General features: G+C 67.8%; 59 protein-coding genes and 1 pseudogene (2 of these 60 only partly in view). 36 read left to right on the top strand and 24 right to left on the bottom strand.

Going from position 1 to position 54,955, the window contains the following annotated elements; translation table 11 throughout:
* The 3 genes from yidC to ttcA all read right to left on the bottom strand — a co-directional run.
* Positions 1–1,095 carry the 5' portion of a membrane protein insertase YidC gene (gene yidC, locus BMX96_RS06665; RefSeq protein WP_091844788.1) on the bottom strand. 729 nt of this gene lie to the left of the window's left edge, so only the first 1,095 of its 1,824 coding nucleotides appear in the window; it begins with the start codon at positions 1,093–1,095; its stop codon lies off the left edge, out of view.
* Positions 1,096–1,182: 87 nt separating this feature from the next.
* Entirely contained in the window at positions 1,183–2,709 is a 1,527-nt protein-coding gene (locus BMX96_RS06660) for an EAL domain-containing protein (RefSeq protein WP_091844787.1), read from the bottom strand.
* Between the two features lie 85 nt (positions 2,710–2,794).
* Complete coding sequence (ttcA, locus tag BMX96_RS06655; RefSeq protein ID WP_091844786.1) at positions 2,795–3,628, bottom strand: tRNA 2-thiocytidine(32) synthetase TtcA; 834 nt, start codon at positions 3,626–3,628, stop codon at positions 2,795–2,797.
* A 47-nt stretch (positions 3,629–3,675) separates the two neighbouring features.
* On the opposite strand from ttcA, the pseudogene BMX96_RS20175 reads away from it, so the two are divergent.
* Positions 3,676–4,110: pseudogene (locus tag BMX96_RS20175) on the top strand (DUF1353 domain-containing protein); the annotation flags it as partial.
* A 124-nt stretch (positions 4,111–4,234) separates the two neighbouring features.
* Here BMX96_RS20175 and yidD read toward each other — a convergent pair.
* Genes yidD through rpmH form a run of 3 tightly spaced genes read right to left on the bottom strand, consistent with a single transcriptional unit; the run spans position 4,235 to position 4,991 of the window.
* Positions 4,235–4,453, bottom strand: coding sequence for a membrane protein insertion efficiency factor YidD (gene yidD, locus BMX96_RS06645; RefSeq protein WP_073128460.1), 219 nt, complete (start codon positions 4,451–4,453; stop codon positions 4,235–4,237).
* The gene (gene rnpA, locus BMX96_RS06640) at positions 4,450–4,845 is read right to left on the bottom strand and encodes a ribonuclease P protein component (protein ID WP_091844784.1); all 396 of its coding nucleotides are present in this window, start codon (positions 4,843–4,845) and stop codon (positions 4,450–4,452) included. The genes yidD and rnpA overlap by 4 nt, the downstream gene beginning before the upstream one ends.
* Positions 4,846–4,856: 11 nt before the next feature.
* Positions 4,857–4,991 (bottom strand): 50S ribosomal protein L34, encoded by a 135-nt coding sequence (rpmH, locus tag BMX96_RS06635; RefSeq protein ID WP_073128462.1) that lies wholly within the window; start codon positions 4,989–4,991, stop codon positions 4,857–4,859.
* 248 nt (positions 4,992–5,239) lie between these two features.
* On the opposite strand from rpmH, the gene BMX96_RS06630 reads away from it, so the two are divergent.
* The 5 genes from BMX96_RS06630 to BMX96_RS06610 all read left to right on the top strand — a co-directional run bounded on the left by BMX96_RS06630 (position 5,240) and on the right by BMX96_RS06610 (position 10,988).
* Positions 5,240–5,974, top strand: coding sequence for a TVP38/TMEM64 family protein (locus BMX96_RS06630; RefSeq protein WP_091844783.1), 735 nt, complete (start codon positions 5,240–5,242; stop codon positions 5,972–5,974).
* Between the two features lie 3 nt (positions 5,975–5,977).
* A complete protein-coding gene (locus BMX96_RS06625; RefSeq protein ID WP_091844782.1) occupies positions 5,978–7,396 on the top strand; it encodes a dihydrolipoyl dehydrogenase family protein in 1,419 nt (472 codons plus the stop codon).
* A gap of 21 nt (positions 7,397–7,417) precedes the next feature.
* Positions 7,418–8,818: a sensor histidine kinase gene (locus BMX96_RS06620; protein WP_091844781.1), complete on the top strand. Its 1,401-nt coding sequence runs from the start codon at positions 7,418–7,420 to the stop codon at positions 8,816–8,818.
* Positions 8,819–8,899: 81 nt separating this feature from the next.
* The gene (locus tag BMX96_RS06615) at positions 8,900–10,132 is read left to right on the top strand and encodes a urate hydroxylase PuuD (protein WP_091844780.1); all 1,233 of its coding nucleotides are present in this window, start codon (positions 8,900–8,902) and stop codon (positions 10,130–10,132) included.
* 4 nt (positions 10,133–10,136) lie between these two features.
* Positions 10,137–10,988, top strand: coding sequence for a bifunctional allantoicase/(S)-ureidoglycine aminohydrolase (locus tag BMX96_RS06610; protein ID WP_175481671.1), 852 nt, complete (start codon positions 10,137–10,139; stop codon positions 10,986–10,988).
* Positions 10,989–11,213: 225 nt separating this feature from the next.
* Here BMX96_RS06610 and BMX96_RS06605 read toward each other — a convergent pair whose 3' ends face one another.
* Positions 11,214–11,699 carry an ureidoglycolate lyase gene (locus tag BMX96_RS06605; protein WP_091844779.1) on the bottom strand — a complete coding sequence of 162 codons (486 nt, stop codon included), beginning with the start codon at positions 11,697–11,699 and terminating at the stop codon, positions 11,214–11,216.
* A 31-nt stretch (positions 11,700–11,730) separates the two neighbouring features.
* Complete coding sequence (puuE, locus tag BMX96_RS06600; RefSeq protein ID WP_091844778.1) at positions 11,731–13,140, bottom strand: allantoinase PuuE; 1,410 nt, start codon at positions 13,138–13,140, stop codon at positions 11,731–11,733.
* A 73-nt stretch (positions 13,141–13,213) separates the two neighbouring features.
* Between puuE and uraH the strand changes: the two genes are divergently transcribed.
* From uraH to BMX96_RS06520, 16 genes are all read left to right on the top strand, one after another.
* Complete coding sequence (uraH, locus tag BMX96_RS06595) at positions 13,214–13,546, top strand: hydroxyisourate hydrolase (RefSeq protein WP_091844777.1); 333 nt, start codon at positions 13,214–13,216, stop codon at positions 13,544–13,546.
* A complete protein-coding gene (locus BMX96_RS06590; protein ID WP_091844776.1) occupies positions 13,547–14,380 on the top strand; it encodes an inositol monophosphatase family protein in 834 nt (277 codons plus the stop codon).
* 130 nt (positions 14,381–14,510) lie between these two features.
* Positions 14,511–15,560, top strand: a complete 1,050-nt coding sequence (locus BMX96_RS06585; RefSeq protein WP_091844775.1) for a C4-dicarboxylate TRAP transporter substrate-binding protein — start codon at positions 14,511–14,513, stop codon at positions 15,558–15,560.
* Positions 15,561–15,684: 124 nt separating this feature from the next.
* Complete coding sequence (locus BMX96_RS06580; protein WP_091844774.1) at positions 15,685–16,200, top strand: TRAP transporter small permease; 516 nt, start codon at positions 15,685–15,687, stop codon at positions 16,198–16,200.
* 3 nt (positions 16,201–16,203) lie between these two features.
* Entirely contained in the window at positions 16,204–17,541 is a 1,338-nt protein-coding gene (locus BMX96_RS06575) for a TRAP transporter large permease (RefSeq protein ID WP_091844773.1), read from the top strand.
* A complete protein-coding gene (locus BMX96_RS06570; protein WP_091844772.1) occupies positions 17,541–18,347 on the top strand; it encodes an IclR family transcriptional regulator in 807 nt (268 codons plus the stop codon). The genes BMX96_RS06575 and BMX96_RS06570 overlap by 1 nt, the downstream gene beginning before the upstream one ends.
* Before the next feature lie 34 nt (positions 18,348–18,381).
* A complete protein-coding gene (locus BMX96_RS06565; RefSeq protein ID WP_091844771.1) occupies positions 18,382–20,475 on the top strand; it encodes a 3-hydroxyacyl-CoA dehydrogenase NAD-binding domain-containing protein in 2,094 nt (697 codons plus the stop codon).
* Positions 20,468–21,643 (top strand): acetyl-CoA C-acyltransferase, encoded by a 1,176-nt coding sequence (locus BMX96_RS06560; protein ID WP_091844770.1) that lies wholly within the window; start codon positions 20,468–20,470, stop codon positions 21,641–21,643. Before BMX96_RS06565 ends, BMX96_RS06560 begins: the two co-directional genes overlap by 8 nt.
* A 15-nt stretch (positions 21,644–21,658) precedes the next feature.
* Entirely contained in the window at positions 21,659–22,855 is a 1,197-nt protein-coding gene (locus tag BMX96_RS06555; protein ID WP_073128481.1) for an acyl-CoA dehydrogenase family protein, read from the top strand.
* Positions 22,856–22,858: 3 nt separating this feature from the next.
* Positions 22,859–23,983 (top strand): acyl-CoA dehydrogenase family protein, encoded by a 1,125-nt coding sequence (locus tag BMX96_RS06550; RefSeq protein WP_091844769.1) that lies wholly within the window; start codon positions 22,859–22,861, stop codon positions 23,981–23,983.
* On the top strand, positions 23,980–24,396 hold the full coding sequence (locus BMX96_RS06545) for a PaaI family thioesterase (RefSeq protein WP_091844768.1): 417 nt from the start codon (positions 23,980–23,982) through the stop codon (positions 24,394–24,396). Before BMX96_RS06550 ends, BMX96_RS06545 begins: the two co-directional genes overlap by 4 nt.
* Positions 24,393–25,175 carry an oxepin-CoA hydrolase, alternative type gene (locus tag BMX96_RS06540; protein ID WP_091844767.1) on the top strand — a complete coding sequence of 261 codons (783 nt, stop codon included), beginning with the start codon at positions 24,393–24,395 and terminating at the stop codon, positions 25,173–25,175. Before BMX96_RS06545 ends, BMX96_RS06540 begins: the two co-directional genes overlap by 4 nt.
* Positions 25,172–26,164, top strand: coding sequence for an NAD(P)H-dependent flavin oxidoreductase (locus tag BMX96_RS06535; RefSeq protein WP_091844766.1), 993 nt, complete (start codon positions 25,172–25,174; stop codon positions 26,162–26,164). Before BMX96_RS06540 ends, BMX96_RS06535 begins: the two co-directional genes overlap by 4 nt.
* Positions 26,161–27,660: a class I adenylate-forming enzyme family protein gene (locus BMX96_RS06530; RefSeq protein ID WP_091844765.1), complete on the top strand. Its 1,500-nt coding sequence runs from the start codon at positions 26,161–26,163 to the stop codon at positions 27,658–27,660. Before BMX96_RS06535 ends, BMX96_RS06530 begins: the two co-directional genes overlap by 4 nt.
* Positions 27,661–27,663: 3 nt before the next feature.
* Positions 27,664–28,875, top strand: coding sequence for an acyl-CoA dehydrogenase (locus BMX96_RS06525; protein WP_091844764.1), 1,212 nt, complete (start codon positions 27,664–27,666; stop codon positions 28,873–28,875).
* Positions 28,876–28,879: 4 nt separating this feature from the next.
* Complete coding sequence (locus BMX96_RS06520) at positions 28,880–29,314, top strand: acyl-CoA thioesterase (protein WP_091844763.1); 435 nt, start codon at positions 28,880–28,882, stop codon at positions 29,312–29,314.
* A gap of 70 nt (positions 29,315–29,384) precedes the next feature.
* Here BMX96_RS06520 and BMX96_RS06515 read toward each other — a convergent pair whose 3' ends face one another.
* Together BMX96_RS06515 and BMX96_RS06510 are read right to left on the bottom strand one after the other, a co-directional pair.
* Positions 29,385–30,644 carry a DEAD/DEAH box helicase gene (locus BMX96_RS06515; RefSeq protein ID WP_091844762.1) on the bottom strand — a complete coding sequence of 420 codons (1,260 nt, stop codon included), beginning with the start codon at positions 30,642–30,644 and terminating at the stop codon, positions 29,385–29,387.
* Between the two features lie 260 nt (positions 30,645–30,904).
* Positions 30,905–32,095: a MalY/PatB family protein gene (locus BMX96_RS06510; RefSeq protein ID WP_091844761.1), complete on the bottom strand. Its 1,191-nt coding sequence runs from the start codon at positions 32,093–32,095 to the stop codon at positions 30,905–30,907.
* 118 nt (positions 32,096–32,213) lie between these two features.
* On the opposite strand from BMX96_RS06510, the gene def (BMX96_RS06505) reads away from it, so the two are divergent.
* Genes def (BMX96_RS06505) through fmt form a run of 3 tightly spaced genes read left to right on the top strand, consistent with a single transcriptional unit; the run spans position 32,214 to position 34,138 of the window.
* Positions 32,214–32,732, top strand: a complete 519-nt coding sequence (gene def / locus BMX96_RS06505) for a peptide deformylase (RefSeq protein WP_407944654.1) — start codon at positions 32,214–32,216, stop codon at positions 32,730–32,732.
* 25 nt (positions 32,733–32,757) lie between these two features.
* A complete protein-coding gene (def, locus tag BMX96_RS06500) occupies positions 32,758–33,234 on the top strand; it encodes a peptide deformylase (protein WP_407944655.1) in 477 nt (158 codons plus the stop codon).
* 4 nt (positions 33,235–33,238) lie between these two features.
* Positions 33,239–34,138: a methionyl-tRNA formyltransferase gene (fmt, locus tag BMX96_RS06495; RefSeq protein ID WP_091844758.1), complete on the top strand. Its 900-nt coding sequence runs from the start codon at positions 33,239–33,241 to the stop codon at positions 34,136–34,138.
* Between the two features lie 9 nt (positions 34,139–34,147).
* Here the strand turns inward: fmt and BMX96_RS06490 are convergent, their stop codons facing one another.
* From BMX96_RS06490 to BMX96_RS06455, 8 genes are all read right to left on the bottom strand, one after another.
* Positions 34,148–34,771, bottom strand: coding sequence for a trimeric intracellular cation channel family protein (locus tag BMX96_RS06490; protein WP_091844757.1), 624 nt, complete (start codon positions 34,769–34,771; stop codon positions 34,148–34,150).
* Complete coding sequence (rnhA, locus tag BMX96_RS06485; RefSeq protein WP_091844756.1) at positions 34,768–35,226, bottom strand: ribonuclease HI; 459 nt, start codon at positions 35,224–35,226, stop codon at positions 34,768–34,770. The genes BMX96_RS06490 and rnhA overlap by 4 nt, the downstream gene beginning before the upstream one ends.
* A 68-nt stretch (positions 35,227–35,294) precedes the next feature.
* Positions 35,295–35,894, bottom strand: a complete 600-nt coding sequence (locus BMX96_RS06480; RefSeq protein WP_091844755.1) for a class I SAM-dependent methyltransferase — start codon at positions 35,892–35,894, stop codon at positions 35,295–35,297.
* Positions 35,891–36,337 (bottom strand): DUF3429 domain-containing protein, encoded by a 447-nt coding sequence (locus BMX96_RS06475; RefSeq protein WP_091844754.1) that lies wholly within the window; start codon positions 36,335–36,337, stop codon positions 35,891–35,893. Before BMX96_RS06475 ends, BMX96_RS06480 begins: the two co-directional genes overlap by 4 nt.
* Complete coding sequence (locus BMX96_RS06470) at positions 36,334–36,945, bottom strand: LysE family translocator (RefSeq protein ID WP_091844753.1); 612 nt, start codon at positions 36,943–36,945, stop codon at positions 36,334–36,336. The genes BMX96_RS06475 and BMX96_RS06470 overlap by 4 nt, the downstream gene beginning before the upstream one ends.
* Positions 36,946–37,017: 72 nt before the next feature.
* A complete protein-coding gene (gene ispH, locus BMX96_RS06465) occupies positions 37,018–37,968 on the bottom strand; it encodes a 4-hydroxy-3-methylbut-2-enyl diphosphate reductase (protein ID WP_091844752.1) in 951 nt (316 codons plus the stop codon).
* A gap of 80 nt (positions 37,969–38,048) precedes the next feature.
* Positions 38,049–38,744, bottom strand: a complete 696-nt coding sequence (locus tag BMX96_RS06460) for a helix-turn-helix transcriptional regulator (RefSeq protein WP_139210001.1) — start codon at positions 38,742–38,744, stop codon at positions 38,049–38,051.
* Between the two features lie 277 nt (positions 38,745–39,021).
* The gene (locus BMX96_RS06455; RefSeq protein WP_091844750.1) at positions 39,022–39,576 is read right to left on the bottom strand and encodes a LabA-like NYN domain-containing protein; all 555 of its coding nucleotides are present in this window, start codon (positions 39,574–39,576) and stop codon (positions 39,022–39,024) included.
* Between the two features lie 20 nt (positions 39,577–39,596).
* On the opposite strand from BMX96_RS06455, the gene folK reads away from it, so the two are divergent.
* The 5 genes from folK (at position 39,597) to BMX96_RS06430 (ending at position 44,297) form a co-directional block, all read left to right on the top strand.
* Positions 39,597–40,280 (top strand): 2-amino-4-hydroxy-6-hydroxymethyldihydropteridine diphosphokinase, encoded by a 684-nt coding sequence (gene folK / locus BMX96_RS06450; protein ID WP_330220632.1) that lies wholly within the window; start codon positions 39,597–39,599, stop codon positions 40,278–40,280.
* Positions 40,281–40,375: 95 nt separating this feature from the next.
* The gene (rpoZ, locus tag BMX96_RS06445) at positions 40,376–40,732 is read left to right on the top strand and encodes a DNA-directed RNA polymerase subunit omega (protein WP_073128503.1); all 357 of its coding nucleotides are present in this window, start codon (positions 40,376–40,378) and stop codon (positions 40,730–40,732) included.
* A gap of 24 nt (positions 40,733–40,756) precedes the next feature.
* On the top strand, positions 40,757–42,877 hold the full coding sequence (locus BMX96_RS06440; RefSeq protein ID WP_091844748.1) for a RelA/SpoT family protein: 2,121 nt from the start codon (positions 40,757–40,759) through the stop codon (positions 42,875–42,877).
* A gap of 48 nt (positions 42,878–42,925) precedes the next feature.
* Entirely contained in the window at positions 42,926–43,558 is a 633-nt protein-coding gene (locus BMX96_RS06435; RefSeq protein WP_073128629.1) for a DUF2062 domain-containing protein, read from the top strand.
* Positions 43,551–44,297, top strand: a complete 747-nt coding sequence (locus BMX96_RS06430) for a pyridoxine 5'-phosphate synthase (protein ID WP_091844747.1) — start codon at positions 43,551–43,553, stop codon at positions 44,295–44,297. The genes BMX96_RS06435 and BMX96_RS06430 overlap by 8 nt, the downstream gene beginning before the upstream one ends.
* A gap of 169 nt (positions 44,298–44,466) precedes the next feature.
* Here BMX96_RS06430 and BMX96_RS06425 read toward each other — a convergent pair whose 3' ends face one another.
* The 5 genes from BMX96_RS06425 to BMX96_RS06405 all read right to left on the bottom strand — a co-directional run bounded on the left by BMX96_RS06425 (position 44,467) and on the right by BMX96_RS06405 (position 48,280).
* Positions 44,467–45,555 carry a PAS domain-containing protein gene (locus tag BMX96_RS06425; protein ID WP_091844746.1) on the bottom strand — a complete coding sequence of 363 codons (1,089 nt, stop codon included), beginning with the start codon at positions 45,553–45,555 and terminating at the stop codon, positions 44,467–44,469.
* Between the two features lie 224 nt (positions 45,556–45,779).
* The gene (locus BMX96_RS06420) at positions 45,780–46,280 is read right to left on the bottom strand and encodes a DUF6505 family protein (protein ID WP_073128508.1); all 501 of its coding nucleotides are present in this window, start codon (positions 46,278–46,280) and stop codon (positions 45,780–45,782) included.
* 73 nt (positions 46,281–46,353) lie between these two features.
* On the bottom strand, positions 46,354–47,028 hold the full coding sequence (locus tag BMX96_RS06415; RefSeq protein ID WP_091844745.1) for a biotin/lipoate--protein ligase family protein: 675 nt from the start codon (positions 47,026–47,028) through the stop codon (positions 46,354–46,356).
* Positions 47,025–48,092, bottom strand: coding sequence for an iron-sulfur cluster carrier protein ApbC (gene apbC / locus BMX96_RS06410; protein WP_091844744.1), 1,068 nt, complete (start codon positions 48,090–48,092; stop codon positions 47,025–47,027). Before apbC ends, BMX96_RS06415 begins: the two co-directional genes overlap by 4 nt.
* A complete protein-coding gene (locus BMX96_RS06405) occupies positions 48,089–48,280 on the bottom strand; it encodes a DUF6494 family protein (protein ID WP_073128511.1) in 192 nt (63 codons plus the stop codon). The genes apbC and BMX96_RS06405 overlap by 4 nt, the downstream gene beginning before the upstream one ends.
* A 93-nt stretch (positions 48,281–48,373) precedes the next feature.
* Between BMX96_RS06405 and BMX96_RS06400 the strand changes: the two genes are divergently transcribed.
* Entirely contained in the window at positions 48,374–49,087 is a 714-nt protein-coding gene (locus BMX96_RS06400) for a hypothetical protein (RefSeq protein ID WP_091844743.1), read from the top strand.
* A 67-nt stretch (positions 49,088–49,154) separates the two neighbouring features.
* Here BMX96_RS06400 and BMX96_RS06395 read toward each other — a convergent pair whose 3' ends face one another.
* The gene (locus tag BMX96_RS06395; protein WP_091844742.1) at positions 49,155–51,101 is read right to left on the bottom strand and encodes a 4Fe-4S binding protein; all 1,947 of its coding nucleotides are present in this window, start codon (positions 51,099–51,101) and stop codon (positions 49,155–49,157) included.
* A 190-nt stretch (positions 51,102–51,291) separates the two neighbouring features.
* Here BMX96_RS06395 and BMX96_RS06390 point away from each other — a divergent pair, with 190 nt between their 5' ends.
* The 5 genes in view from BMX96_RS06390 to BMX96_RS06370 are tightly spaced (at most 35 nt apart) and all read left to right on the top strand, a layout consistent with a single transcriptional unit that may run on beyond the window.
* On the top strand, positions 51,292–51,843 hold the full coding sequence (locus BMX96_RS06390; RefSeq protein WP_269085877.1) for a DUF3305 domain-containing protein: 552 nt from the start codon (positions 51,292–51,294) through the stop codon (positions 51,841–51,843).
* Positions 51,840–52,454, top strand: a complete 615-nt coding sequence (locus tag BMX96_RS06385; protein WP_091844740.1) for a DUF3306 domain-containing protein — start codon at positions 51,840–51,842, stop codon at positions 52,452–52,454. Before BMX96_RS06390 ends, BMX96_RS06385 begins: the two co-directional genes overlap by 4 nt.
* Positions 52,451–53,074, top strand: a complete 624-nt coding sequence (locus tag BMX96_RS06380) for a TorD/DmsD family molecular chaperone (RefSeq protein ID WP_073128516.1) — start codon at positions 52,451–52,453, stop codon at positions 53,072–53,074. The genes BMX96_RS06385 and BMX96_RS06380 overlap by 4 nt, the downstream gene beginning before the upstream one ends.
* 17 nt (positions 53,075–53,091) lie before the next feature.
* Complete coding sequence (locus tag BMX96_RS06375; RefSeq protein ID WP_073128517.1) at positions 53,092–53,283, top strand: twin-arginine translocation signal domain-containing protein; 192 nt, start codon at positions 53,092–53,094, stop codon at positions 53,281–53,283.
* Between the two features lie 35 nt (positions 53,284–53,318).
* Positions 53,319–54,955, top strand: partial view of a formate dehydrogenase subunit alpha gene (locus BMX96_RS06370; RefSeq protein WP_091844739.1) — the 5' portion only. The gene runs 1,324 nt beyond the window's last position; the window shows 1,637 of its 2,961 coding nt (coding positions 1–1,637); the start codon lies at positions 53,319–53,321; its stop codon lies beyond the right edge, outside the window.

Genomic DNA, 54,955 nt, shown 5'->3' with positions numbered 1-54,955 from the left:
CTTGGTCAGGAAGAAGAACCAGCCCCAGTCGATGCTGTCGATGAAGCCGTCGATGCCGTCGGCCTCGTACTCGCGGATGGTTTCCCACTCCTTGGCGCCTGCGAACAACTGCATCGAGGTCTCGACGCTGTCGCCGGCGGCGATCTCGACCGTCGGCAGGCGCACCTCGGTCTGGTAGATATCCGCGTTGTCCACGTATTTCGCGACCGAGGTGAAGGGCGTTCCCGGCGTCGGGATCAGTGTGGTCATCCAGTACTTGTCGGTGAACCCGATCCAGCCGTCCTGCGCCACGTCGATCACGTCGGCCCGGGCGGCTTCACGTTCGACCAGGTCAAGGTCGGGCAGGTCGTCGTAGTCCAGCTCCTGCAGCTCGCCGTCGGACATGCGCACGACGCCCTCGTGCAGGATGAAGAAGTTCGACAGGTCCTGCGGCTCGCCATGCCGGGCGACGGTGCCATAGGGCGCGAGGCGCTGTGCGGTATCGCCATTGTTGGTGACGCGCTGCCGGATGGTGAACATGTAGTCGTCGTCGATCGTGATCTCGCGCTCGAAGACCAGGCCCGCGGGGCTTTGCCATTCCAGGGTCAGCGGCGTCTCGGGCGTCAGGCGCTCGGCCTCGCTGGTGACCTGCCACTCGGTGTTCGCGCCCGGCACGTCCTCATAATCCAGAGCCGCGCCCGGCGCCCAGCCGAACAGGGCGTAATAGGCATCGGGGCCGCCGACGGGCGACAGCAATTCGACGATCGGGGCGTCGGGGTCGATCGTCTCGCGATAGCGCTTCATGGCCAGCGCGTCGATGCGTCCGCCCTGGAGCGAGATCGACCCGGACAGCGCGGGCGTGTCGATGTCGATGCGCGGCGCGTCCTCGGCGGGCGCTTCGACGGCGGCGGGGGCCTGCGTGCCGTCTGCCGTCACCGAGGGCGGCGCCGATGCGGTGTCGGGCAGCGCTGTGCCGCTGCCATCCTCGGTCGCGGTGACGGCGGGCGCGTTGGGGTCGACCGGCGTCTCTTCGGGCGGGAACAGCACGAACCAAATGAGGATCACGAGGAAGCTCAGAACCGTCGCAAGAATGAGGTTCTTGTTCTGATCGTCCATGAGGGACCTACGCCTGTCGCTGGAAAAAGGGTCAGCGGGCTTTCAACAGGGCAGGGCCAGAAAGGTCAAGCCGTTTTGCGCCATGGCTCAGTGGCCACGAGCCGCACCGGGGCGTCTGCCGAAGCCTGCCGACAGCTGCCGAAGCGAGGCGGGCAGGGGGGTGTGCAGCACCTGATGACCGTGCCGCAGCAACCAGCCGGGCAGAGCGTCCGCGTTCATTGGCCGGGCAATCTCGTAACCCTGAACGTGCCTGCAACCCAGCTCGGCCACGCGGCTGTGTTCGCCGGCGGTTTCGATGCCTTCGGCCATCACCTCGAGCTTCAGCTGGTCGGCCAAGGTCACGATTGCGGCAACCATGGCCTGCTGTTCCGGATCACGGTCCAGCCCGCGAATGAAGGTGCGGTCGATCTTGATCCGCCGGGCCGAGAAGCGGCGGATGGCGTTGATCGAGGCTTGCCCGGTGCCGAAATCGTCCAGGTCGATCCGGCAGCCCATGCGCGCGAGCTGGGACAGGACCTGTGGCACCGTGTCGTCCTGATCGATCGAGACCACGGTTTCGAGCACCTCGATCCCCAATCGACTCGCCCCTAGCCCCGCGGCGTCCAGCGCCCAGGCAATCCGCGTCGGAAGTTCCGGATCCGACAGGTCGGCTTGAGAAAAGTTGATCGACACAACGGGCAGGTCCAACCCGGCGGCATCCCAGTCCGCCAGGTGCGACAGGACGGATCGAACCATGTGGTCCGTCAGGCGCGTCATCTGGCCGGCGGCGTCGATTGTGGGCATGAAATCGCGTGGGGATAACGTGCCGAGATCGGGGTGGCGCCACCGCGCCAGTGCTTCGGCCCCGCTGACCAAGCCGGTGTCCGTCGAGACCTGGGGCTGGAAGAATGGTTGAATTTGCCCACTTTCGAACGCTTGGTCCAGATCGGCGGCAAGACGCAGTTCGGGCGGCGCCATGTCTTCACTCCCGCCGCGTGCAATGCGGATGGTGCCGCCCGGGGCGGCATGGGCGGCGGTCAGGGCCCGCTCGGCCCCGATCAGCGCATCGCGATGCTTCGTTTCGCCCGGCCGGCCGGGGGCGTGCACACCAATGCGCATGTCCGGACAGTCTGGCGCATGGGCCAGCACCTGGCGCGCGCGGTGGACCAGGGCCGCAGTGTCGGTCGGCGCGCCCGGGGAAAGCGCGACCGCGTGACGTCGGCCGGGGAGGGTCGAAACGGTCGCGCCAGCTCCGAAGAGGCGTTGCAAGGTGCCTTCATCCAGGGCTGCCGGTGCGCGCCTGCCGCGGCGGGCTGAACCGTGATCGATGAGAAAGAGGGCCCCCGGTGCAGCGCATTCAACCGTGTTCGTCGCCTTGGCGAAGGGTTCAAGCGGCCCGCCTGGCGCCGTGGCCGTGGGCCGGTGTGAGAACGGTCGCCCCAGAGGCCAGATCAAGGTGGCGCACACCGTGCCCATGAGCGCTGCGACCGCGGAGAAAGCCACTATCGCCCAGACGCCAAAGCCGGAGGTCGTCCACATTGCGAATCCGGGGACCAGGCCGATGCAGAGCCCGACGGCAAGACACCGCGAAAGCGGTCTGGCAAGCGACAGGAACGACACCGTGCGACGCATCATGATTGTCCTCAGAGGCTCGAACTTGCCTCAGGGTAATCACCGGCCGTGGCCGAAGGGTTAACCGATTGGAAAAATCGTTCTCGGTTTAGTCCAAATTCGATTCGATTTCGAGATTTGCGAAATCGAACAGGCTGGGATCCAGCAGATGCGAGGGGCGCGCGTTCATAAGCGCGCGGAACATCACCTGCCGTCGGCCGGGGCTGTTCTTCTCCCATCCATCGAGGATCTGTTTGACCTGCTGGCGCTGCAGCCCGTCCTGACTGCCGCACAGGTCGCAGGGGATGATGGGATAGTTCAGGGCACGCGCGAAACGGTCGCAATCGGCCTCGGCCACGTGGGCCAGCGGACGCAGGACGAAAAGATCGCCCTCCTCGTTCACCAGCTTCGGGGGCATGGTCGCCAGCCGTCCGCCGTGGAAGAGGTTCATGAAGAACGTCTCGAGGATGTCGTCGCGGTGGTGGCCCAGCACGACGGCGCTGCATCCTTCCTCGCGGGCGATGCGATAGAGGTTGCCGCGCCGCAGCCGCGAGCAGAGGGCGCAGAAGGTCCGCCCCTCGGGCACCTTGTCCATGACGATGGAATAGGTGTCCTGATACTCGATCCGATGCGGCACGCCCATACGCTCGAGGAACTCGGGCAGGACCGTCGCCGGGAAGCCGGGCTGGCCCTGGTCGAGGTTGCAGGCCAGGATCTCAACCGGCAGCAGGCCACGCCACTGCAACTCGGTCAGCGCGGCCAGCAGGGTGTAGCTGTCCTTGCCGCCCGACAGGCAGACCAGCCACCGCTCGCCCTTGCGCGCCATGGCGTATTGCTCGACCGCCTCGCGGGTCTGGCGCACGATGCGCTTTCGCAGCTTGCGGAACTCGGTGCTGTCTGGGGCACCGTGAAACAGCGGGTGAATGTCGTTATGGTCCAGCATGGGCGCCGATTATCCCATTTCCGACCGTCCGCCCAGAGGAGATCGCCATGGAGCTTCGTGCCGCCCCGCCGCATCCCGTCGATCCGTATCCGGCCGATTGGCACCGCGTCAGCGATTTCGAGTACCTGTCGCCGCTGAGCCTGATCCGGCCCGTTGCCAACCTGATCGACCGGCTGGGCGAGGATGGCGACTACGTGTTGCAGCACGATTTCGACTGCGCCGTCCGCGTGGATGGCCGGCGCCACGTGATGACCGCGCCGCGCGGGCTGGTGACCGACCTGACATCGGTGCCGCCGGGGTTGCGTTGGCTGGTGGGCCGAGTGGGGCCGTGGCTGGAGGCGGCGATCATCCACGACTACCTTTACGTCGCCTGGTCCTTCCTGCCGGGCCGCGCGCCGAAAGAGCGCGACAGGCTGTTCGCGGACGAGGTCATGCGCCTGGCGATGGAGGCGGCGCGGGTGCGCGCCTGGCGGCGCTGGGCGATCTACCTGGGGCTCAGAGCGTTCGGCGCGCGCCTATGCCCGGGCGGATCCGGAGCGGGCCTTCGCCGACCTTGGCGATCACGCGTTGCGAACGCCGCTGGTCGTGCCGGACCGCTGAGCCCTTCTAGGGCACGTTGTCGATGCCCGAACCGCCAAACGGGTGGCACCGGGCGATGCGCCGCAGCGCCAGCCAGCCGCCGCGAAGGCCGCCGTGCTTTTCCAGCGCCTCGAGCGCGTAGGCCGAGCAGGTCGGGTGATAGCGGCAGTTGAAGCCGACCCAGGACGAGAATGTCGCGCGATAGGCCAGCACCGGCCAGGAGAGCACGCGCGCCAGCGGGGTCATCGGTGCAGCTTGTCCAGCGCGCGGGCGAGGTCGCCGCGCATCCGGTCGAAATCGGCCCCGGCGGTGACGTCGCGCCGACCGATCAGGACGTAATCCCAGCCCGGCCGGCCGTGGTCCGGCAGGGTGAGGCGCGCGATCTCGCGCAGGCGCCGCTTGGCCCGGTTGCGGGCCACGGCGTTGCCGACCTTCTTTGAGCAGGTGAACCCGACGCGAATCGCCGCGTCGCCATCATCGCGCCGCCGGGCCTGGAGCATGAAGGCCGGGAGCCGCACGACCTGCGCCCGCGCGGCGCGCAGGAAATCGGCGCGGGACTTCAGGCGGGTGATCTCGGGTGTGTCCAACGCGTCCAACCCGCCTGCGGAGGGATCCGAGGCGGGCGGAAAGGCTGTCACGGCGGAAGAGCTCAGGCGCTGAGCGACTTGCGGCCCTTGGCGCGGCGCGCGTTCAGGATCTTGCGGCCGGCCTTGGTGGCCATGCGCGCACGAAAGCCGTGGCGGTGCTTGCGAACCAGGTTCGAAGGCTGGAAGGTGCGTTTCATCGCGTCTCTCCATCAGGTGCGGTGCGGCAGGATTCTGCGCGCGAACATCTCGAAGCCCGCCGTTTAAGCGCCGTCCCACCGCCTGTCAACCGGCGGGCATGTTACAATCCGCCACTCCAATGTTTCAGAACGCGGTCCCGCCCGAGGCTTTCGGACACGGGTGTGTCAATCCGGCGTGACGGGGCTGGCGCGGAGCCATGACCGCCGCAGATAAGGGACGCGAGCGCCCCAGCCCGAGAGGACAGACCATGGCCAGCCAGACCGAAGACGACAGCCGATCGAAATGGGTGCGGCGCCTTCCGATCATCGCGATCGCGGTCGTGGCCCTGGTTGGCGCCTTCACCCTGCGCGACTACCTGAGCTTCGAGACGCTGTCCGAGAATCGCGAGGCGCTGATCGCTTTCCGCGACGCGAATTACCTGGCGACCGTGCTGGTTTTCATCGCGGCCTACGTGGCCATTGTCGCCTTCTCGCTGCCCGGGGCGACCATCGCGACGCTGACGGGCGGGTTCCTGTTCTCGACCTTCCCCGGCGCGCTGTTCAATGTCACAGGCGCCACGCTGGGCGCGATCTGCATCTTCCTGGCGGCGCGCTGGGGGCTGGGCGACCGGCTGGCGGCGCGGATGGATGCCTCGGACGGGATGGTGTCGCGCATCAAGCAGGGCATCGACGAGAACGAGTGGTCGATCCTGTTCCTGATCCGGCTGGTCCCGGCCGTCCCGTTCTTCGTGGCGAACCTCGTGCCCGCCTTCGTGGGGGTCGCGCTGTGGAAATTCGCGGTGACGACCTTCTTCGGCATCATCCCGGGGGCGGTGGTCTACACCTCGGTCGGCGCGGGCCTGGGCGAGGTTTTCGCCCGGGGCGAGACGCCGAACCTTGGCATCATCTTCGAGCCGCATATCCTGCTGCCGATCCTGGGCCTGTGCCTTCTGACCGCGCTGCCCATCATTCTGAAAGCCGTGCGCGGCAAGAAAGGAATTTGAGCGATGGAAAAGATCACGTGCGACATCTGCGTCATCGGCGCCGGCTCGGGCGGGCTGTCGGTGGCGGCGGGGGCCAGCCAGATGGGCGCGGACGTCGTCCTGATCGAGGGCCACAAGATGGGCGGCGACTGCCTGAACTACGGCTGCGTGCCGTCGAAATCGCTGCTGGCCGCGGCCAAGCAGGCCCATGCCATGGGGCAGGGCGCGGGCCTTGGTGTCGCGCCGGTGACGCCGCAGGTGGATTACGCGGCGGCCAAGGACCACGTGGCCAGCGTGATCGACACCATCGCGCCCGTCGACAGCCAGGAGCGGTTCGAGGGCTTCGGCGTGCGGGTCATCCGTGACTGGGCAAGCTTCAAGGACAAGCGCACGGTTGTGGCGGGCGAGCGCGAGATCACCGCGCGCCGCTTCGTCATCGCTACGGGGTCGGGGCCGTTCGTGCCGCCCATCGACGGGATCGAGGACGTGCCGTATTTCACGAACGAGACGATCTTCGACCTGCGGGAACGGCCCGACCACCTGCTGATCATAGGCGGCGGCCCCATCGGCATGGAGATGGCGCAGGCGCACGCACGCCTCGGCAGCAAGGTCACGGTGATCGAGGGGGCGAAGGCGCTGGGCAACGACGACCGCGAGCTGGCCGAGGTCGTCATCGCACAGTTGCAATCCGAAGGCGTCCAGATCGTCGAGGGCCAGCAGGCCAAGCGCATCACCGGCGGCGACGGCAGCGTGACCGTCGAGACCGAAGGCGGCAGTCACACCGGAAGCCACCTGCTGGTCGCGGTCGGGCGCAAGGTCAATCTCGACCGGCTGAACCTGGACGCGGCGGGCGTGAAACACGACCGCGCCGTGGTGGTGGGCGACGACCTGCGGTCGAAGACCAACAAGCGTGTCTATGCCGTCGGCGACGCGGCGGGCCGGATGCAGTTCACCCATGTCGCGGGCTACCACGCGGGCATCGTCGTGCGCTCGGCCGTGCTGGGCATGAGCTGGGCCAAGGCCCGGCAGGACCATATCCCGTGGGTCACCTACACCGCGCCCGAGCTGGCGCATGTGGGCCTGACCGAGGCGCAGGCGCGCGAGAAATTCGGCGGCAGCTTGCAGGTCGTGCGCTTCAACTACGACGAGATCGACCGCGCCGTGGCCGAAGGCAAGACGAAGGGGTTCGTCAAGGTTCTGGTGGCCCATGGCAAGCCCAAGGGCGCCAGCATCGTGGGCGACCAGGCGGGCGAGCTGATCGCCATGTGGGCCATGGCCATCGCAAACGGCCAGAAGATGAGCGCCATCGCCAACACCGTCCTGCCCTACCCGACGCTGAACGAGATCAACAAGCGGGTCGCCGGAACCTATTTCTCGCCCAAACTGTTTGATAGTGCATCGGTCAAGACCGCCGTAGGATTGATCCAGAAGTACCTGCCCTGACGCCCCGAGGACGCGCCAAGAATGCTGAGCACCCTTTCAGGACGGTTCCTGATCCTGACCGTGGTGTTCGTGATGCTGGCCGAGGTCTTCATCTTCGTGCCGTCGGTGGCGCGGTTCCGGGCCGATTATCTGGATGCCCGGCTGGAACGCGCGCAAATCGCCTCGCTCGCCCTGCTGGCCGACGACATGATCGACCCCGCGCTCGAGGCCGAGCTGTTGCAGAACGCGGGCGTCTTCAACGTGGTGCTGCGGCGCGACCAGATCCGGCAGCTGATGCTCAGCTCGGACATTCCCAGCCCCATCGTCGCCACCTACGACCTGCGCGATCCCGGTCCCTGGACGCTGATCCGCGATGCCATGATGACGCTGGTTCGCCCGGGCGACAGCATCGTGCGGGTGATCGGCGACCCGGTCCGTGAAGGGGGCGAGCTGATCGAGGTCACGATGGCCACCGCGCCGCTGCGACAGGCGATGATCGAGTACGGGCTGCGGGTCCTTGTCTTGTCGGCGGTGATCTCGATCGTGACCGCGCTGCTGCTGTTCCTCGCCGTGCGCCGGTTCCTGGTGGTGCCGATCCAGGGCGTGGTGGCGGCCATGCAGAGCTATAGCCAGGCCCCCGAGGATGCCCGCCGGATCATCGAACCCTCCGCCGGCGTGCGCGAGCTGCGCGCGGCCGAGGAGGCGCTGCAATCGTTACAGACCCAGCTGACCGGCGCCCTACGGCAGAAGGAACGGCTGGCGCAGCTGGGCAGCGGTGTCGCCAAGGTGAGCCACGACCTGCGCAACGTGCTGACCACGTCCCAGCTGTTCGCCGACCGGATCGAGATGTCCAAGGACCCCACCGTCGCGCGGATGGTGCCGAAGCTGCTGAACTCGATCCGCCGGGCGGTGTCAATCTGCGAGGGTGTGCTGGCTTTCGGCCGCGCCGACGAGCCGCCCCCGGCGCTGAGCCTCGTGCCGCTGTCGGGCGTGGTCGCAGATGTCATCGACGGCGAACGGCTGGCGGCGGGCGACGCCGCCATCTCGTTCGCCGAGGACGTGTCGCCGGCCATGGTGGTGCGGGCCGATCCCGAACAGCTGTTCCGCGTCATCGCGAACTTGGTCCGCAACGCCCGCCAGGCCCTGCAGGCCAGCGGCAAGGGGGGCGAGATCTGCGTTGCCGGCCGGGACGAGGACGCGGCCTGGGTCATCCACGTGCGCGACACGGGGCCGGGCCTGCCCGCCCGCGCGCAGGAAAACCTGTTCCGCCCCTTCCAGGGCGGCGTGACCAAGGGCGGATCCGGGCTGGGCCTGGTGATCGCGGCCGAACTGGTGCGCGGGCATGGCGGCACGCTGGGCCTGCTCGACACCGGCCCCGAGGGCACGACCTTCGAGATCCGGCTGCCCAAGCAACTGGTCATCTCCGAGGGGGCCCTGGGATAGCCGCGCGGCCCGGGCCGGGCCATTGACCGGCCCGCCGAAATCTCTCAAAACCGGGCGACGCCGTTTTTCCGGGATTTCGCGATGTATGACTTTGCCGTCATGTGGGACTGGCTGGCCTTCGCCGTGCGCTGGCTGCACGTCATCACGGCCATCGCCTGGATCGGCTCGTCCTTCTACTTCATCGCGCTGGACCTGGGCCTGCGCAAGGCGCCAGACCTGCCGCCCGGTGCCCATGGCGAGGAATGGCAGGTGCATGGCGGCGGTTTCTACCACATCCGCAAGTACCTGGTCGCGCCCGAGGCGATGCCCGAGCACCTGACATGGTTCAAATGGGAAAGCTACTCGACCTGGCTGTCGGGCGCGGCGCTTTTGGCCGTGCTCTACTGGGCCGGTGCCGAGCTTTACATGATCGATCCCGGCAAGGCGAACCTGGCGACGTGGCAGGCCATCGCGCTGTCGGTCGCGTTCATCGCGGTGGGTTGGATCGGCTACGACGCGCTCTGCCGCTCGCCGCTGAAATCGCGGCCCACGCTGGTGATGCTGGTGCTCTTCGCCGGGATCGTGCTGGCGTCATGGCTGCTGAACCAGGTGTTCACCGGGCGTGCCGCGCTTCTGCACCTGGGCGCCATGACCGCGACGATCATGACGGCCAATGTCGCCATGGTCATCATGCCGAACCAGCGGATCGTGGTCGCCGACCTCAAGGCCGGGCGCACGCCGGACCCGAAATACGGGCAGATCGCCAAGCTGCGCTCGACCCACAACAACTACCTGACGCTGCCGGTCATCTTCCTGATGCTGTCGAACCACTATCCGCTGGCCTTCGCGACCGAGAACGCGTGGATCATCGCGGCGCTGGTGTTCCTGATCGGGGTGTCGATCCGGCACTATTTCAATTCGCGCCACGCGGGGACCGGCAACCCGACCTGGACCTGGGCGGTCACGGTCGTGCTGTTCATCATCCTGGCCTGGCTGTCGACCGCGCCGCTTTACCGGGACGACGCGCCCGAAGACCAGGCGATGACCGCCATGGCCCGGCAATTCGCCGCGGCCGACGGGTTCGGCACCGTGCACCAGACCGTGGTCGGCCGCTGCTCCATGTGTCACGCGCGCGAGCCGGTCTGGCCAGGCATCCGCTGGGCCCCCAAGGGCGTCGTGCTGGAGACCGAGGCCGACGTCGCGGGCGAGGCGCGGCGCATCTTCCTGCAATCGGGCGTCACCCACGCGATGCCGCCCGGCAACATCACCAACCTGGACGAGGACGGGCGTCGTGCCATCCGCGACTGGTATCGCGGCGCGACCGGAGGCGCATAAGACAATGAGCGACGGAATCAAACGCAAGTACTTCACGCCCGCGGGCGGCCACCTGGGACAGGAGAAGAAGGTCATCGACCGGTCGGTGTTCACCACCGCCTATGCCGTCATCCCCCACGGCGTCCTGCAGGACATCACCACGTCGCGGCTGCCGTTCTGGCGCGACACGCAGCTCTGGGTGATCGCGCGCCCGATGACCGGCTTTTCCGAGACCTTCTCGCATTACCTCATGCGGGTCTCGCCGGGCGGCGGCTCCGATCGCCCCGAGGATGAGCCGCAGGCCGAGGCGGTGCTGTTCTTCACCTCGGGCACCGGGCGGCTGACCATCGAGGGGCAAAGCCACACCATGCGCGAAGGCTCGTATGTCTACATCGCGCCGGGGACCAGGTGGTCGCTCTTCGCGGGCGATCGCGAGGCGTTGCGCTTTCACTGGATCCGCAAGCTCTATCAGCCGGTCGAGGGGCTCGATCAGCCGGAAAGCTTCGTCACCCACGAGGATCGCGTGAAACCGCTGGCCATGCCCAAGACCGACGGCCACTGGAGCACGACGCGCTTTGCCGATCCCGATGACCTGCGCCACGACATGCACGTGAACATCGTCAGCTTCGACCCGGGCGCGATGATCCCCTTCATGGAAACCCACGTGATGGAGCACGGGCTTTACGTCCTGGAGGGCAAGGCCGTCTACCGCCTGAACGAGGACTGGATCGAGGTCGAGGCCGGCGATTATCTCTGGCTGCGCGCCTTCTGCCCGCAGGCCTGCTATGCCCAGGGGCCGGGCATGTTCCGCTACCTGCTCTACAAGGACGTGAACCGCCACGCCGAGCTGCGGCTGCTCTCGGGTGCACAGAGGTAGGGGGCGGGAGGCGACGCAGCCCTCGCGGGACGATTGGACCACGATCTTTGCGTTGGCGAGTGCTTCGGCATCGTCTGGATCCCGTTCAGGCACCGCCTGTTGAATGAGACCTCACCGCTCGCTGCTCCGCACGCCAACGGCGCGTCACATCCTCGCTTCATCTTTCCTAAAATACCTTATCCAACGTCATCCGAGGGCGCGAAGCCGGCATGGCGCGCCCCGCACCTAGCCCGCCACGATGCGCACCGGCTGGGCCAGCGGGTGCTCTTCCAGGTTCGCGCCGGATCCGATGCGGTCAACCACGGCAAAAAGCCCCGGCGCGTGCAGCGGCGTCAGAACCCCGTGCCAGGTGCCGCGCAGCAGGTTGATGGCTTGTCCCGGCGCGGTGAGAAAGGCATGGACCGTGCCGGGGCGGTCGCCCGCATCCTCGGCGACGATCACCAGGAACGGCTGGTGCGACATCGGGATGAAGGCCTGCGAGCCCTCTGGATGCCGTTCGAGCAGGTCGAGCTTGTAGGGCAAGCTGCGCGGCTCGGCGTTGAACAGGCTGATCCCCGCGCGGCCGTCGCCGAAATCCAGCCGGGCGCGGTCGTGGTAGCGCCCGCAAAGCCCCTGGTTGATGATCTTGTCGGGGTCGCCCGCGCAGTCCAGCACGTCGCCGAACGGGGCGAAGGCCGCGGCGGTGAGGGCGCGCGCGATCACCTCGGTCATGGCCGGCGCCCCGCGGCGGCGATGGCGGACATCATGTCAGCGCCTCGCGCAGCCGCAGCTCGGCGATGCGTTCCACCTGGCGGCAGGCCTCGGCGAATTCGGTCGCGGTGTCGTTCTCGACCCGCCGTTCGAAGGCGGCGAGGATGCCCGCCTTGTCGTGGTCGCGCACGGCGATGATGAACGGGAAACCGTGCTTGGCGGTGTAGGAGTCGTTCAGGGCGGTGAAGCGCGCCCGCTCGGCATCCGTCAGCGCGTCGAGCCCTGCGCTGGCCTGCTCGGACGTGCTGTCGGCGGTCAGGCGTTTCGCCGCGGCCAGCTTCCCGGCGAGGTCGGGGTGGGCGCGCAGAACGCCCAGCCGTTCGTCGTGCGACGCGGCGCGGAACGCCCGGGCCAGCGCGCTGGCCAGCCCCGCCGGGCTGTCGTGGGCGGCCCCGAGCTCCAGCCGCCAGGCGCGCCGGGCGACCCAGTCCGAATGCTCGAAGATGCCGCCGAAGGCCGCGACGAAATCTCCCTCGGACATCAGGCTGGGCCGCTTCCGCGCCGTGTGCGGATGCGTCTTCGCCCAGTGTTCGGCGATCTGCTGGCGCGTGGCGAACCAGACCCTGTCATGGGCCTGCGCGTGCTCCAGGAACCGCTTCAGGGCCATGACCCGCCCCGGTCGCCCGATCAGGCGGCAATGCAGGCCCACCGACATCATCTTCGGCGCGCCGGATTCGCCCTCGGCGTAAAGACAGTCGAAGCTGTCGCGCAGGTAGGCTTCGAACTGGTCGCCGGAATTGAACCCTTGCGGCGTCGCGAAGCGCATGTCGTTGGCGTCGAGCGTGTAGGGCACCACCAGCTGGGCGCGCCCGTCGACCTCGACCCAGTAGGGCAGGTCGTCGGCATAGCTGTCGGCCACGTAATCGAACGACCCGGTGCGCGCGGCAAGCTCCACGGTCTGCATGGAACAGCGCCCGGTGTACCAGCCGCGCGGGGGGCTGCCCGTCACCTCGGTGTGCAGGCGGATCGCCTCGGCCATCTCGGCGGCCTCGGCCTCGGGCGTGTAGTCCTTGTACTCGATCCATTTCAGGCCGTGGCTGGCGATCTCCCAGCCCGCGTCCTTCATGGCGGCCACCTGTTCGGGACTGCGGGCCAGCGCCGACGCGACACCGTAGACGGTGATCGGCAGATCTTCCATCAAGCGATGCAGCCGCCAGAACCCGGCGCGCGCGCCGTACTCATAGATCGACTCCATGTTCCAGTGCCGCTGCCCCGGCCAGGCCGCGGCGCCCACGATCTCGGACAGGAACGCCTCGGACGCGGCGTCGCCGTGCAGGATGTTGTTCTCGCCGCCTTCCTCGTAGTTCAGCACGATCTGGACCGCGATCTTCGCGCCTCCGGGCCATTGGGGGTCCGGCGGATTGGGCCCGTGGCCGCGCATGTCGCGGGGATATCTTGTCATGGTGGCGTTCGTCCCTTGTGCCCGGCCGGTCCCCCCCTAAACAGGTGGGGCGTTTCCACTGCAGGAGAGACAGATGCCGGGCTATTTGACAACACACGTGCTGGACACGGCGAAGGGTCGCCCGGCGGCGGGCCTGGAAATCGTGCTGTATCGCCTCGAAAACGGCGCGCGCGCGGAAATCGGTCGCAAGGTCACGAATGAAGACGGGCGCACTGACGGGCCGATCCTGCCCGAGGCCGACTTCGCCACCGGGACGTACGAGCTGGTGTTCCGCGCGGGCGGCTACCTCGACGATACCGGGTTCCTGGGCGACGTGCCGGTGCGGTTCACCATGTCCGAGGCCGCGCACTACCACGTGCCGCTGCTGCTGTCGCCCTACGGCTATTCCACCTACCGGGGCAGCTGAATGATCGACACCCGCACCCAGACCGCCCTGATCGACGCGCTGCGCGAGGCCGCGCGCGACCAGGTCCTGCCGCGTTTCCGCAACCTGGGCGCGGGCGAGGTCGACACCAAGACCGGCCCCGAGGACCTGGTGACCGTGGCCGACCGCGCCGCCGAGGATCAGCTGAACCGAGCGGTGGGGCAGATCCTGCCCGGCGCCCACGTGGTGGGCGAAGAAGCGGTGTCGGACGATGCCGCGATCCTCGACCGCCTGTCGGCGCCGGGGCTCAGCGTCATCATCGATCCGATCGACGGCACCGCGAACTACGCCCATGGCAACGCCAGTTTCGGAATGATTCTCGCCGTGGCGGTGGATGGACGGACCGAGTTCGGCGTCCTGTACGACCCGGTCTGCGACGATTGGGTCGCGGCGCGGCGGGGCGGCGGCGCGTGGTTCCAGCGCGGGGACCAGCGGCGCACGCTGCGTGTCCGCTCCGAGCGGGACATCACCGCGCAGACCGGGTACCTGCCGATCTACAACTTCCCGGCGGACAGGCACCCGAAACTGGCCGCGCTGTGGCCGCAGGTGGGCCGGATGAGCAACCTGCGCTGTTCGTGCCACGAATACCGTATCCTTCTGACCGGACACGCGGATTTCATGGTCGCCGCGCAGTCCAAGCCCTGGGATCACGCCGCCGGGATGCTGGCGCTGGCCGAGGCGGGCGGGGACGGCGGCGCGCTCTCGGGTGCGCCCTACGAGCTGACGGACCCGGGCGCCGTGCTGGTCGCCGGGACCGGCCCCGACACGCGCAAGACCATCGCCCACATGCTGAGCGAGGCGCTGGCGGACAGCTGACGGCTGTCCGCCCCGCCTTAGGCCCGTTTCCGCTGTCGTGACCGGAAGCGGGTTGCGTTCCTGCGCGTCGCGCTGCTAGTTTTGCTATGCAAAATATAATTCTGCATAGTGAAACTAGGGAGGTTCACCAATGTCCAAGATGCTCCGCACCGCTGCGGTTGCCGCCACGCTGGCCGCCACGGCCGGCCTGGCCCAGGCGCAGACCACGCTGTTCTACGGCGAAGCCGGCCCGAATCGCGGCGCCCGCGCCGAGGCCACCAACTGGTTCGCCGAGCAGGTGGCCGAGACCACCGGGGGCGATCTGCAGTTCGACATCCAGTGGGGTGGCGCGCTGTTCAAGGCCGGCGCCGCGCTGAGCGGGATCGCCGATGGCGTGGCCGACGCGGGCACGATCATCGCGGTGTACTTCCCCCAGGAAATGGTCGCCTACGGCATCGCCGACCTGCCCATCAACAACCCCGACGCCTGGGTCGGCATGCGCGCCACGGACGAGCTGATGCGCAGCTCGGACGCCATTCAGCAGAACCTGGCCGACATGAACCTTGTCTATATCGGCACCTACACGACCTCGGCCGTCCACATCGGCTGCAAGGACGCGGCCATCCGCACGGCCGACGACATCGAGGGCCTGAAGGTCCGCGGTGTCGGCGCCTACGGCAAGACCTTCGCCGATTACGGCGCGAACCTTGTCAGCATGTCGATCTACGACGCCTACCAAGGTCTCGATACGGGCCTGATCGACTGCTCGCAGGGCTACAGCTACGCCATTGCCGCGCTGAAGCAGCAGGAGGTCATGGACAGCTATACCCTGCTGAACTGGGGGCAGGTCGGTGCGCTGGGCATCTTCATGAACAAGGACATGTACGACAGCCTGTCCGCCGAGCATCAGGACGCCCTGGCCGAAGCCGGCATGGGCATGGCCGACACGCTGGGCGAGCTGATCAATGCCGACAACGAAGCGGCCGTCGAGACCATGCGCGAAGCGGGGGTCGAGATCATCGAACTGCCCGAGGAAGAGCGTGCCAAGCTGGTCGAGAAGGGCAGCACCTATATCGACGAGTGGGTCGAGCAGGCCAATGCCGCCGGCCTGGATGGCTCGGCGCTGCTGACCGAGTATCGCGGGCTGATCGACAAGTACACGGCCGAGCGCGACGAGCAGGGCTATCCCTGGGAGCGCTGAGGCGTGACATCCGGGGCCCGGCGGTGACGCGGGGCCCCGAACCTGGCCGGGCGCCGGATCACGACCCGATGGCCCCGCGCCGCCACACCCATCTTCAACCTTTCGACCGCACGGAGCGCAGCCCATGCTGACCCGCATCGAAAAGCTGTTCCTGGATCTGGCCGCCATCGCCGTGGTGGGGCTGGGTGCACTCATCACGATCAGCGTCTGCCTGCGGGTGTTCGCCAATTCCGGTATCCCCGATACCGTCGTCATGGTGCGCGAGCTGATGGTGGCCGCCATCGTCCTGCCGCTGGCCGCCGTGGTCACCGCCCGCGCGAATATCGTGGTCGAGGTGCTGACCCAGCACTTCCCGCGCCGCGCGCAGGATTGGCTGGTGGTGTTCGGCTCGATCGTCGGGCTCTTTGCGCTGCTGCCGCTCATGTGGGCGGGCTGGCACGAGCTGGCCGGTAACTGGTCGTCGGGGTCGTTCTTCTTCGGCCAGCTTTCGCTGCCGAAATGGCCGGGCCGGGCTCTGTTCTTCCTGGGAATCGCGGTCTGCTGGGTGCGGCTGGCCATCACCGTTTGGCGCGACATCGCCACCATCCGCGCGGGAGGCCATATCGATGGCGGCCCCGCCCATGTCGAAGACGAGGCCTGATCCATGGACGGAACCCTGATCGGCATCGTCGCCTTCGCCAGCGTCATCGGCCTGCTGGCCATTCGCGTGCCCATCGCCTTCGCGCTGGCGGGTGTCGCGACCGTCGGCACCTTCGTCATTTTCGCGTTCCGCACCGGTGCCTTCGCGCCCGAGCGGGCGTATCGTCCGACCTCGTCGCTGGTCTTCTCGAACTCGTTCGACCTGATCCACAGCTACGATTTGTCGATGATCCCGCTCTTCGTCGCGCTGGGCCACATCGCCTATCGCGCCGAGATCACGACCGCGATCTACCATGCCGCGCGCGTCTGGCTGGCCAAGGTGCCCGGCGGCGTCGCCATGGCCAGCGTCGTGGGCTGCGGCGGCTTCTCGGCCATCACCGGGTCGTCCATCGCCTGCGCCTCGACCATGGGGCGGATCTGTTCGCCCGAAATGCTGTCGATGGGCTACGACAAGCGGCTGGCGACGGCCTCGGTCGCGGCGGGCGGCACGCTGGGCAGCCTGATCCCGCCATCGGTGCTGTTCATCATCTATGGCATTTTCACCGAGACCTCGATCAGCGCGCTGTTCCTCGCCGGTGTCCTGCCGGGGCTGCTGAGCCTGGCGGGCTTCCTCCTGGTCATCTGGATCTGGGTGAAGCAGAAGCCCGGCGATGCGCCCGCCTATACCGGCGAGATCACGGCCTCCGAGCGGCGCAGCGCCGCGATCGCCGCCTGGCCCGCCGTCGCGCTGTTCGTCATCATCGTCGGCGGCATCTACGGCGGGTTCTTCACCGCGACCGAGGCGGCCGCGATCTCGGTCTCGCTGGCCGTCGCGATCGGTTTCATCCAGCGCAAGCTGACGCTGCGGGGGCTGTGGGAGTCGCTGCGCGAGACCTGCATCCAGACGACATCGATCTTCCTGATCGCCGCGGGCGCCAAGATCTTCGTGGCCTTCATCGCGCTGACCGGCGTGGCGCCCGACATCGTGCAGGCGGTGACCGATGCCGAGCTCAGCCCCGTGGTGCTGATGGCGGCCATCGCCGGGATCTACCTGCTGCTGGGCATGTTCCTCGACCCGATCGGGATCATGGTTCTGACCCTGCCGCTGATGATCCCGCTGATCGAGACCTATGGCTTCGACCTGATCTGGTTCGGTGTCGTGGTCATCAAGCTGCTGGAAATCGGCCTGATCACCCCGCCCGTGGGTCTGAACGTCTTCGTCATCTCGTCCGTCGTGGGGCCGTCCGTGCCCATCGACCGGATCTTCTCGGGCATCCTGCGGTTCCTGAGCATAGACGTGATCGTCCTGATCATCATCATGGCAGTGCCGTGGCTGAGCCTGGCCATTCCGGGGAGCATGTGATGACCGACCAATCGCCCCACGCCGATCGCCGTTTCGCCACGACGCTGGCCCGTGGCCTGAGTGTCCTGCGCGCCTTCCGTCCCTCGGATGACGGGCTGAGCAACGCCGAGATCGCCGAACGGACGGGCCTGCCCAAGTCCACCGTGTCGCGGCTGACTTTCACGCTGCAATCGCTGGGCTACCTGACCCACGGCCGGCTGCGCGACCGGTACCGCCCCGGTCCCGCGCTGCTGGCGCTGGGCAACGTGGCGGGCGCATCGATCAGCTTCATCGACATCTGCGCCCCCATCATGCAGCGGCTGGCTGACGAGACGGGCACCCTCGCGCTGCTGGCCATGCGCGACACGAACAAGGTCCTGCTGGCCAAGACGTTCCGCCCCGTCGACCGGTCGTCGATCTGGCTCGAGGTCGGCCACCGCCTGCCGTTCCGGGGCACGTCCTCGGGGCATTGCCTGATCGGTGCCACGTCCGAGGACGCGCTGCCCGAGCTCGTGTCCGAGGTCGATGGCGACCGGGGGCTGGACCTGGCCACCGCGCGCGAGATCCGCGCCGACGCCCGCGACCAGATGTTCGCCCGCGGCTTCGTCATCACCGAACCGGCGCAGTATTTCAGCGGCAACATCCACGCCGTGTCGACCCCGTTTCAGCCGCGCGACATCGGCGGGCCGGTGGTCTTCACCTGCGGCGCGCTGCCCGTGGACCTGCCGGTGGAGCGGATGGAGACTGAGGTGGGCCCGGCGCTGCGGGTCGCGGTGAAGGAACTGGAACAACGACTGGGCATGCCGCCCTCGCCCCTGCCGGGCTGAGCGCGCGGCAACCCACGACCGAACAGGAGGAACCATGAGCACACCCGTCACCTACGACCTGGACGACGAGATCGCGGTCATCACCGTTGACAACCCGCCGGTGAACGCGCTGGGCCATGCCACCCGTGCCGCGCTGAAGGACTGCGTCGACCGGTTCGCCGCCGACGAAACCGCGCGCATCGCCGTCATCTGCGGCGCGGGGCGGCTGTTCCTGGGCGGCGCGGACGTGAGCGAGTTCGGCAAGCCGCCGCAGGACCCGTGGCTGCCCGAGATCTGCACGCTGATCGAGGACTGTCCCAAGCCCGTGGTCGCGTCGATCCACGGCGCGGCGCTGGGCGGCGGGCTCGAAGTCGCGCTGGGCTGCCACTATCGCCTCGCGCTGCCCGGAACGAAGCTGGGCCTGCCCGAGGTTTCGCTGGGCATCCTGCCCGGCGCGGGCGGCACGCAGCGTGCGCCGCGCGTGGTCGGGACCGACGCCGCGCTCGAGATGATCACCTCGGGCAAGCCCGTGACGCCCGAGGCGGCGCGCGAGAGCGGACTGATCGACCGTGTGGGCGAGGGCAAGGGCTCCGAGGCCGCGCGGGCCGAGGGCGTGGCCTATGCCCGCGAGCTGCTGGCCGAAGGCGCCGCGCCGCGCCCCGTCTCGGGCCTGCCGCGTCCGGCCGCGCCCGCCGATGGATGGGACATATGGGAGCAGAACTTGCGTCGCAAGTTCCCGGGCCAGGTGGCGCAGGTGCAGGCGATGAAGGCCGTGAAGGCCGCCACCGAGATGGACCTGCCCGACGGGCTGGCCGAGGAACGGCGCCTGTTCAACGAGCTGATCGACACCCCCCAGCGCGAGGGCCTGATCCACGCCTTCTTCATCGAGCGCAAGGTCGCCCGCGTGCCCGGCCTGAAGGACGCCACCCCGCGTGACGTGCAGGCCATCGGCGTCGTCGGCGGCGGCACCATGGGATCGGGCATCGCCACCGCGGCGCTGCTGGCCGGATTGCCCGTCACGCTGGTCGAGATGAAGCCCGAGGCCGCCGACAAGGCCCGCGCCACGATCGAGTCGAACCTCGCGGGCGCGGTCAAACGCGGCAAGATGAGCGACGCCAAGCGCGACGCGGCGCTTGCGACCCTCACCACCACGACCGATTACGGCGACCTGAAGGACGCCGATGTCATCATCGAAGCCGTGTTCGAGTCGCTGGACGTCAAGAAAGAGGTGTTCACCCAACTCGATGCGGTCGCCAAGCCGGGCGCGGTGCTGGCGACCAACACGTCTTACCTCGACATCAACGAGATCGCGCAGGCCACGTCGCGGCCCGCAGACGTGATCGGCCTGCATTTCTTCAGCCCCGCCCACGTGATGAAACTGCTGGAAGTCGTGGTGGCCGACGCGACCGACACCGACGTGACCGCCACGGCGTTTGCCCTGGGCAAGCGGCTGGGCAAGGTCAGCGTGCGCGCGGGTGTCTGCGACGGGTTCATCGGCAACCGCATGCTCAGCCACTATCGCAGTGCGGCCGACTGGATGATCCTGCACGGGGCATCTCCCTACCAGATCGACCGCGCGCTCGAGCAGTTCGGCTTCGCCATGGGGCCGATGAAGGTCGCCGACCTGGCGGGGCTCGACATCGGTTACATGACGCGCCAGCGGAAGGGCAAACAGCCCGGCGTGGTCTATCCGCAATGGGCCGATGACCTCTACGGAATGGAACGTCTGGGCCGCAAGACCGGGCGGGGCTTCTACATCTACGACGACGAAAGCCCCAAGGGCCGCGAGGACCCCGAGGTTCTGGATCTGATCGCCAAGGAGCGCGCCGCGCAGGGCGTCACGCCGCGTGATTTCACCGGTGACGAGATCGTCGAGCGCTACATGGCCGCGATGGTGAACGAGGGCGCGCGCATCCTGGAAGACGGCATCGCGCTGCGCCCGCTCGACATCGATGTGGTGAAGCTCATGGGCTACGGCTTCCCGCGGTATCGCGGCGGGCCGATGAAATACGCCGATATGACCGGGATCGCCACGATCCGCGACCGGCTTAACGCCTACGAGGATGGCAGCGGCTTCTGGTCGCCCGCCGCCCTGATCGACACCCTGGCCGCCGAGGGCCGCAATTTCGAAAGTATGAACAATGACTGACGCCGTAATCGTCTCCGTCGCGCGCACCCCCATCGGCAAGGCCCACCGGGGCGCGTTCAACATCACCCACGGCGTCGACCTGGCCGGTCACGCGACCCACCACGCCGTCACGCGCGCGGGCATCGATCCCGCGCTGATCGAGGACAGCATCTGGGGTTGCGGCTATCCCCAAGGGGTCACGGGCCGCAACATCGCGCGCCAGGCGGTGATCCGGGCGGGCCTGCCCGTGTCGATCGCGGGCACGACCGTGAACCGCTTTTGCGCGTCGGGCCTTCAGGCCATCGCCATGGGGGGACACATGATCGGGGCCGAGGGCGCCAAGGCCGTCCTGGTCGGCGGGGTCGAGTCGATCTCGGGCGTGCAGCCGCCCCCCGACGAGGCGCCGAACGACTGGATCATGGAGCACAAGCCCGACCTCTACCTGCCGATGATCGACACCGCCGACATCGTGGCCGACCGCTATGGCATCAGCCGCGATGCGCAGGACGAGCTGGGCTACCAGTCCCAGATGCGCACCGCCGCGGCCCAGAAGGCGGGCCGCTTCGACGCCGAGCTGGCGGGCATCAAGACGACGAAGGCCGTGAAGAACAAGGAAACCGGCGAGGTGACCCACGAAGAGGTCATGCTGGAGATGGACGAATGCAACCGCCCCTCCACGACGCTTGAGGCCCTGAAGGGCCTGCAACCCGTGCGCGGCGAGGGGAAATACATCACCGCCGGCAACGCCAGCCAGCTGTCGGACGGCGCTGCCGCGCTGGTCATGATGGATCGCAAGGAGGCCGAGCGCGCGGGGCTCGAGCCGTTGGGCGCCTTCCGCGGCTTCGCCGTCGCGGGGTGCGAGCCGGACGAGATGGGCATCGGGCCGGTCTATGCCGTGCCGCGCCTTCTGGAACGCCAGGGCCTGTCGGTCGACGATATCGACCTGTGGGAGCTGAACGAGGCCTTCGCCTCGCAGCTTCTCTATTGTCGCGACACGCTGGGCATCGACAACGACATCCTGAACGTCAACGGCGGCTCGATCTCGGTCGGCCACCCGTTCGGCATGACCGGCGCACGCATGGCGGGGCACATCCTGCACGAGGGCCGGCGCCGGGGCGCCAAGCTGGGCGTTGTCACCATGTGCATCGGCGGCGGCCAGGGTGCCGCGGGCCTGTTCGAGATTTATTGAGAAAGGAACATCGCGATGGACCTGAGCTACACCGACGAGCAGAACGCCTTCCGCGCCGAGGTGCGGGCGTTCCTGGACGAAAAGCTTCCCGAGCGGCTGTCGGACAAGGTGCGCCTGCGCCACGAGCTGACGAAGGAAGACCACGAGGAATGGCACGCGATCCTGAACGAACGCGGCTGGCTGGCCGGCAACTGGCCGAAGAAATACGGCGGCACCGGCTGGGACGCCGTGCAGCGCCACATCTTCGAGGAAGAGACGACCGCCGCCCACGCCCCCCGGATCGTGCCCTTCGGCATCAACATGCTGGGCCCCGTGCTTCAGCAGTTCGGCAGCGAGGACCAGAAGGACTACTGGCTGCCGCGCATCCTCAACGGCGATGACTGGTGGTGCCAGGGCTATTCCGAGCCGGGCGCCGGATCGGACCTGGCCAGCCTGAAATGCGAGGCCAAGCGCGACGGCGACCACTACGTCGTCAACGGCCAGAAGACGTGGACCACGCTGGGCCAGCACGCCAACATGATCTTCTGCCTCGTGCGGACCTCGAAAGAGGGCAAGCCGCAGGAGGGGATCAGCTTCCTGCTGATCGACATGAACGACCCGGGCGTCGAGGTCCGGCCGATCGTGCTGATCGACGGCGGGGCCGAGGTGAACGAGGTCTGGTTCAAGGACGTGCGCGTGCCGGTCGAGAACCTGGTGGGCGAGGAGAACAAGGGCTGGACCTACGCCAAGTACCTGCTGACCCACGAGCGCACTAATATCGCGGGCGTGGGCTTTGCCAATGCCGCGCTGGAGAACCTCAAGCGCATCGCCCGGCTGGAACACAGCCACGGCCGCCCGCTGATCGAGGATCCGCTTTTCGCCGCGAAGGTGGCCGAGGTCGAGATCGCGCTGATGGCGATGGCCACGACCAACCTGCGCGTGGTCTCGGCCGCCGCCGAGGGACAGGCCCCGGGCGCGGAATCGTCCATGCTCAAGATCAAGGGCACCGTCATCCGGCAGGAGATCAACGCGCTGACGCGCGAGGCCGTGGGCCCCTACGCCATGCCGTTCGTCTCCGAGGCGCTGGAGCCCGGCAGCAATGTCGAACCCGTGGGCCCCGACTACGCGCTGCCGGCCGCGGCGACCTATTTCAACAACCGCAAGCTGTCGATCTACGGCGGCTCGAACGAGGTGCAGAAGACCATCATCTCGAAAGCCATCCTGGAGCTCTGAGCCATGAAATTCGACCTGACAGAAGAACGCCAGATGCTGCAGGACGGCCTGCGCCGTTTCCTGGCCGATACGCTGGACAAGAAGGCGCGCGAGGCGGTGGCCGAGGGCGACACCGGCTATTCGCAAGAGGCCTGGGACGGGCTGGCCGAGATGGGCGTCATCGGCGCCCTTTTCACCGAGGATGAGGGCGGTTTCGGCGGCGCGGGCTTCGACCTGAGCGTCGTCTTCGAGGAACTGGGCCGCGCCGGCGCGACCGAACCGCTGCTGGAGATCGTTCCCGCGGGCGGGCTGATCGCGCGCCGCGGCAGCGACGCCCAGAAGGCGTTGATCGAGGACGTGATCGCGGGGTCCACGATGCTGGCCTTCGCCCATGGCGAGCCCGGCAGCCGCTACGACCTCAGCCGCGTCGCGACCGAGGCCAGACGCGACGGCGACACCTACACCCTGACCGGGCGCAAGGCGGTCGTGCCCGCGGCCGGGCAGGCGGGCAAGATCGTCGTGTCGGCCCGCACCGGCGGTGACGTCGCCGACGAGGACGGGCTGTCGCTGTTCCTCGTGGACGCGGATGCCGACGGTCTCGATATCCGCGATTACCGCACCATGGCGGGCGGGCACGCGGCCGAGCTGGCCCTGGACGGCGTGACGGCCGAGCTGCTGGGCGGCGAGGGCGATGCCTACGCCGATATCGAGTGGGCGACCGCGCGCGCCACGGCGGCCCTGTCGGCCGAGGCGCTGGGCCTGATGGAGGCCTGCCGCAAGCTGACCGCCGACTACCTCAAGCAGCGCACGCAGTTCGGCCGCCCCATCGGCAAGTTCCAGGCGCTACAGTTCCGCATGGCCGACATGCTGGTCGAGATCGAGCAGGCCCGCTCGGCCGTCATCAATCTGTGCGGCCATCTCGAAGCGGACCGCGACACGCGCGAGCTGCACGTGTCGGCCACGAAACAGCTGATCGGCAAGGTCGCCAAGCTGGTGGTCGAGGAATCGATCCAGATGCATGGCGGCATCGGCATGACCCAGGAATACGACCTGGCGCATATCGCCCGGCGCCTGACCATGGCCGATCACCGCTTCGGCGACAGCACCTATCACCTGGGCCGCTTCGCCCGGATGCGCGCGGCGGCATGAGCACGCCCGGCATCATCACCGACGAGACCGGTACCCAGCGCACTATCGGCTACGTGCTGGACGTCTCGGGCGGCGACGGGTGCGCCCGCTGCCGCCTGACGCTGGACGACCGGCACACCAACCGGCACGGCGCGTTCCACGGTGGGCTCGCGGCGGTGATGCTGGACAACGCCATGGGCGCGGCGGGATCGCTGACGGTGGACGACAGCGGCCTGTACCCGATGGTCACGATCTCGATGACCACGAACTTCATCGCCTCGGCGCAGGTCGGCGACACGCTGACCGCGACGGGGCGCGTGGTGGGCGGTGGCCGGTCGGTGAAGTTCATCGAGGGCGAGCTGCGCCGCGATGACGGCACGCTGATCGCTACCGGCTCGGGCGCCTTCAAGGTCATGAAGAAGGCGCAGGGATGACCGCACGGATCGAACAGCGCGGGGATGTCCTGATCGCCTGGAACGCCAACGCGTCCCGGCGCAACGCGCTGACGCCAGACTACTACGCGACGCTGCGCGAGGCCTGCCAGTGGGCGGCCGAGCCGGGCATCGCCGCGCTGGTGCTGGCGGGCGAGGGCGATTTCTTCTGCGCGGGGGGTGACCTGAACACGTTGCGCACCCGCCGCGACCTGTCCGCGCCCGAGCGGCGCGAGAAGATCGAGACCCTGCACAACGTCATCCGCGACCTGCGCGCCTGCCCCGCGCCCGTGATCGCCGCGGTCGAGGGCGGCGCGGCGGGGGCCGGCGTTTCGATCGCCTTCGCGTGCGACATGCTGGTGGCGGCCCGGGGCGCGAAGTTCACCATGGCCTACGTGAAGGCCGGTCTGGTGCCCGATGGCGGCCTGACCCACAGCGCGGCGGCGGTGATCCCGCCGCCGCTGCTGGCGCGGCTGATGCTGCTGGGCGAGCATGTGGAGGCCGAACGGCTGGAGGCGATCGGCGCCCTCACCGCCATGAGCGAGGCGGGCGAAGCGCTGGAAACAGCGTTGGGCCTTGCCGCGCGCCTGTCCGACGGGCCGCAGGACACCCAGCGCGCGATCAAGCGGCTGCTGACGGACGGGCGCGCCGCGACGCTCGACGCACAGCTGGACCGCGAACGCGACGCCATGGCCTACGCGCAAGGCTCGCCCGAGGCGGGCGAGGGGATCGCGGCCTTCCTCGAAAAACGGCGCCCCGATTACCGGAAGCTGCGCGCATGACCGATCCCGTCTTCGACACCGCCGCCACCCGTGCCTTCGGGACACGCCTGCCGATCGTGGCGGGCGGGCTCATGTGGCTGGGCGACGCGGCCTATGTCAGCGCCTGTGCGCGCGCCGGGATCATGGGGTTCCTCACCGCCGCCAGCTTCCCCGACACGCTGGACGCCGAGATCGCCAAATGCCGCGACATGGCCGAGGGGAACCCCTTCGGCGTCAACGTCTCGATGCTGCCCAAGCTGGTGCCGGGCGAGAAGACGGCGGATGTCTTCAAGCAGATCGCGGATGCGGGCGTGCGGGTGGTCGAAACCTCGGGCCGCAACCCCGAGCCCTACATCCCGCAGCTGAAGGACGCCGGCATCACCGTTTTGCACAAGGTGCCATCGGTCCGCTTCGCCGTGAAGGCGCAGTCCGTCGGCGTGGACATGGTGACCATCGTCGGCGCCGAATGCGGCGGCCACCCGGGCATGGACCTGGTGGGGTCCATGGTGAACATGGCGCTGGCCGAGGAGCGGCTGGACATCCCCTTCCTCATCGGCGGCGGCATCGGCGCGGGCAGCCAGATCGTCGCCGCGCTGGCCGCGGGCGCGTCGGGCGTGACCATCGGGACCCGCTTCCTGGTCTGCGAGGAACTGACGGCGCATCCCGGCTACAAGCAGGCCATGGTCGATGCGTCCGAGCGCGACACCGACCTGACCATGCAGACGGTGCGCAACACGATCCGCACCCTGAAGAACGAGACGACGAAAGAGGTCGCGCGGCTGGAGCGCGAGAACCCCGAGGGGGGGATCGACCAGCTGATGCCGCTGGTGAAGGGCACGATCGGGCGGCAGGCCTATGCCAGCGGCGACGTGTCTTGGGGGATGCTGTCGGCGGGGCAGGCGCTGGGCCTGACCGATGCCATCAAGCCGCTGGCCGAGATCGTCGCCGAACTGGAACACGAGGCCGAGGTTGCGCTGGCGCGACTGCGGCCCGAACGGAGAACCGCATGACGCGCTTGCACGAGATCATCGACGCCCACGCCAAGGCCAGCCCGCAGGCGCCCGCGCTGCGCGACACGCTGGGCTATCGCTTCGATTTCGCCGGTTACGCCGCTGCCAGCCGCGAGGCGGCCGAGCTGCTGTCGGCCCGAGGCGTGCGGGCCGGGGACCGCGTGGTGATCGTGGCCGAGAATTGCGCGGTGATTCCGGCCCTCATCTTCGGGGCGTCGCGCCTAGGCGCCTGGGCCGTTCCGGTCAACGCGCGGATGACGGCGTCCGAGATCGGCCGGATTTCGGCGCACTGCACGCCCCGCGTGACCGCCTACACGACCGAGGCCAGCGATGCCGCGCGCGGCCATGCGGAAACGGCGGGCGCGACGGAGGTCGAGACGTCCTTCGGCGGCGTCGCCTTCGGACCCACGGACAACGGGTCCAAGGCCGAGACGGACGGGGACGTCGCCATCCTGCTTTATACCACGGGCACCACGGGCGACCCCAAGGGCGTCATGCTGACCCATGACAACCTCGTCTACGCCGGCACCGCCTCGCGCGACCTGCGCGACATGGTGCCGTCCGACCGGATCTACGGCGCGCTGCCGCTGACCCACGTGTTCGGCATCGCGTCGATGCTGACGGCGGGGGCGATCACCGGGGCCGAGGTGCAGCTGGAGACCCGCTTCACCCCCGCGGCCCTGCTGGATGCGCTGCGCGACGGGGCCACCGTGCTGCCCGCCGTGCCGCAGATGCACGCGCTTCTGATGAAGCACACCGCCGAGTTGGGCATCGACAGCCTCAAGGACGCCAAGCTGCGCTATGTCTCGTCCGGGGCGGCGCCGCTGGACCCGGCATGGAAGCGCAAGGCCGAGGCGTTCTACGGTCTGCCCCTGCAGAACGGCTACGGCATGACCGAATCCACTGCCGGTGTCTGCGGCACGCGCAACCCCATCGGCACGGCAGATATCAGCGTCGGTCCGCCGTTTCCCGGGCTGGAGGTCGCCATCGACGCGCCCGACGCGAACGGCGTGGGCGAGATCCTGACCCGCGGGCCGCACGTGATGAAGGGCTACTACCGCGCCCCGGACCTGACGGCACAGACCATCGACGCCGATGGCTGGCTGAAGACCGGCGACCTGGGCCGGATCGACGAAAGCGGCAACCTGCACGTGGTCGGCCGGGTGAAAGAGCTGATCATCCGCTCTGGCTTCAACGTCTACCCGCCCGAGGTCGAAGCGGCGCTGAACGACCATCCCGCCGTGGTGCAGTCGGCCGTGGTCGGCCGGGCACGCGATGGCAACGAGGACGTGCTCGCCTTCGTCGAAACAACGGCGGACGACGCGGTGACCCCGGACGCGCTGCGGGATTTCGTCGCGGACAGTCTGTCGAACTACAAGCGGCCATCTGCTATATTCATCGTGAAGAAGCTGCCTGCCGCCGCCACCGGAAAGATACTGAAACACAGGCTTCTGGACGCTTTCGCGGACCGGATAGCGGAGCTGGACAAGGAGTAAGACATGCCCAAGGACACCCAAGGCCACGGCCCCGAACTGTCGTCCTTCGAATGGGACGACCCGATGCTGATGGAAACCCAGCTGACCGAGGATGAGCGGATGCTGCGCGACGCGGCACGGCAATTCGCGCAGAACACCCTGCAGCCCCTCGTGATCGACGCCTATCGCGAAGAGACCGTGGCGCCCGAGCTGTTCCCGATGATGGGCGAAGCCGGCCTGCTGGGCGTGACCATCCCCGAGGAATACGGCGGGCTGGGCATGAACTACGTCACCTACGGCCTCGTCGCGCGCGAGGTCGAGCGCGTGGACTCCGGCTACCGCTCGATGATGTCGGTGCAATCCAGTCTCGTGATGTACCCGATCCACGCCTATGGCAGCGAGGAACAGCGCAAGAAGTACCTGCCGAAGCTCGCCAGCGGCGAGTTCATCGGCTGCTTCGGCCTGACCGAGCCCGACGCGGGGTCCGACCCCGGCGGGATGAAGACGGTCGCCAAGAAAACCGACAGCGGCTACGTGCTGAACGGCTCCAAGATGTGGATCTCGAATTCGCCCTTCGCCGATGTTTTCGTGGTCTGGGCCAAGTCCGAGGCGCATGGCGGCAAGATCCGCGGCTTCGTGCTGGAAAAGGGCATGGAGGGCCTGAGCGCGCCCAAGATCGGCGGCAAGCTGAGCCTGCGCGCGTCCACCACCGGCGAGATCGTCATGAAGGACGTGGAAGTGGGCGAAGATGCGCTCCTGCCCAATGTCGAGGGTCTGAAAGGGCCGTTCGGCTGTCTCAACCGCGCCCGCTATGGCATCTCGTGGGGCGTGATGGGCGCGGCCGAGTTCTGCTGGCACGGGGCGCGGCAATACGGGCTGGACCGCAAGCAGTTCGGCCGCCCGCTGGCGCAGACCCAGCTGTTCCAGAAAAAGCTCGCCGACATGCAAACCGAGATCACGTTGGGGCTGCAGGGCTCTCTGCGGCTGGGCCGGATGATCGACGACGGCACCGCGGCGCCCGAGCTCATCAGCCTGATGAAGCGCAACAACTGCGGCAAGGCGCTGGAGATCGCGCGCGTCGCCCGCGACATGCATGGCGGCAACGGCATCTCCGAGGAGTTCCAGGTGATGCGCCACATGATCAACCTCGAGACGGTGAACACCTACGAGGGCACCCACGACGTGCACGCGCTGATCCTGGGTCGCGCCCAGACCGGCCTGCAGGCCTTCGTGTGACGCGATGACCGCGACGCCGGGCCGCCGGTCGGATTATTTCGCCTTTCGCACGATGCCGACGCGGTGGTTCGACAACGACGTGTATGGGCACATGAACAATGCCCTGCACTACCAGTTCTTCGACACCGCGGTGAACGCACCGCTGGTCGAGCGCGAGCTTCTGGACCCGGCCACCAGCCCGACGATCTTCCTGGTGGTCGAATCCGGCTGCCGCTACTTCGCGCCGCTGGGCTTTCCGCAGGACATCACGGCCGGGCTTCGGGTGGCCAAGCTCGGCCGCAGCGCGGTGACCTACGAACTGGGACTTTTCGGGGGTGATGCCGAGGTCGCGGCGGCCGAGGGGCATTTCGTCCACGTTAACGTGGACCGGGAGACGAATCGCCCGGCCCCGATCCCGGATCAATTGCGCGCCTATCTCGAGGATCTGCGCATGGTCTGACGGCGGGACCGCCGTCAGACCCAATCATCCGCGATGATTTGCCGGAGATTACCCCGGATAATATCGCCGCTCAGGCGGCCCGCCGGCGCCCGCCCGACTTGCTGCGCCGGCGCCCGGACTTGGCCGCACCGCCACCGGGCTTGCCACCGCCGCCGCCCGGCTTGCGGCCGCGACCGCCCTGTTTCGGCGGGGGCGTGTCCTCGGCCCAGGGCGCGCCCGAGGCAACGTGAACGCGGCCCTTCAGCACCTTCTCGATGTCGCGCAGATAGCTCATCTCGTCCGGCGCGCAGAACGCCACGGCCTGCCCGTCACGCCCGGCCCGCGCGGTGCGGCCGATCCGGTGGACGTAGTTCTCGGGCACGTTCGGCAGCTCGAAATTGTAGACGTATTCCACGCCCGGGATGTCGATGCCGCGGGCCGCCACGTCGGTGGCGACCAGCACCTTCACCGTGCCGTCCTTGAACCCCTGGATCGCGCGGTCACGCTGGTTCTGGGACTTGTTGCCGTGGATCGACGCGGCCTTGTAGCCGTCGCGGTCGAGCTGCTTCATCAGCCGCTCGCAGCCGTGCTTGGTGCGGCCGAAGACCAGCGCCCGATCCTCGGGATGGCGGTCGAGACATTCGCGCAGCAGGTCGGGCTTGCCGTCCTTCGAGACGAAATGGACCTCCTGCTCGACCTTGTCGGCGGCCTGGCCGGGGCGCGCGACCTCGACCCGGATCGGGTTGCTGAGATAGCTGTCGGCGATCTCGGACATGAGTTTCGGCATGGTGGCCGAGAACAGCATGGTCTGCCGGTCGGCGGCCAGAAGCGGGGCGATCTTCCGCAGGGCGTGGATGAACCCCATGTCGAGCATCTGGTCGGCCTCGTCCAGCACCAGGAATCGCGTCTGGTCCAACCGCACGGCCTTGCGGTCCAGCAGGTCGATCAGGCGGCCGGGCGTCGCGACCAGCAGGTCGGCGCCGCGCTCCAGCCGGCCGATCTGGCGGTTGATGCTGACACCGCCCACCACGACGGCGATGGACAAGTGCGTGCCCCCGGCGAACCCGCGCAGGGAGTCGGCGATCTGATTGGCCAGCTCGCGCGTGGGCGCGAGGATCAGGCCGCGCACGGTCTTCGGATCGGGCTTGGTGCCCTCGGCCGACAGGGCGTTGATCAGCGGCAGGCCGAAGGCGGCGGTCTTGCCGGTGCCGGTCTGCGCCAGGCCCATCACGTCACGGCCGTTCATGGCATGGGGGATGGCCTGTTTCTGGATCGGGGTTGGTTCAGAGATGCCCAGCTCGGCCAGGCGGGAAATCATCTTGGGCGGAAGGCCCAGCATGTCGAAATCCATGGAATGGATCCTTTCGGAAAATGGGAATGTCGGGTCCCCGCGCGTAGGCGGACCCGTGAGCGTTCAGAGGAACGCCAGAAAACTGACCGGGGCCGGATTGCCCTGGGGCGGCCGCAACTGGCGCGTGCCTCCCCGCGTGATCTGGGAAACGGTGCGACGATCCTCGGTGGGGCGCCTCGCGCCCGGTCTGCTCACGCGGCAGGGATCATCGTCTTGGGCTGCATATCGGGGGGATACCCCGTCATGTCAAGCGGTTCGACCTATTGCAGATCGGCGAAGGCGTCGCGCAGTCGTTCCACGGCCTCTTCCACGCGGGCGCGGGGGGTGGCGATGTTGAATCGCAGGAACCGCTCGCCACCATTGCCGAAGGTGGGGCCGTGGTTCACGGCGATCTTCGCGCGCTCCTCGACCCGCTGCAGGTATTCCTTGCTGTCCATGCCGGTGCCGTCGAAATCGACCCAGGACAGGTACGTCGCCTCGAGCAGCATGGAGCGCAGGCCCGGAATCGACGCGATCCCCTCGTCGAAGAGGCGGCGGTTACCGTCGAGATAGTGCATCAGGTCGTCCACCCATTCGGCGCCCTGGGGCGAATAGGCGGCGGTGACCATGTGCATCCCGAAGGCGTTCGGCGACGTTCCCATGGCGGCCATGCGGGTGGCGAAACGCTGGCGCAGCGCGTCATCGGCGATGATGACGTTGCCCACATGGGCACCGGCGATGTTGAAGGTCTTGGTCGCCGCGGACATCATCACCAGCCGGTCGGCGATGCCGTCGATCTGCACCATCGGCGTATGGCTCTGGCCGGGATAGACCAGGTCGTGATGGATCTCGTCCGACACGATGACCAGGTCGTGGCGGCGCGCAAAGTCGGCGACGCCCCGAAGCTCGTCCCGGGTCCAGACCCGACCACCGGGATTGTGGGGCGAGCACAGGATCAGCATCCGCTCCCGCCCGGTCATCTGCGCATCGTAGGCATCGAAGTCGAGCGTGTAGCGCCCGTCGTCCAGCGCCATCTCGCATTCCACGATCTCGCGCCCCGCGGCTTTCAGCACCCGCGCGAAGGCATGGTAGACCGGCGTGAACAGGACCACGCCGTCGCCCGGCGCGGAGAAGGCGTCGACGCACATGGCGGTGCCGTTCACCAGCCCGTTGGTTGTGAAGATGTGGCCGGGATCGACCTGCCATCCGTGGCGGTGGTCCATCCACCAGCAGATCGCGGATTTGTAGGCGTCGTCATCGCCGAAATACCCATAAACGCCGTGGTCGTGCAGCCGGCCCACGGCGTCCTGCACGGCCTGGGGAGGGCGGAAGTCCATGTCGGCCACCCACATGGCCAGCCCGTCGTCCTTCGGCACGCCGTAGACCGGCTCCATCATGTCCCACTTGGCACAGTGGGTGCCCCTGCGGTCGATGATCTCGTCGAAGGATCGTTTGGCTCCGTCGAATGACATGGCGTGCTCCCGGTGTCTGGCTGGGCTGTAACCTGTCACATCCACCGCCGAGGTCCAGCCCCGCGCGCCGCACGCGCGTTTTGTTGCATCCCCGCCGCGCCACGCCTAAATGGACGGCATGATCCGCCCCATCCTCATCCATCCAGACCCGCGTCTGAAAAAGCCGGCCGATCCGGTGGACACGGTCGACGACGACCTGCGGACGCTGGCCGCCGACATGCTGGAAACCATGTACGACGCGCCGGGCATCGGGCTGGCCGCGCCGCAGATCGGCGTGATGCAGCGCGTGCTGGTCATGGACTGCGTGAAGGAAGAGGGCGCCGAGCCGCGGCCGATGGTGTTGATCAACCCCGAGGTCACCTGGGCCTCGGACGAGGTGTCCATCTACGAGGAAGGCTGCCTGTCCATCCCCGAGCAATATGCCGACGTGGAACGCCCGGCCGAGGTGAAGGTCGCATGGACCGACCTCGACGGCGCCGAACGGTCGGAGCATTTCACCGGGCTGTGGGCGACCTGCGTGCAGCACGAAATCGACCATCTGGATGGCAAGCTGTTCATCGACTACCTGAAGCCGCTCAAGCGCCAGATGATCACCCGCAAGATGCAGAAGCTGAAGCGCGAACGGGCGCGGGCCTGACCCCGTGCCGACGCGGCCTTTCGTCATGTGGCCCGACCGGCGGCTGAGCCAGCCCGCGCGACCCGTCGAGGCGATCACGGACGAGATCCGCGCGATCTGGGACGACATGATCGACACGATGGAAGCCATGCCGGGCGTGGGTCTTGCCGCGCCGCAGATCGGCGTGCCGCTGGCGCTGGCCGTGGTGGATGCGTCCGAGGATCGCGGGCAGGCGGTGCGCATGGCCAACCCAGAGATCCTGCACGCCAGCGTCGAGCCGCGCGATTTCGAGGAGGCATCGCCGAACCTGCCCGGCGTCTCGGCCCGGATCACACGGCCCCGCGCGGTCACGGTGCGGTTTCTGAACGCCGATGGCGTGGTAGAAGAGCGTGATTTCATCCATCTCTGGGCCACGTCGGTGCAGCACCAGGTCGATCACCTGGCGGGACGCATGTATTTCGACCGGCTGAGCCGCACCAAGCGCCAGATGCTGCTGAAGCGCGCGGCCAAGCGAAGGGACTGAGCCGATGCGCGTGATATTCATGGGGACGCCCGATTTCTCGGTCCCGGCGCTTCAGGCATTGGTCGATGCGGGGCACGAGATCGCCTGTGTCTACACCCAGCCGCCGCGCCCGGCGGGCCGGGGCAAGAAGCTGCGGCCCGGTCCCGTCCATGCCCGCGCGCTGGAACTGGGCCTGCCGGTTCGCCACCCCGTCAGCCTGAAAGACGCCGAGGCGCAGGAAGAGTTCGCTGCGCTGGAGGGCGACATCGCGGTCGTCGTGGCCTATGGCCTGTTGCTGCCGCAGCCGGTTCTGGACGCGCCGCGCCATGGATGCCTGAACATCCATGCCTCGCTGCTGCCGCGCTGGCGCGGGGCCGCGCCCATCCACCGCGCGGTCATGGCCCGCGACGCCGAGACCGGCATCTGCGTCATGCAGATGGAGGCGGGATTGGACACCGGGCCGGTTTTGCTGCGCGAGGCCACGCCGATCGGCGAGACCGAGACCACTGGCGACCTTCACGACCGGCTGGGCGCCATGGGGGGACGGCTGATCGTCGAGGCGCTGGGCCGGCTCGACCAGCTCACACCCGAGCCGCAGCCCGAAGACGGCGTCACCTATGCAAGCAAGATCGACAAGGCCGAGGCACGCGTGGAGTGGACCCGTCCGGCCACCGAAATCGACGCACTCATCCGGGGGCTTTCACCGTTTCCCGGCGCGTGGTGCGAGGTGGCGGGCGAGCGGGTGAAGCTTCTGCGCTCGCGGCTGGTGCCGGGGCAGGGGACGCCGGGACAGCTGCTGGACGGCTTTTCCGTGGCCTGCGGCGACGGCGCGGTCGAGGTGCTGGAGCTTCAGCGCGCTGGTCGGCGGGCCATGGGCGCCGCCGAGGCGCTGCGCGCCATGGACCTGCCCGACCGGCTGGACTGACGGTCTGTCTCAGAAATTGCGGGGCGGGCGCGACTTGTAGACCGGCAGGTGCCAGCCGAACCACAGCGATCCCGCGCGCAGGATCAGCGTGACGGCACCGCAGACCGCGACGGCCACGCGCATGTCATCGCTTACGGCGAATGCGATCAGGGCGGCCCCCCCGCCCGCGAAGGCCGCGGTGACGTAGAGCTCGCCCTTGGCCAGCACGACCGGCACGTCGTTCACGACCACGTCGCGCAGCAGGCCGCCGAAGGTGCCGGTGAGGATCCCCATGAGGATCACGATGGGCCAGGGCTGGAAGAATGCCTGTGCCGCCACCACGCCCGCGGGCACCGCGACGGCCAGCGCGCAGGCGTCCAGCCACACCAGCCAGATCAGGCGGTTGTCGGCAAGGTGCGCGGTCCAGAACACCACGACCGCCGCGCTGGCGGCCACGGCCAGGTAGCTCGGGTCGACCATCCAGAAGATCGCCCGGTCCAGCAGCAGGTCACGCGTGGTTCCGCCACCCAGCGCCGTGAGGCTGGCGAGGAAAATGAAGCCCACGAGGTCCAGTTGCGCGCGGCTCGCCGCGAAGGCGCCGCTGAGCGCGAAGACGAACACCGCGCAATAGTCGAGGATCGCCAGCGCCGTCATGCGCTCGGTTTGAACGGGGCCATGCCCGCCCGGGCCAGCTCGTCCGCGCGTTCGTTCTCGGGATGGCCGGCGTGGCCCTTCACCCATTCCCACTTGACGTCGTGGCGCGCCTGCGCGGCGTCCAGCCGTTTCCACAGGTCGTCGTTCTTGACCGGCTTCTTGGCCGACGTCTTCCAGCCGTTGCGCTTCCAGCCATGGATCCAGCTGGTCACGCCGTTCTTAACGTACTGGCTGTCGGTCACCATGGTGATGCGGCTGGGGCGGCTGAGACTTTCCAGCGCGCTGATTGCGGCCAGAAGCTCCATCCGGTTGTTGGTGGTGTTGGCTTCGCCCCCCTTCAGGTCGCGCGACTTCACGACCGCATCGCCATCGCGCGCGATCAGCAGCGCGCCCCAGCCGCCCGGCCCCGGATTGCCGGAGCAGGCGCCGTCGGTATAGGCGAAGAGATCGGTCATGGTGCTGGTCCTCGGCGCGTTCGGATCGGCCCGGGCTTGCCCCAAAGCGGCGCCCGTCGCAAGCGGGCTCAGTCCGGCTTGCGGCTCAGGTGGATGACGAAGGGTTCGATCCGTCCATCCAGCCCGCTGCCCTCGCCCAGCCGCGTTGCGAAGGGCTCCAGCCCCGAGGCGCGCGTCATCGCGTCCAGCTCGGCAGGCTCCCAGTAGCTGAAAAACCGGCCGATGGGGTCGCGCGCGGTGCCGCTGCCCCGTTTCAGGCCCAGGTGAAGAACGCCGCCGCGCAGCAGGGCCCTGGCGGCCAGGTCGATCATTTCCGGCATCCGCTCCGGCGTGACGTGCAGTAGCGAGAAATTGGCCCAGGTCCCGCGGTATTTCGGGATCGGCGCAAGCTCTTCGAACGGCTCGACCAGCACCTCGACCCCAAGGCCGGTCGCGATCTCGGCCATTTCGGGCGACGCGTCCGTGGCCTCGACCGTGATGCCGCGGGCCATCATCATGGCGGCCGAGTTGCCGGGGCCGCAGCCCCAATCCAGCACCGGCGCGCCCGTGTCGGGCAAGGCGCCCATGAAGGCCAGAAGGTCCGCGTCCGGGCCGGCGCGGCTGATCGTGTCCGCGTATTCCTGGGCGCGCCGCGCGTAACAGGCCAGCGTTTCGGGGTCGGCGGTCACAGCAGGATCGGCAAAAGCGAGACGACCACCAGCCCGGTCAGCAGGAACCGCAGGTGCATCCACCACGGGGGGGCCAGCCCCTGTCGCCAGAACAGCCAGTCCAGGCCAAGGATGCCGATGAAGCCCAACGCGAGGTAGACCGCCGCCGAGACCGGCCCGCCGCCGACGAAGAAGAACGCCCACAGCGCGGGGACCGTCGACAGGGCATAGCCCGACGCCGCGACCTGGCCTTCCGCCTTGGTGGCGAATCCCCAGAGAACCCCGGACATGAACGACAGGATGACGGTGCCGTAGGCCAGCTGCACGTAGGGCCCGGCGAGGCGCGGGCTGACGTTTTGTCCGGTCCAGGTGCCGAGATCGGGCAGCAGCATGGTCACCAGGCCCCAGAAGAAGGGCAGAAGGCCGGCCAGGCCCAGCAGCAAGGGCGCCTTGGGGATGGTCATGCCCGCTCGACCGCCAGCCGTCCGGCCAGCCCCGCGAAAACCGCCGCAATGCCGCGCGACATCCAGCGCAGCACCCGGTCGTTGCCCAGCACTGCGCGCCGCACCTGCGCCGCCGCCGCGCCGTAGCCCGCGAAGATGACGAAGGTCATCGCCATGAAGACGGCCCCGAGGCCCAGCATCTCGGCCGTGGCCGTCGCGGGGTTGCCCGACAGGAACGGCGGCAGCAGCGCCAGGAAGAAGATCGACAGTTTCGGGTTCAGGATGTTGATCAGCGCCCCGCGACGGGCGACCAGCGGCCCGGGCGTCGGATCGCGCCGGGCAGCCACGTCGAGGCTGCCGCCCTCGCGCAGGGCCTGCCACGCAAGATAAAGCAGGTAGGCCACGCCGGCGAATTTCACGATCTGGAAAGCCAGCGCGCTGGTGTGCAGAAGGGCGGCCAGGCCAAGGGTCGCAGCCAGGAGGTGCGGGACGATCCCGAAGGTGCAACCCAGCGCGGCCCAGAGCGACGGACCCCAGCCGCGCCCCAGACCGATGGCCAGCGTGTAGAGCACGCCGGTGCCCGGGGCGAGACAGACGACCGTCGCGGTAAGAAGGAATTGCCAGGACATCTAGGCGCGCCTTTTCCGGTTCTGCCGGGCGACCTTAGCACGCGGCTCGGGCCTGCCAAGCGGCGGATCCGCTCAGGCAGGTTCGCGCAGGACGCGGGGGACCTTGAACTCCACCCGCTCGACCGCTGTTTCGACCATCTCGACGGTCACGTCGTACCGGTCGCGGAAGGCGTCGATGACCTCTTCGATCAGGATCTCGGGCGCCGAGGCCCCGGCGGTGATCCCCATGGAGGCGATGCCGTCGAGCGCCCGCCAGTCGATATCTGCGGCGCGCTGGACAAGCTGGCTGTAGCTGCAACCGGCCCGCGCGCCGACCTCGACCAGGCGCTTGGAGTTGGAGGAATTCGGGGCCCCCACCACCAGCATCGCGTCGCACTTGGGCGCCATGGCCTTCACCGCTTCCTGCCGGTTCGTGGTCGCGTAGCAGATGTCTTCCTTGTGCGGGCCGATGATCGACGGGAACCGGTTCTTCAGGGCGGCGACGATCCCGGCGGTATCATCGACGCTGAGCGTCGTCTGCGTGATGAAGGCCAGCTTCTCGGGGTCGCGCGGCATCAGGTCGGCCACGTCGTCCTCGGTCTCGACCAGCAACACCTCGCCGGGCGGAAGCTGGCCCATGGTGCCCAGTGTCTCAGGGTGGCCCGCGTGGCCGATCATCACCATCTGCAGCCCGTTCTCGTGGTGGCGCTCGGCCTCGATATGGACCTTGCTGACCAGGGGGCAGGTCGCGTCCACGAAGACCATCTCGCGCGCCTGCGCGGCCTCGGGCACGGATTTCGGCACGCCGTGGGCCGAGAAGATCACCGGCCGGTCGTCGGGCGCCTCGTCCAGCTCCTCGACGAAGACGGCACCCTTGTCGCGCAGTTCATCCACGACATAGCGGTTATGGACGATCTCGTGGCGCACGTAGACCGGCGCGCCCCATTTCTGCAGTGCCATCTCGACGATCTTGATGGCGCGGTCCACGCCCGCGCAGAAGCCACGCGGCGCGGCGAGATAGAGTGTCAGCGGCGGTTTCGACATGGCGGCATTCCCTTCGGATATCCCAGACCTAAGAGCCTGCCGGCCGGATTGCCAGAGTCGATCCGGTGCCGCCACCGGCCTCAGATTTCACCGTTCTGAACCATCTGCACCACCTCGATCCGATTGCTGACGCCGAGCTTGCGGTAGGCGCTCTTGATGTAATCGTTCGCGGTGTTCGGACTGATCCCGCACATACGGGCGACCTCCTTGCGCGAAAGCCCGCGGGCCAGGAGATACACCATCTCCGTTTCGCGCGGGCTGAGTTGATGCAGCTGCTCCTGGTGGGGCGCGATCAACAGTTCGCGGAATTCCTGGGCGCCGCAGGGTGTGGCCGCAAGCTCCTCCATCCGCCGGTGTGCGATCAGGCAAAGAAATCGAACCTTCTCGCGATCGGGCCAGATATCGCGCAGGAAGTCCTCGGGTGTCAGGCCCGTGCCGACGTTGAAACCGCCGTAACGCTCCGATCCGGTCAGCCGCATGGGCAGTGCCAGCCCGGTCTGGAAGCCGTGGGATGCGGCATCCGCGATGAATGCGCGCGCGCGATTGCCGAGATAGGGATGCTCGTCGAGAAATCCGACACCGGTTCGCGTGATTCGATACGAACTGCAGCAGTGCTGAAGAAATGGATCCTTCGCCGGATTCGAAAGATCGTAGATCGCTTCGAGGTTCGTCATCAGCTGAGGCGCGCGGCCATCGCGGTCGACTGTCAGGTAGATGACCCTGGAAAACCCAATGGCCTGCAGGGTTTCAAGCGTGACCTGCCACAGGTCTCGCACGTTCTCGGCCGTCTCGATCGTGTCGAATCGGTCAAGTCCCAACGGTCCTATCCCCCATTATGGGGGGATTTTGACGAATCTGATCAAAAGGTAAAGAAGTTACATTCGATGATCGCTCTGGGCAGCATTATTGTCCCGCATGCCGCGCGCGACGCAATTTCAGAATAACGACGCCGGAGGGTCATCGCGACCCGCCGGCGTTTTCTGGTGTTGGCACAGCAGGCTGCCCGAGCGACCATTCGCCCGACAGTCGGTCTATTCCAGATGTGCGTGTAGCCTACTCGGCGACGGCGCGGATCTCGTCGCGGGGCGGGCGGCCGATGGACTCGCGCAGCTCCTCCAGTTCGATGAAGTTGTCGGCCTGCCGGCGCAGTTCGTCAGCAATCATCGGCGGTTGGCTGCGAATGGTCGATACGACCGAGACTCGCACGCCAGCACGCTGCAGCGCTTCGACCAGGGGACGAAAATCGCCATCGCCGGAAAACAGGACGATGTGATCCACGCGCGGCGCAAGCTCCATCGCGTCAACGGCCAGTTCGATGTCCATGTTGCCCTTGATCTTGCGGCGACCCTGGCTGTCGGTGAACTCCTTGGCCGGCTTCGTGACAATGCTGAACCCGTTGTAGTTCAGCCAGTCGACCAGCGGACGGATCGGCGAGTAATCCTCACCTTCCAGCAAGGCGGTATAGTAGAACGCCCGGAGCAGCTTGCCCCGACGCATGAATTCCTGCCGGAGCAGCTTGTAATCGATGTCGAAGCCGAGCGCTTTGCCGGCGGCGTAAAGGTTCGAGCCGTCTATGAACAGCGCAAGACGCTCATCTCGATAAAACATTAAGTGTCCTTTGCACTCCGATGGGCATAATCACCCTTGGCTGCGGTGCGGCCAGGATGGCCAACCTATGCGTTTGCAACAGATCCGCAACATCGACTCATGGATATACGACTGCCCGGATGGATATAAATTCACAGACTGCCTTTGTTGCCCTCGGCTCGAACCTTGCAGTGGGGCGACTCACCCCGGCAGGGATGCTGAAAAGCGCTCTAAAATTGTTACGAGAGTATCACGAATCGCCGTTTGAAGTAAGCGATTTCGTATCCAGCCCCGCCTTTCCGCCGAACAGCGGCCCCGACTTCGTGAATGCCGTTGCGTCACTACGGACCGACTGGCCGGCCGACCGTTTGCTGGACCTTCTTCACCAAGTCGAAGCCGAGCTGGGTCGAACGCGGGCCGCGCGTTGGGCGCCGCGGGTCGTGGACCTCGATTTGCTCGCGGTGGGCAAGCTTGTTATGCCCGACCCCGCCACCCAGGATCGTTGGCGCGCCCTGTCCCTCGGACAGCAGCGGGCCGAGGCGCCTGACCGGCTGATCCTGCCTCACCCAAGGTTGCAGGATCGCGCCTTCGTCCTTGTGCCCTGGGCGCAGATCGCACCCGACTGGCGGCACCCGCGCACGGGGATCACGGTGGCCCAGATGCGCGACGCTCTGCCCGCCACGGATCGCGACGCGGTGCTGCCTTTCGATGGGGGCGGAATATGAAACCGCGTCTTGTCAAGTCCGAATGAATGGTCTAGGTCCCGCCTCTCTACTTGCGCCCCGTCTCGGGGCCTGACCAGATTCCATGAGGTGTCGCCATGGCGCGCGTTACAGTCGAAGATTGCGTCGATAAAGTTCCCAACCGGTTCGAGCTCGTGATGCTGGCCGCGCACCGCGCTCGCGAGATCGCGTCCGGCTCGCAGCCGACGGTCGACCGCGACAACGACAAGAACCCCGTCGTCAGCCTGCGCGAGATCGCCGAGGAAACCCAGCAGTCGGATGACCTGCGAGAGCGCATGATCGAGTCGCACCAGACCCAGATCGAAGTCGACGAGCCCGAGGAAGACGCCATGGCGCTTCTCATGGGCGGCGGCGAGCAGGACAAGCCGGCCGATGATGATATGTCCGAGGAAAAGCTCCTGCGCGCGCTGATGGAAGCGCAAGGGCAACAGTAAGACGCGGGACGGGCGGCGGGCCGAATGGAAGACATCTCCGGCCTGATCGCCCGTATCAAGTCCTACCACCCCAAAAGCGACGGCGACCGCATCCACCGCGCCTATGAGTTCGGCGCGGCGATGCACGAAGGGCAGTTCCGCCACTCGGGCGAGCCCTATATCTGCCACCCGCTGGCCGTGGCCGAGATCCTGGCCGAACAGCGGCTGGACGACGACACGATCGTCACCGCCCTTCTCCACGATACCGTCGAAGACACGCGCGCCTCGTTCGAGGATGTGGCGGACCGCTTCGGGCCCGAGGTCGCGGGCCTGGTCGACGGCGTGACCAAGCTGACCAAGCTGCAGCTGAACTCGAACGAAACCAAGCAGGCCGAGAACTTCCGCAAGCTGTTCATGGCCATGAGCCGGGACATGCGGGTGATCCTGGTCAAGCTGGCCGACCGCCTGCACAACATGCGCACCATCAAGTCGATGAAGCCCGAGGGGCAGCATCGCAAGGCGCGCGAGACCATGGACATCTACGCCCCGTTGGCGGGCCGCATCGGCATGCAGTGGATGCGCGAAGAGCTCGAGGACCTCGCCTTCTCGGTGCTGAACCCCGAGGCGCGCAACTCGATCATCCGGCGGTTCATCACGCTGCAACGGGAAACCGGCGACGTGATCGACAAGATCACCAGCGACATCCGGATCGAACTGAACCGCGTGGGCATCGCAGGCGAGGTGCATGGCCGCGCCAAGCGGCCGTTCTCGATCTGGCGCAAGATGGAGGAAAAGCAGATCGGCTTTTCCCGTCTCAGCGATATCTACGGCTTCCGCGTCATCGTCGAGACGGAAGAGGAGTGCTACCGCGTCCTGGGTGCCATTCACCAGCGCTGGCGCGCGGTTCCGGGCCGGTTCAAGGACTACATCAGCCAGCCCAAGTCGAACGGCTATCGCTCGATCCACACGACCGTGTCGGGCCGCGACGGCAAGCGGGTCGAGGTCCAGATCCGCACCCGCCAGATGCACGAGGTGGCGGAAACGGGCGTCGCCGCGCACTGGTCCTATCGCGATGGCGAGCGGGTGCTGAACCCCTTCGTCGTCGATCCCGCCGGCTGGGTGGCGTCCCTGAACGAGCAGTTCGACAGCGCCGATGACCACGACGAGTTTCTCGAGGCCGTCCGGCTCGAGATGTACCAGGACCAGGTGTTCTGCTTCACGCCCAAGGGCGAGGTGGTGAAGCTGCCGAAAGGCGCCACGCCGCTGGATTTCGCCTACGCGATCCACACCCGCATCGGCGATGCCTGCGTGGGCGCCAAGGTGGACGGGGTGCGTGTGCCGCTGTGGACGCGCCTGCGCAACGGTCAAAGCTGCGAGATCCTGACGGCCGAGGGGCAGCGGCCGCAGTCGACCTGGATGGACATCGCCGTGACCGGACGGGCGAAATCGGCCATTCGCCGGTCGTTGCGCGCCGCCGACCGCGTCAAGTTCATCCGCCTTGGCACCGAGCTCGCCCGCGTGGCCTTCGACGGCGTGCAGAAACGCATGACCAACAAGGCCCTCGCCACCGCGGCCAAGTCGTTGCACCTGCAGGACGTGGACGAGCTCCTGGCGCGTCTCGGCGCGGCCGAGCTGACGACGCGGCGGTTGATCGAAGTGCTCTACCCCGAGCTGGCGACCCAGACGGGCGACGAGATCGACGCCGGATCGGCCATCGTCGGGCTGGACGGCGACGCGGCCTTCGAGCGTGCGAATTGCTGCCAGCCGGTCCCGGGCGAGCGCATCGTCGGCATCACCCGCCGCGGCAAGGGCGTCATCATCCACGCCATCGACTGTCCCACGCTGGTCGATTTCGAGGATCAGCCAGAGCGCTGGGTCGACCTGCACTGGCACTCGGGCAACCACCCGTCGGTGAACACCGTGACGTTCGACCTGACCATGACCAACGATGCGGGCGTGCTGGGGCGCATCTGCACCCTTGTCGGTGCGCAGAAGGCCAATATCTCGAACATGGAATTCATCGATCGCAAGCCCGACTTCTATCGGGTCAGGATGGACGTGGACCTGCGGTCGGTCGAGCACATGCACGCGGTGCGCCTGGCACTTGAAGCCGACCAGGACGTGGCCACCATCGCCCGGGTGCGAGACCCCGACCGCAAACCGTAACGAAAGGCTGGGCCCCGCGTGTTCAAACGTCGCCAACCCAGGTCGACGATGGCCGCCATCGGGCGCGCGCTGTACCCGCGCGGCGGCTGGTGGCGGGCGGCGCGTTACATGGTCTACCGGCTGCGCCGCCTGCCGGACCCGGCCTACAAGATCAGCCGCGGCATCGCCGCCGGCGTGTTCACCAGCTTCACGCCGCTGTTCGGCCTGCATTTTTTCATCGCCGCCGGGCTGGCCTGGATCATGGGCGGCAATGTCGTCGCCTCTCTGCTGGCGACCTTCGTGGGCAACCCGGTCACCTTCCCGGTGATCGCGGGCGCGTCGGTCGAACTGGGCGCGCGGCTGCTGGGCCAGGATCACGCGCTGCCGCTGAACGCGACCTTCGATGCGTTCAGCCGCGTCTCGGTCGAGCTGTGGTCGAACCTCAAGGGCGTCCTGACCGGTCGCCCGGTGGTCTGGACCGGGTTCGAGCATTTCTTCAGCAACGTCTTCATGCCCTACCTGGTGGGCGGCGTGCTGATCGGCACGGTGGCCGGGGTCGCGTCCTACCTGATGTCGCGCCCGGTGATCTCGGCCTACCAGAAGGCGCGGATCAAGCGGTTGAAGAAAAAGTTCGAAAAGCAGCGCCGGATCGCGCAAGAAGCGGCGGCGAAGCGCATGAAGAAAGAGGCACGCGATGGCTGACAGGCTGCGACTGGGTGTGAACATCGATCACGTGGCGACGGTGCGCAACGCGCGCGGCGGCACGCTGCCCGATCCGCTGCGCGCCGCGCGCATGGCCGAGGCCGCGGGCGCCGACGGCATCACCGCCCACCTGCGCGAGGATCGGCGTCACATCTCGGACGCCGATATCGACGGGCTGATGGCCGCGCTGACCGTGCCGCTGAATTTCGAGATGGCCGCCACGCCCGAGATGCAGGCCATCGCCCTGCGCCATCGCCCCCACGCCGTCTGCATCGTGCCCGAACGGCGCGAGGAGCGGACGACCGAGGGCGGGCTCGAGGTCGCCAAGGACGAGAACCGGTTGGCCCATTTCATCGCACCGCTGCGCGACGCGGGGTGCCGGGTGTCTATCTTCATCGCGGCCGACCGCCCCCAGATCGAGGCCGCGCACCGCATCGGCGCGCAGGTGGTCGAACTGCATACCGGCGCCTATTGCGACGCCCATGCCGAGGGCCGGATCGAAGACCGTGACGCCGAGATGATCCGCATCCGCGACATGGCCGCCTTCGCCGCCGAACTGGGGCTCGAGGTGCATGCGGGCCACGGGCTGACCTACGAAACCGTGCCGCCCGTCGCCGCGCTGCCGCAGATGGCCGAGCTGAATATCGGGCACTTCCTGATCGGCGAGGCGATCTTCCGCGGGCTGGAACCTGCCATCCGCGAGATGCGCGGCATCATGGACGCGGCGCGGACGGCTTAGGAGAGATAAAGGCTGCCGTCCCGCAGGAGCGGGAAAGCGTCAAAATCGTTCGGGCTCCGGGATTAAATTTCCGCAGAGATCGGGCAGGCTTGCGCAGATGGGTTTGTCCCCGTCTCAATGGTCACCCGTAAACGTAGGGCCTCACTTACAGGGGATCGCGCAGTGCCGATCAAGCTGGCGCCATCAAATCCACCGTGACGATCGTGCCGTGCTTGGAGGCGCTCACGGTCAGATCGCCGTCGAGATGGTCGACCATTGCCTTGACGATGCTTGCGCCCAGGCCCGACTTGCGCTTGCCGCCGCGCGTGTTGAGCGTTTGCCCGTCGCCGGCAGGATCGGTGGCCTCTTCCTTGCGCGTCTCGACGCTGGGTGCGCCATGGGGCCAGTCGAACCCGTCGGGCAGTCCGATGCCGTCATCCTCGACCGTCAGGCGCAGCTTGCCTCGCGTCATCCTGTTCAGGCGGACCTGCACCACACCCTCGTCGCGCCCCGTGAACGCGTGTTCCAGGGCGTTCGTGATGAACTCGTTGAGAAGCATCCCGAGGCGCGCGCCCGTCTCGACCGGAAGCTCGATCTCGTCGCATTCGACGTTCACCCGGATCGAGTTTCGCCCGTCGATCGCTGCGATCGTGTTGGCCACGCGGCTGAGATATGCACCGGCCGGAAGGGTCTCCGCCGTTCGGTCCACGATCCCCGCCGGCGACAGTTCCTCGTAGAGCAGGGCCAGCGTCTGGACGCGGTGGCTCAGCGCCTCGAAGGATTCGCGTGTCACCGCCTTGCGGGATTGCAGGCGGATCAGGCCGACCACCATCGAAAGATGGTTCTTCACGCGGTGCTGCAATTCTCGCAGCATCTGGGCGCTGCGATCGTCAATGGAGGTATTCTGGTCGTCTTCCTCACCCGGGATCTCGCTCTGGATGCCGAGGAAGGAGTGGATCTTGCCGTCCTCGCCGCGAAGGGGGGCGATGACGACGCGGTTGAGAAACCGCGTCCCGTCGGCCTTTTCATTGATTAGGTCGGCGGTGACATCCCGCCCGGCCTCGATCGCCTCGCGCAGCTTCAGCCGGGCGGCCTCGTCCGTCTCGTCGCATTGCAGGAAACGGCAATTCTTCCCGAGAACGGCATCGCGCGAATAGAGCGTGATCTTCTCGAAGGCTTCGTTCACGAAGACGAGCGGATTGTCCTCCTGGCCCGGGTCCGATAGGACCATTGCGGCCGGATTGTCCTGAAGGTTGGATTGCAGTGATTTCTGGGACATGCGGTCGGCCGATCGCGCTTGGAGACGGAAAGGTTCATCAAAAATATTAGCAAACCCAATTGCCGGTCAGGCTACATTGCCGATCCCAATTGTCCATAAAGTTTTATCCACAGGCCTCGGCGAAGACATTCAGCGGAGGTCTGCAAATGGTGGCGCGAAAGCGGAATTGTCCGCTGAACTGACCCCTAGCCGCGGCAAAAAGCCGGGCGACCGACAGCGTCGCGCTACCGCAAATCCGGGGGCTCCAGCCCGTCCGTCTCGCCGTGCACCGCGAACTGCATGAGGTCGGCCTCGGGCGGCTCGATCGCGCGGAAGCTTTCGCGCACGCCCGCCTCGGTCAGCTCGCGCGTGACCGCCAGCAGCGTGTTGGGCGGATGGCCGGAGCACAGCTCGGCCATATCGTCGATCTGCTGCCGTGCAACGGGCCGCGCGGCGTCGATGTCGGGGGCGCCGTAGTGGCTGACGAAATGGCGCGCCAGCATGTCGGCCAGCGTGTCCATTTCGGACGGCTCGACCTTGGTCACCGCCACGAAGCTCACGCGGCCGAAGGTCTCGACGCCCAGCCAGCCATTGGTGAACGCCTGTTTCGCCTTGCCCGCCAGGTCGGCCTCGGACCAGTCCGAGAACTCGAACCCGCCGGGGATGCACCATTCCCCCGTGCGGGCGGGGGCGTGGAACACCTGTCGGTCGCTGTCGTCGAAATGGATCGCGCGGGCGAGTTGCATGGGGCGGGGTCCTGCTGTGACGTCGGTCAAATGGCCGGGCTAGTGATATGGGTATTTATCGGAAAGATGAAGGTCAGGGCGTGCGCACCAGGCTGGTCAGCGGCACCGCCGAGGTGCCCGCGTCGGTCTTGACCAGCTTCGAGAAACGTTCGTCGACACCGAGCGCGCCGTCGCCCATGTCGCGGACGAGACCTTCCCATTCCCGGTGCAGCGCCCGCAACTCGCCATCCTGCCAGCGGTTCAGCCAGACCAGCGTGTGGCGCACCCAGGCTTCGAGCAGGGGAAGCCGCTCGACCTCGCCACAACCCTCGGCATAGAGCGCGGTGCGATCGGGCGCGGCGCCAGCATCGTCGCCCTCGGGCAGGAAGGCCAGGTCCAGCGTCACGATCAGCCAGTCGGGCACCAAATCCGCGTCGGTGGCCGGCCCGATCAGCTTCAACGCGCCGCAGCGGCCGCCATTGACGAAGATCGTGCCGTCCCAGCCAAGCTCGACGGCGACCTCGGGCGGCGCCAGGGCGCCCAACGCGTTCTGGAGGCCCACGCCGCAGACGGGCAGGGCGAGCGCGCAGCCGGCCAGCGGCTCTTCGGGCGCGAAGACGATGGCCGCCGACAGGTCCCCGCCGGTGGGGCCGTAGACCACCGTTCCACCGTCGCAGCCCGCGCGCGCGGCCCCGATGGCCGTGTCGACCACCGGGCCTTCCGCCGCGAGGGCGGTGAAAAGCGGCGGAAGGCTGGGCGTGGGCGTCATGCGCGGCCGTCGGCCACCAGCCGCCGGGCGAGATCACGGAAGACCTGCGCCTGCGGGCTGTCGGGTTGCGACACCACGATGGGTGCGCCGCCGTCCGACGAGGTGCGGATGTCCAGGTGCAGCGGGATTTCCGCCAGCAGCGGCACGCCCAGCTTCTCGGCCTCGCGGGCGACGCCGCCATGGCCGAAGATATGCTCTTCGTGGCCGCAATTGCTGCAGATATGGGTGCTCATGTTCTCGATCAGCCCGTAGATCGGGGTCTTGAGCTGATTGAACATGTCGATGCCCTTGCGCGCATCCAGCAGCGCCACGTCCTGCGGCGTCGACACGACAAGCGCCCCGTCCAGCCGTGCCTTCTGGGCCAGCGTCATCTGCACGTCGCCGGTGCCCGGCGGCAGGTCCACCAGCAGCACGTCCAGCGCGCCCCACTGCACCTGCATCAGCATCTGCTGAAGCGCGCCCATCAGCATCGGACCGCGCCAGACCACGGCCTGGCCTTCGTTGGTCATCAGGCCGATGGACATCATGGTCACGCCGTAGTTGCGCATGGGCAGGATGGTCTTGCCGTCGGGGCTGGCGGGCCGCCCGGACACGCCCAGCATGCGCGGCTGCGACGGGCCGTAGACATCGGCGTCCAGCAGGCCCACGCGCCGCCCCTCGGCGGCCAGCGCACAGGCGAGGTTCGAGGCCACCGTGGACTTGCCCACGCCGCCCTTGCCCGACGCGATCGCGACCAGGCGGTCGACACCCGGCACCGGCTCGGGACCCGCGGGCTGCGCCTTGCGGGACGGCTTCAGGTCCGGCGGCGTGTCGGGCTTGGAATGGGCGGTCAGAACGACCGACACGGTCTCGGCCCCCGGCAGGGCCTTGATTCGCGCCTCGGCATCGGCGCGCACGGGCTCGTAGGCCTTGGCCGCGGAGGCGGCGATCTCCAGCACGAACCGCACGGTTCCGCCATCGACGGTCAGGGCGCGCACCACGCCGGCAGACACGATGTCCTGCCCGGTGGCGGGGTCCTTGATATCCTTCAGCGCCGCGAGAACGGCGTCACGCGTCAGGCTCATGCCTGCCCCTTGATCTGGCCGGTGACCACGTGTTCGAGATCGACGCCGTCGATGGTCAGGACGACCTTGGCGTTGTAGACCTTGCCGGCGGTGTCGTGGTCGCGCATGGCCTGCTCGATGGCCTGCTGCGAGGTGACGCCCACCTGTTTCAGGAATTTCCGCATCGACATGTTGAACTCTTCGTCCATCGCTTCCGCCCTCCCGTGGCGCTGTCGGATTGATCGTTGACCGAGGTAGGCTGCGGCCCCTAGCGTTGCAAGCGCAACCTGAACGGGGGCCCGATGCGTGCCATCCTCGCCATCGTCGCGACGATCTGCCTGGCCGCGCCCGCGGCGGCCGAATTGCGCGTCGCGGTGCCAGACGCGCTGGCGCAAAGCGGTGTGCTGGACCACCTTTTGCCGCGCTTTTCGCTGAAGACCGGCGTCCGGACCGAGCAGGTGCCCGAGGGCGCCGCGGCCGAGGGGCGGTTCGGTCCCGAGGGCACGCCGGTTCTGCGGGGCGGTGGACAGGTCTGGCACCTGGATGGCGAGGGCGAGGATCTCGACAGGCTGCTGGACTGGTTCCGTTCCGATGTGGGCCGTCGCACCATCGCCAGCTTCGAGGGCGCCGATTTCGCCGCACCCGAACGGGCGAGAACGGTGGCCGCGGCACCGCAGGTCACCGGCGACGCGGCGGCGGGCGCGGACCTGTCGTTGAAGCTTTGCGGACGCTGCCACGTGGTGGGGCCGGTCAACAGGATGAAGGGGCTGGGCTCGACCCCCTCCTTCCGCGTGCTCCGGGGATTGCCCGGCTGGCAGGGGCGGTTCGCGTCGTTCTTCGTGCTCGCGCCCCACGCGGCCTTCACGCAGGTCACCGACGTTACCCCGCCGTTCGACCCGGCCTATCCGCCGCCCATCGTCCCGATCGAGCTGAGCCTCGAAGACCTCGAGGCGATCACCGCCTTCGTGGCCGAGATGTCACCCGCCGACCTGGGCGCGCCCATCCAGGCGCGCTGATGCGCGGCGCGCCGCGGGCGACGGGCAAGCCCGTGCCGCACCTCACGAATTCGCGGCCACCGCCGGATCAGTGATCCTTGCGGTCGGTGTAGTAGTCCGCGGTCGACCGGGGCTTCGGCCGCTCGCCGGCGGCGAAGGGATTGTCCTGCGAGTGATACTGCGCGTTGATCCGGCAGGTGTCGCACATCTGGATCATGCGCGCGGCCTGCGGGTTGGCGAACATCGAATGCTTGCCGGCCAGCTTCTCGGTGATTTTCTCGACCGTCGATTTCACGCCGAAAAGCGCGCCGCACTCGATGCAGGCGAAGGGCTCTTCCTCGTTCAGGACCTCCTGCCGCAGGGCCGAATCGGCCAGGTTCAGCCGCGGCTCGAGCGTTATGGCGTCCTCGGGGCAGATATTGGCGCAAAGGCCGCATTGCAGGCAGGCGTCCTCCTGGAACAGAAGCTGCGGCAGGTCGGGGTTGTCGCCCAGCGCGCCCGACGGGCACAGCGACACGCAGGACAGGCACAGGGTGCACGCATCGGTGTCGACCAGCACCGCGCCGTAGGGCGCGCCCTCGGGCAGGGAGAGCGTCTCGGAGCCGTGCAGCGCCTTGGCGGCCAGCCGCGTGATCTGGCGGCGCGATCCCATGGGCAGCACCGGCTTGCGCTCGACCTGCGGTGCCGCGCCCAGGGCTTCGGACAGGGCATCGGGGTCCGCCACGTCCAGCAGGCGCAGCGCCGCGTCGCCGCCGATGGCGCGGGCCAGAGCGGCCTCGTGCTCGGCGGTCGGGCGTTCGGTCTTCGGCGCCAGCAGCAGCGATACGTCGGTGAACCCGCAAGCCAGCGCGCCCAGCGCCTCGGCGTGGCCGAAGGCATTCAGCGACGGTATGGCGAAGGGGATGACATCGGCGGGCAGGCCCGCGCCGTGGCGGGCAAGAAGGCCGATCATCTCGGCCCCGAACGCGTCATCGTGGACCAGCAGGCGCGGGGCGCTGCCGCCCGCCTTGCGAAAGGTTTCGGCCAGCGTGGACAGGCGGCGGAACACCGAATCGACAGGCGGGGCGTCAAAGCTGACCGCGCCCGAGGGGCACAGGGACGAGCACGCGCCGCAGCCCGCGCAGATCATCGGGTCGATGCTGACATGATCGCCCGCGGGCGTGATCGCGCCGGTGGGGCAGGCGTCGAGGCAGCGGGTGCAGCCGGTCTGCTCGGCCCGGGAATGGGCGCAGAGCTCCGGCGACAGGCGGACGTGCAGGGGCTGTTCGAACGTGCCGGTCATCTGCGCCGCGTCGAAGATCACGTCGGCCACGGCCTCGGGGCGGCCGGGATCGGCGCGGAAATATCCCTCGCGCTTGTGGTGCGCGGGAAACAGGGGCGTGGCGCCCGACAGGTCCACGATGATGTCGCATTCCGACCGCGCGCCGTCGCGGGGCTCGGACATGGTCATCGGGCCGCGCCCGCCCGCGATCACCTGCGCCAGACCGTCGATGGTCACCGCGAAACCGCCCAGCGCGCCAGTCGCGTTGCGGATACGGCCATGAACGGTGTCGAAGTCGCGCGTCTCGGGCGGCGGGGCGCCGTCGGTCAAAAGGCAGGTGACGGCCAGGCTGCGCGCCAGGCGCTCGGCCGCGGGCAGGGCGGTGGCGGCATCGCCGATCACCAGGCAGGTGCCGGTGCTTTCCACGTCCATCACGCGCGGGGCGGGGATGGGCAGCAGTGCCTCGGCCAGCAGGGCGGCCTGCTTCGGGGTCGGATCGGCCGGATCGTCGCTCCAGCCCGCGCGGTCGCGCAGGTCGATGCAGGCGGGGGCGTCCTGCTCCATCGCTTCGGCCAGCGCCTCGAAGGTCGGCCGCTCCTGCGCGCAGGCGATCACCACGTCGCCCGCGCCCATGGCTGCCTCGACCGCGCCGATCTCGTCGCCGCAAAGAAAGCTGTGCACCTTGGAACAGGGAAGCCCGCTGGCCCGCGACAGCGCGTCGGAATCCAGTTTCTGCGATCCCAGGCAGTCACACAGCATCACGGTCTTGGTCATCTCGGCCCCCCTTCGGTGCTCAGGCGCGACAGGCTAGGGCCAAACAGCGGCAGTCTCAATCACGGAAGCCCGAGGATCGGTCTACGACCAAAGTCGTATCCTTTCTATCGCGCGGATGTTCGAATATGGATGGTATACAACCGGGTGCAGCCAGCCCGCCAAAGCTTTAGTCTTTCGATCAGGAGTTTACGTGTCGCCAAGCAAGCGATCACTCGAACTATCTCTGGGCGTCGTCATACGGCGCCTGCCCGGCGTGACTCGCTGGGCCAAGTGGTCTTGGAAGGCCATCGCCGTGCTGCCCGGCTCCGACCATGGCGCCTGGAAGGTCCTGCGCGAGGAGGATGGCGCGACCGAGTTCCACGCGGGCACGCTGACCCTGTCGCTGCATGCCGGAGAGACCGAGGCCTATATCCACAACCTCACCGCGAAGGAGCCGTCGATCTACGTCATCATGCGCCACCGCGCGGGTGATCCGCCGCTCGACCTGGTGCTGGTCACCGCCAGCCCCTACGAGGCGCAGGATTACACCGACAACGGCGAGGATATCGTCGAGCGGGTGCCGTTGCCCGACGCGCTGCGCGGCGTCATCGCCGATTTCATCGACCGCCATCACGTCGAAGAGCCGTTTGTGAAGCGCAAGCGCGACCGGGCGCGTGTGGACCGGGTCGAGGATGGTCGCGGCGACCCGCGCATCAAGCAGACGGGCGATGTCTACCGCGCCCCCCGCAAGGTGTTGTCATGAGCGCGCGGTCCGATTTCTGGTCGCGCCGTCGCGCCGCGGTCGCGGACCAGGACCGCGCCGAGACGCGGGCCCGCGAAGACGCCAAGGTCGCCGAGGAGCAGGCCGCGCTGGCCGAACGCCCCGAGGAGGAGGTCCTTGCCGAGCTTGGGTTGCCCTCGCCGGAAAGCATCTGCTCGGGCGACGACGTGAAGGCCTTCATGGCCAAGGCCGTGCCGGATTACCTGCGCCGCCGGGCGTTGCGCACGCTGTGGCGGTCGAACCCCGTTCTGGCCTGTCTCGACGGGCTGAACGATTACGACGGCGATTTCACCAACGCGGCCACCGACGCCCCGGGCGTGCAGACCGCCTACCGCGTGGGCAAGGGGCTGCAGAAGCATCTGGACGAACTGGCGCGGCAGGCTTCGGCGGACGAACAGGATGACGACCTGACGCCGGAAACCGCGCCCGAACAGTCTCTGGACGAGGGCGCGCCGGCTGGCGAGGACGTGGTCGCGGCCGCGCCCGAGCCCGAGCCGGAAGAGACGCCCGAAACCGACGCGGCGGACGACACGCCCGCCGACGCCCCTCGCCCGCGCCGCATGGCGTTCCGTTTTGACGGGGGTGCGGCATGAGCGACCAGGTGACCATGCAGGACATTGCTTCCGAAGACCGGCTGCGCGCCGATCTCTACAATTATCTCGGCCTCATGCTGGCGGCCCCGCCCAACGACATGCTGCTGGCGCAGACCGCCGGGTTGTCGGGCGATTCCGAGACCGACCTGGGCCGCGCCATCGCGAGCCTTGCGAAGGTCGCCCGCGTGACCAAGCCCAAGGCCGTGGTGTCCGAGTTCAACGCGCTGTTCATCGGGCTCGGCCGGGGCGAGCTGCTGCCCTATGCCAGCTACTACCTGACCGGTTTCCTGAACGAAAAGCCGCTGGCCAGCCTGCGCGCCGACATGGCGGCGCGGGGCATCGCCCGCGCGCCCAACGTGTTCGAGCCCGAGGACAACATCGCCTCGCTCATGGAAATGATGGCCGGGCAGATCATGGGCCGTTTCGGACGCCCCGCGACCGTGGCCGAGCAGAAACAGTTCTTCAACAAGCACATCGGCCCCTGGGCCGTGCACTTCTTCTCCGACCTCGAAGCGGCGAAGAAATCCGTGCTTTACGCCTCGGTCGGACAGGTCGGCCGGGTGTTCATGGAGATCGAACGCGAAGCGTTCCGTATGAGCGCGGGGGACGCCCCGCAATGAAGCAAGGGAGACGAGTGATGAGCGACGACAACAAGACCGGCACCAGCCGCAGGGGTTTTCTGAAACTGGCGGGGACGGCCGCGCCGGCAGCCGCCGTCGCCGTGGCCGCGGGGGGCGACCGGGCCGAGGCCCAGCCGGTCGACCTGTCCTCGGACAAGATGCAGGACACCGCGCATACCCGCGCCTATCTGGACAGCGCCCGCTTCTGAGCGACCCGCGCCCGTAAATTGGGGAGGAGACTGAAATGCTTCGCAAAAAAACAAACAGCGTCTCGCGCAGCGCGCGTCCGGGGGGCATCGTTGCCGCCGCGGCCGAGGCTCGCGTCGATCGCCGCGGCTTCCTGCGCGGCTCGGGGCTGGCCATCGGCGGCCTTGCCGCCATCGCCGCGACCGGCGGGACCGTCACGCAGGCCACAGCGCAGACCGCGGCCAACACCGCCGTGGAAACCGTGAAATCGGTCTGCACCCACTGCTCGGTCGGCTGCACCGTGATCGCCGAAACGCAGAACGGCGTCTGGACGGGCCAGGAGCCCGGCTGGGACAGCCCCTTCAACCTGGGCGCCCACTGCGCCAAGGGCGCGGCCGTGCGCGAGCACGCCCATGGCGAGCGCCGCCTGAAGTACCCGATGAAGAAGGTCGGCGGCGAATGGCAGCGCATCAGCTGGGACGAGGCCATCAACGAGATCGGCGACCAGATGCTGTCGATCCGCGAGGAAAGCGGCCCCGACTCGGTCTACTGGCTGGGTTCGGCGAAGCATAACAACGAACAGGCGTATCTCTTCCGCAAGTTCGCCGCCTACTGGGGCACCAACAACGTCGACCACCAGGCGCGGATCTGCCACTCGACCACCGTGGCGGGCGTGGCGAACACATGGGGCTACGGCGCCATGACGAACAGCTACAACGACATCCACAACTCGAAGGCCATCTTCATCATCGGCGGCAACCCCGCCGAGGCGCACCCGGTGTCGCTGCTGCACGTGCTGAAGGCCAAGGAGCAGAACAACGCGCCGCTGATCGTCTGCGATCCGCGCTTCACCCGCACCGCGGCCCACGCCGACGAGTACGTGCGCTTCCGCCCGGGCGCGGACGTGGCGCTGGTCTGGGGGATCCTCTACCACATCTTCGACAACGGGTGGGAGGACAGGGAATTCATCCGCACCCGCGTCTGGGGGATGGACCAGATCAAGGAAGAGGTGATGCGCTGGACCCCCGACGAGGTCGAGAACGTCACCGGCGTGCCGGAAAGCCAGGTCAAGCGCGTCGCGCGCACGCTGGCCAACAACCGTCCGGGCACCGTGATCTGGTGCATGGGCGGCACCCAGCACACCAAAGGCAACAACAATACCCGCGCCTACTGCATCCTGCAGCTCGCGCTGGGGAACATGGGCGTCGCCGGCGGCGGCACCAACATCTTCCGCGGCCACGACAACGTGCAGGGCGCGACCGACCTGGGCGTCCTGGCCGACACGCTGCCCGGCTACTACGGCCTGTCGGACGGCGCCTGGGGCCACTGGGCCCGCGTCTGGGACGAGGACCTGGACTGGCTCAAGGCCCGCTTCAGCGAGGCGACCTTCAACGACCAGCCCATGCGCAACCTGAACGGCATCCCGGTGTCGCGCTGGATCGACGGCGTGCTGGAAGACCCGGCGAACCTGGACCAGCCCGCCAACACCCGGGCCATGGTGCTGTGGGGCCACGCCCCCAACTCGCAGACCCGCATGACCGAGATGAAGACGGCCATGGAAAAGCTCGACCTGCTGGTCGTGGTGGACCCGTACCCGACCGTTTCGGCCGTGCTGCATGACCGCACCGACGGCGTGTACCTGCTGCCGGCCTCGACCCAGTTCGAGACCTACGGTTCGGTCACCGCGTCGAACCG

Origin of the sequence: Palleronia pelagia (genome assembly GCF_900110115.1) — a bacterium.
GTDB lineage: Bacteria > Pseudomonadota > Alphaproteobacteria > Rhodobacterales > Rhodobacteraceae > Palleronia > Palleronia pelagia.
Note: the sequence above shows the minus strand (reverse complement) of the source record. Positions and strands in the feature narration are given on the sequence as shown.

Coding starts and splice junctions, on each gene's coding strand:
- BMX96_RS06425 (WP_091844746.1), bottom strand. CDS start 45,555: ATGTCCCAGAAATCACTGCAATCCAACCTTCAGGACAATCCGGCCGCA.
- apbC (WP_091844744.1), bottom strand. CDS start 48,092: ATGAGCCTGACGCGTGACGCCGTTCTCGCGGCGCTGAAGGATATCAAG.
- def (WP_407944654.1), top strand. CDS start 32,214: ATGATCCGCCCCATCCTCATCCATCCAGACCCGCGTCTGAAAAAGCCG.
- BMX96_RS06575 (WP_091844773.1), top strand. CDS start 16,204: ATGGACGGAACCCTGATCGGCATCGTCGCCTTCGCCAGCGTCATCGGC.
- BMX96_RS06565 (WP_091844771.1), top strand. CDS start 18,382: ATGAGCACACCCGTCACCTACGACCTGGACGACGAGATCGCGGTCATC.
- BMX96_RS06395 (WP_091844742.1), bottom strand. CDS start 51,101: ATGACCAAGACCGTGATGCTGTGTGACTGCCTGGGATCGCAGAAACTG.
- BMX96_RS06580 (WP_091844774.1), top strand. CDS start 15,685: ATGCTGACCCGCATCGAAAAGCTGTTCCTGGATCTGGCCGCCATCGCC.
- BMX96_RS06590 (WP_091844776.1), top strand. CDS start 13,547: ATGATCGACACCCGCACCCAGACCGCCCTGATCGACGCGCTGCGCGAG.
- uraH (WP_091844777.1), top strand. CDS start 13,214: ATGCCGGGCTATTTGACAACACACGTGCTGGACACGGCGAAGGGTCGC.
- BMX96_RS06630 (WP_091844783.1), top strand. CDS start 5,240: ATGGCCAGCCAGACCGAAGACGACAGCCGATCGAAATGGGTGCGGCGC.
- rpoZ (WP_073128503.1), top strand. CDS start 40,376: ATGGCGCGCGTTACAGTCGAAGATTGCGTCGATAAAGTTCCCAACCGG.
- BMX96_RS06555 (WP_073128481.1), top strand. CDS start 21,659: ATGGACCTGAGCTACACCGACGAGCAGAACGCCTTCCGCGCCGAGGTG.
- BMX96_RS06380 (WP_073128516.1), top strand. CDS start 52,451: ATGAGCGACCAGGTGACCATGCAGGACATTGCTTCCGAAGACCGGCTG.
- BMX96_RS06435 (WP_073128629.1), top strand. CDS start 42,926: ATGGCCGCCATCGGGCGCGCGCTGTACCCGCGCGGCGGCTGGTGGCGG.
- BMX96_RS06490 (WP_091844757.1), bottom strand. CDS start 34,771: ATGACGGCGCTGGCGATCCTCGACTATTGCGCGGTGTTCGTCTTCGCG.
- BMX96_RS06530 (WP_091844765.1), top strand. CDS start 26,161: ATGACGCGCTTGCACGAGATCATCGACGCCCACGCCAAGGCCAGCCCG.
- BMX96_RS06570 (WP_091844772.1), top strand. CDS start 17,541: ATGACCGACCAATCGCCCCACGCCGATCGCCGTTTCGCCACGACGCTG.
- BMX96_RS06375 (WP_073128517.1), top strand. CDS start 53,092: ATGAGCGACGACAACAAGACCGGCACCAGCCGCAGGGGTTTTCTGAAA.
- ispH (WP_091844752.1), bottom strand. CDS start 37,968: ATGTCGAAACCGCCGCTGACACTCTATCTCGCCGCGCCGCGTGGCTTC.
- BMX96_RS06525 (WP_091844764.1), top strand. CDS start 27,664: ATGCCCAAGGACACCCAAGGCCACGGCCCCGAACTGTCGTCCTTCGAA.
- BMX96_RS06660 (WP_091844787.1), bottom strand. CDS start 2,709: ATGATGCGTCGCACGGTGTCGTTCCTGTCGCTTGCCAGACCGCTTTCG.
- BMX96_RS06470 (WP_091844753.1), bottom strand. CDS start 36,945: ATGTCCTGGCAATTCCTTCTTACCGCGACGGTCGTCTGTCTCGCCCCG.
- BMX96_RS06540 (WP_091844767.1), top strand. CDS start 24,393: ATGACCGCACGGATCGAACAGCGCGGGGATGTCCTGATCGCCTGGAAC.
- BMX96_RS06545 (WP_091844768.1), top strand. CDS start 23,980: ATGAGCACGCCCGGCATCATCACCGACGAGACCGGTACCCAGCGCACT.
- BMX96_RS06560 (WP_091844770.1), top strand. CDS start 20,468: ATGACTGACGCCGTAATCGTCTCCGTCGCGCGCACCCCCATCGGCAAG.
- BMX96_RS06430 (WP_091844747.1), top strand. CDS start 43,551: ATGGCTGACAGGCTGCGACTGGGTGTGAACATCGATCACGTGGCGACG.
- BMX96_RS06415 (WP_091844745.1), bottom strand. CDS start 47,028: ATGACGCCCACGCCCAGCCTTCCGCCGCTTTTCACCGCCCTCGCGGCG.
- BMX96_RS06615 (WP_091844780.1), top strand. CDS start 8,900: ATGTATGACTTTGCCGTCATGTGGGACTGGCTGGCCTTCGCCGTGCGC.
- BMX96_RS06455 (WP_091844750.1), bottom strand. CDS start 39,576: ATGTTTTATCGAGATGAGCGTCTTGCGCTGTTCATAGACGGCTCGAAC.
- BMX96_RS06420 (WP_073128508.1), bottom strand. CDS start 46,280: ATGCAACTCGCCCGCGCGATCCATTTCGACGACAGCGACCGACAGGTG.
- rpmH (WP_073128462.1), bottom strand. CDS start 4,991: ATGAAACGCACCTTCCAGCCTTCGAACCTGGTTCGCAAGCACCGCCAC.
- yidD (WP_073128460.1), bottom strand. CDS start 4,453: ATGACCCCGCTGGCGCGCGTGCTCTCCTGGCCGGTGCTGGCCTATCGC.
- BMX96_RS06510 (WP_091844761.1), bottom strand. CDS start 32,095: ATGTCATTCGACGGAGCCAAACGATCCTTCGACGAGATCATCGACCGC.
- BMX96_RS06585 (WP_091844775.1), top strand. CDS start 14,511: ATGTCCAAGATGCTCCGCACCGCTGCGGTTGCCGCCACGCTGGCCGCC.
- BMX96_RS06610 (WP_175481671.1), top strand. CDS start 10,137: ATGAGCGACGGAATCAAACGCAAGTACTTCACGCCCGCGGGCGGCCAC.
- def (WP_407944655.1), top strand. CDS start 32,758: ATGTGGCCCGACCGGCGGCTGAGCCAGCCCGCGCGACCCGTCGAGGCG.
- BMX96_RS06475 (WP_091844754.1), bottom strand. CDS start 36,337: ATGACCATCCCCAAGGCGCCCTTGCTGCTGGGCCTGGCCGGCCTTCTG.
- BMX96_RS06605 (WP_091844779.1), bottom strand. CDS start 11,699: ATGACCGAGGTGATCGCGCGCGCCCTCACCGCCGCGGCCTTCGCCCCG.
- BMX96_RS06625 (WP_091844782.1), top strand. CDS start 5,978: ATGGAAAAGATCACGTGCGACATCTGCGTCATCGGCGCCGGCTCGGGC.
- BMX96_RS06535 (WP_091844766.1), top strand. CDS start 25,172: ATGACCGATCCCGTCTTCGACACCGCCGCCACCCGTGCCTTCGGGACA.
- fmt (WP_091844758.1), top strand. CDS start 33,239: ATGCGCGTGATATTCATGGGGACGCCCGATTTCTCGGTCCCGGCGCTT.
- BMX96_RS06405 (WP_073128511.1), bottom strand. CDS start 48,280: ATGGACGAAGAGTTCAACATGTCGATGCGGAAATTCCTGAAACAGGTG.
- BMX96_RS06515 (WP_091844762.1), bottom strand. CDS start 30,644: ATGGATTTCGACATGCTGGGCCTTCCGCCCAAGATGATTTCCCGCCTG.
- puuE (WP_091844778.1), bottom strand. CDS start 13,140: ATGACAAGATATCCCCGCGACATGCGCGGCCACGGGCCCAATCCGCCG.
- BMX96_RS06385 (WP_091844740.1), top strand. CDS start 51,840: ATGAGCGCGCGGTCCGATTTCTGGTCGCGCCGTCGCGCCGCGGTCGCG.
- BMX96_RS06520 (WP_091844763.1), top strand. CDS start 28,880: ATGACCGCGACGCCGGGCCGCCGGTCGGATTATTTCGCCTTTCGCACG.
- BMX96_RS06550 (WP_091844769.1), top strand. CDS start 22,859: ATGAAATTCGACCTGACAGAAGAACGCCAGATGCTGCAGGACGGCCTG.
- BMX96_RS06400 (WP_091844743.1), top strand. CDS start 48,374: ATGCGTGCCATCCTCGCCATCGTCGCGACGATCTGCCTGGCCGCGCCC.
- folK (WP_330220632.1), top strand. CDS start 39,597: ATGGGCATAATCACCCTTGGCTGCGGTGCGGCCAGGATGGCCAACCTA.
- rnhA (WP_091844756.1), bottom strand. CDS start 35,226: ATGACCGATCTCTTCGCCTATACCGACGGCGCCTGCTCCGGCAATCCG.
- BMX96_RS06440 (WP_091844748.1), top strand. CDS start 40,757: ATGGAAGACATCTCCGGCCTGATCGCCCGTATCAAGTCCTACCACCCC.
- ttcA (WP_091844786.1), bottom strand. CDS start 3,628: ATGCTGGACCATAACGACATTCACCCGCTGTTTCACGGTGCCCCAGAC.
- BMX96_RS06620 (WP_091844781.1), top strand. CDS start 7,418: ATGCTGAGCACCCTTTCAGGACGGTTCCTGATCCTGACCGTGGTGTTC.